The sequence below is a fragment of the Streptomyces sp. WZ.A104 genome, assembly GCF_002382885.1.
Taxonomy (GTDB): domain Bacteria; phylum Actinomycetota; class Actinomycetes; order Streptomycetales; family Streptomycetaceae; genus Streptomyces.
On sequence record NZ_NWVL01000032.1, the window covers coordinates 1 to 55,591 of the forward strand.

General features: G+C 72.6%; 53 protein-coding genes and 1 riboswitch. Of the genes, 21 read left to right on the forward strand and 32 right to left on the reverse strand.

From position 1 onward, the window contains the following. The 8 genes from CIB93_RS18495 to CIB93_RS18530 form a co-directional block, all read right to left on the reverse strand. The coding region (locus tag CIB93_RS18495) for a TerD family protein (RefSeq protein ID WP_143660064.1) at positions 1–587 on the reverse strand (587 nt) is incomplete at its 3' end. A 128-nt stretch (positions 588–715) separates the two neighbouring features. Next, a complete protein-coding gene (locus CIB93_RS18500) occupies positions 716–937 on the reverse strand; it encodes a hypothetical protein (protein WP_096628121.1) in 222 nt (73 codons plus the stop codon). Positions 938–1,530: 593 nt separating this feature from the next. Beyond that, a complete protein-coding gene (locus CIB93_RS18505) occupies positions 1,531–2,982 on the reverse strand; it encodes a penicillin-binding protein 2 (RefSeq protein ID WP_096628123.1) in 1,452 nt (483 codons plus the stop codon). Between the two features lie 89 nt (positions 2,983–3,071). Next, the gene (locus CIB93_RS18510) at positions 3,072–3,734 is read right to left on the reverse strand and encodes a response regulator transcription factor (protein ID WP_096628124.1); all 663 of its coding nucleotides are present in this window, start codon (positions 3,732–3,734) and stop codon (positions 3,072–3,074) included. Beyond that, positions 3,731–5,026 (reverse strand): sensor histidine kinase, encoded by a 1,296-nt coding sequence (locus CIB93_RS18515; RefSeq protein ID WP_096628126.1) that lies wholly within the window; start codon positions 5,024–5,026, stop codon positions 3,731–3,733. The genes CIB93_RS18510 and CIB93_RS18515 overlap by 4 nt, the downstream gene beginning before the upstream one ends. Beyond that, a complete protein-coding gene (locus tag CIB93_RS18520) occupies positions 5,023–6,138 on the reverse strand; it encodes a hypothetical protein (RefSeq protein ID WP_373558768.1) in 1,116 nt (371 codons plus the stop codon). Before CIB93_RS18520 ends, CIB93_RS18515 begins: the two co-directional genes overlap by 4 nt. A gap of 94 nt (positions 6,139–6,232) precedes the next feature. Then, the gene (locus CIB93_RS18525) at positions 6,233–6,712 is read right to left on the reverse strand and encodes a GNAT family N-acetyltransferase (RefSeq protein ID WP_096628127.1); all 480 of its coding nucleotides are present in this window, start codon (positions 6,710–6,712) and stop codon (positions 6,233–6,235) included. Then, complete coding sequence (locus CIB93_RS18530; RefSeq protein WP_096628129.1) at positions 6,712–7,482, reverse strand: IclR family transcriptional regulator; 771 nt, start codon at positions 7,480–7,482, stop codon at positions 6,712–6,714. The genes CIB93_RS18525 and CIB93_RS18530 overlap by 1 nt, the downstream gene beginning before the upstream one ends. 172 nt (positions 7,483–7,654) lie before the next feature. Here CIB93_RS18530 and CIB93_RS18535 point away from each other — a divergent pair, with 172 nt between their 5' ends. The 3 genes from CIB93_RS18535 to CIB93_RS18545 all read left to right on the forward strand — a co-directional run bounded on the left by CIB93_RS18535 (position 7,655) and on the right by CIB93_RS18545 (position 11,189). Beyond that, on the forward strand, positions 7,655–9,184 hold the full coding sequence (locus CIB93_RS18535) for an aldehyde dehydrogenase (NADP(+)) (RefSeq protein ID WP_096628130.1): 1,530 nt from the start codon (positions 7,655–7,657) through the stop codon (positions 9,182–9,184). A 124-nt stretch (positions 9,185–9,308) separates the two neighbouring features. Further along, entirely contained in the window at positions 9,309–10,025 is a 717-nt protein-coding gene (locus CIB93_RS18540; RefSeq protein ID WP_096628132.1) for a DsbA family oxidoreductase, read from the forward strand. A gap of 105 nt (positions 10,026–10,130) precedes the next feature. Continuing rightward, positions 10,131–11,189, forward strand: coding sequence for an aminotransferase class V-fold PLP-dependent enzyme (locus CIB93_RS18545; protein ID WP_096628133.1), 1,059 nt, complete (start codon positions 10,131–10,133; stop codon positions 11,187–11,189). A gap of 137 nt (positions 11,190–11,326) precedes the next feature. On the opposite strand, the gene CIB93_RS18550 is transcribed toward CIB93_RS18545, so the two are convergent. The 6 genes from CIB93_RS18550 to CIB93_RS18575 form a co-directional block, all read right to left on the reverse strand. Next, positions 11,327–12,364, reverse strand: a complete 1,038-nt coding sequence (locus CIB93_RS18550; protein ID WP_096628135.1) for a VOC family protein — start codon at positions 12,362–12,364, stop codon at positions 11,327–11,329. 102 nt (positions 12,365–12,466) lie between these two features. After that, positions 12,467–13,360: an ectoine hydroxylase gene (gene thpD, locus CIB93_RS18555; protein ID WP_096628136.1), complete on the reverse strand. Its 894-nt coding sequence runs from the start codon at positions 13,358–13,360 to the stop codon at positions 12,467–12,469. A gap of 3 nt (positions 13,361–13,363) precedes the next feature. After that, positions 13,364–13,762 carry an ectoine synthase gene (locus CIB93_RS18560; RefSeq protein WP_096628138.1) on the reverse strand — a complete coding sequence of 133 codons (399 nt, stop codon included), beginning with the start codon at positions 13,760–13,762 and terminating at the stop codon, positions 13,364–13,366. 84 nt (positions 13,763–13,846) lie between these two features. Further along, positions 13,847–15,109: a diaminobutyrate--2-oxoglutarate transaminase gene (gene ectB / locus CIB93_RS18565; RefSeq protein ID WP_096628139.1), complete on the reverse strand. Its 1,263-nt coding sequence runs from the start codon at positions 15,107–15,109 to the stop codon at positions 13,847–13,849. A 189-nt stretch (positions 15,110–15,298) separates the two neighbouring features. After that, positions 15,299–15,829, reverse strand: coding sequence for a diaminobutyrate acetyltransferase (ectA, locus tag CIB93_RS18570; protein ID WP_096628141.1), 531 nt, complete (start codon positions 15,827–15,829; stop codon positions 15,299–15,301). Between the two features lie 308 nt (positions 15,830–16,137). Beyond that, positions 16,138–17,244 (reverse strand): alanine--glyoxylate aminotransferase family protein, encoded by a 1,107-nt coding sequence (locus CIB93_RS18575; RefSeq protein WP_096628143.1) that lies wholly within the window; start codon positions 17,242–17,244, stop codon positions 16,138–16,140. Between the two features lie 112 nt (positions 17,245–17,356). Here CIB93_RS18575 and CIB93_RS18580 point away from each other — a divergent pair, with 112 nt between their 5' ends. Further along, complete coding sequence (locus tag CIB93_RS18580) at positions 17,357–18,457, forward strand: amidohydrolase family protein (protein ID WP_096628145.1); 1,101 nt, start codon at positions 17,357–17,359, stop codon at positions 18,455–18,457. 329 nt (positions 18,458–18,786) lie between these two features. Further along, positions 18,787–19,800, forward strand: a complete 1,014-nt coding sequence (locus CIB93_RS18585) for an SCO1860 family LAETG-anchored protein (protein WP_096628147.1) — start codon at positions 18,787–18,789, stop codon at positions 19,798–19,800. 151 nt (positions 19,801–19,951) lie between these two features. Here the strand turns inward: CIB93_RS18585 and cobC are convergent, their stop codons facing one another. Beyond that, positions 19,952–21,577 (reverse strand): Rv2231c family pyridoxal phosphate-dependent protein CobC, encoded by a 1,626-nt coding sequence (cobC, locus tag CIB93_RS18590; RefSeq protein WP_096628149.1) that lies wholly within the window; start codon positions 21,575–21,577, stop codon positions 19,952–19,954. Between the two features lie 176 nt (positions 21,578–21,753). On the opposite strand from cobC, the gene CIB93_RS18595 reads away from it, so the two are divergent. Then, positions 21,754–22,476 carry a ZIP family metal transporter gene (locus CIB93_RS18595; protein ID WP_096628150.1) on the forward strand — a complete coding sequence of 241 codons (723 nt, stop codon included), beginning with the start codon at positions 21,754–21,756 and terminating at the stop codon, positions 22,474–22,476. Between the two features lie 47 nt (positions 22,477–22,523). Here CIB93_RS18595 and CIB93_RS18600 read toward each other — a convergent pair whose 3' ends face one another. The 7 genes from CIB93_RS18600 to CIB93_RS18630 all read right to left on the reverse strand — a co-directional run bounded on the left by CIB93_RS18600 (position 22,524) and on the right by CIB93_RS18630 (position 31,120). Then, a complete protein-coding gene (locus CIB93_RS18600; RefSeq protein ID WP_096628152.1) occupies positions 22,524–23,882 on the reverse strand; it encodes a cobyrinate a,c-diamide synthase in 1,359 nt (452 codons plus the stop codon). Further along, the gene (gene cobO / locus CIB93_RS18605) at positions 23,876–24,475 is read right to left on the reverse strand and encodes a cob(I)yrinic acid a,c-diamide adenosyltransferase (protein WP_015607771.1); all 600 of its coding nucleotides are present in this window, start codon (positions 24,473–24,475) and stop codon (positions 23,876–23,878) included. Before cobO ends, CIB93_RS18600 begins: the two co-directional genes overlap by 7 nt. Next, positions 24,475–26,511, reverse strand: a complete 2,037-nt coding sequence (locus tag CIB93_RS18610; RefSeq protein ID WP_096628154.1) for a putative cobaltochelatase — start codon at positions 26,509–26,511, stop codon at positions 24,475–24,477. The genes cobO and CIB93_RS18610 overlap by 1 nt, the downstream gene beginning before the upstream one ends. Further along, positions 26,508–28,139 (reverse strand): cobyric acid synthase, encoded by a 1,632-nt coding sequence (locus tag CIB93_RS18615; RefSeq protein WP_096628156.1) that lies wholly within the window; start codon positions 28,137–28,139, stop codon positions 26,508–26,510. The genes CIB93_RS18610 and CIB93_RS18615 overlap by 4 nt, the downstream gene beginning before the upstream one ends. Before the next feature lie 40 nt (positions 28,140–28,179). Further along, positions 28,180–29,157, reverse strand: a complete 978-nt coding sequence (locus tag CIB93_RS18620; RefSeq protein ID WP_096628158.1) for a cobalamin biosynthesis protein — start codon at positions 29,155–29,157, stop codon at positions 28,180–28,182. 126 nt (positions 29,158–29,283) lie between these two features. Then, positions 29,284–29,441: riboswitch (cobalamin riboswitch) on the reverse strand. A gap of 152 nt (positions 29,442–29,593) precedes the next feature. Further along, on the reverse strand, positions 29,594–29,839 hold the full coding sequence (locus CIB93_RS18625; RefSeq protein ID WP_096628161.1) for a hypothetical protein: 246 nt from the start codon (positions 29,837–29,839) through the stop codon (positions 29,594–29,596). Positions 29,840–29,851: 12 nt separating this feature from the next. Next, positions 29,852–31,120: an inorganic phosphate transporter gene (locus CIB93_RS18630; RefSeq protein ID WP_096628163.1), complete on the reverse strand. Its 1,269-nt coding sequence runs from the start codon at positions 31,118–31,120 to the stop codon at positions 29,852–29,854. A gap of 277 nt (positions 31,121–31,397) precedes the next feature. Between CIB93_RS18630 and CIB93_RS18635 the strand changes: the two genes are divergently transcribed. The 3 genes from CIB93_RS18635 to CIB93_RS18645 all read left to right on the forward strand — a co-directional run bounded on the left by CIB93_RS18635 (position 31,398) and on the right by CIB93_RS18645 (position 34,803). Then, on the forward strand, positions 31,398–32,057 hold the full coding sequence (locus CIB93_RS18635) for a class II aldolase/adducin family protein (RefSeq protein WP_096628165.1): 660 nt from the start codon (positions 31,398–31,400) through the stop codon (positions 32,055–32,057). 89 nt (positions 32,058–32,146) lie between these two features. Next, entirely contained in the window at positions 32,147–33,274 is a 1,128-nt protein-coding gene (locus CIB93_RS18640; RefSeq protein WP_096628166.1) for an alpha/beta hydrolase, read from the forward strand. 185 nt (positions 33,275–33,459) lie between these two features. Then, positions 33,460–34,803: a hypothetical protein gene (locus CIB93_RS18645; protein ID WP_096628168.1), complete on the forward strand. Its 1,344-nt coding sequence runs from the start codon at positions 33,460–33,462 to the stop codon at positions 34,801–34,803. Positions 34,804–34,828: 25 nt separating this feature from the next. On the opposite strand, the gene CIB93_RS18650 is transcribed toward CIB93_RS18645, so the two are convergent. Then, positions 34,829–35,242, reverse strand: coding sequence for a VOC family protein (locus tag CIB93_RS18650; RefSeq protein WP_096628169.1), 414 nt, complete (start codon positions 35,240–35,242; stop codon positions 34,829–34,831). A gap of 117 nt (positions 35,243–35,359) precedes the next feature. After that, complete coding sequence (locus CIB93_RS18655) at positions 35,360–36,250, reverse strand: neutral zinc metallopeptidase (protein WP_096628171.1); 891 nt, start codon at positions 36,248–36,250, stop codon at positions 35,360–35,362. Between the two features lie 202 nt (positions 36,251–36,452). Here CIB93_RS18655 and CIB93_RS18660 point away from each other — a divergent pair, with 202 nt between their 5' ends. The 3 genes from CIB93_RS18660 to CIB93_RS18670 all read left to right on the forward strand — a co-directional run bounded on the left by CIB93_RS18660 (position 36,453) and on the right by CIB93_RS18670 (position 39,530). Further along, positions 36,453–38,051, forward strand: coding sequence for an ABC-F family ATP-binding cassette domain-containing protein (locus tag CIB93_RS18660; RefSeq protein ID WP_096628172.1), 1,599 nt, complete (start codon positions 36,453–36,455; stop codon positions 38,049–38,051). A 320-nt stretch (positions 38,052–38,371) separates the two neighbouring features. Then, entirely contained in the window at positions 38,372–38,593 is a 222-nt protein-coding gene (locus tag CIB93_RS18665) for a helix-turn-helix domain-containing protein (RefSeq protein WP_006123601.1), read from the forward strand. 145 nt (positions 38,594–38,738) lie between these two features. Continuing rightward, positions 38,739–39,530, forward strand: coding sequence for an enoyl-CoA hydratase/isomerase family protein (locus tag CIB93_RS18670; protein WP_096628174.1), 792 nt, complete (start codon positions 38,739–38,741; stop codon positions 39,528–39,530). 111 nt (positions 39,531–39,641) lie between these two features. Here the strand turns inward: CIB93_RS18670 and CIB93_RS18675 are convergent, their stop codons facing one another. Next, positions 39,642–40,346 carry a hypothetical protein gene (locus CIB93_RS18675; RefSeq protein ID WP_096628176.1) on the reverse strand — a complete coding sequence of 235 codons (705 nt, stop codon included), beginning with the start codon at positions 40,344–40,346 and terminating at the stop codon, positions 39,642–39,644. A 95-nt stretch (positions 40,347–40,441) separates the two neighbouring features. On the opposite strand from CIB93_RS18675, the gene CIB93_RS18680 reads away from it, so the two are divergent. Genes CIB93_RS18680 through amaP form a run of 5 tightly spaced genes read left to right on the forward strand, consistent with a single transcriptional unit; the run spans position 40,442 to position 42,765 of the window. Further along, the gene (locus CIB93_RS18680; RefSeq protein ID WP_096628178.1) at positions 40,442–40,903 is read left to right on the forward strand and encodes an Asp23/Gls24 family envelope stress response protein; all 462 of its coding nucleotides are present in this window, start codon (positions 40,442–40,444) and stop codon (positions 40,901–40,903) included. Between the two features lie 56 nt (positions 40,904–40,959). Further along, positions 40,960–41,151, forward strand: coding sequence for a hypothetical protein (locus CIB93_RS18685; protein ID WP_096628179.1), 192 nt, complete (start codon positions 40,960–40,962; stop codon positions 41,149–41,151). After that, complete coding sequence (locus CIB93_RS18690; RefSeq protein WP_096628181.1) at positions 41,148–41,495, forward strand: Asp23/Gls24 family envelope stress response protein; 348 nt, start codon at positions 41,148–41,150, stop codon at positions 41,493–41,495. Before CIB93_RS18685 ends, CIB93_RS18690 begins: the two co-directional genes overlap by 4 nt. Further along, positions 41,492–42,181: a DUF6286 domain-containing protein gene (locus CIB93_RS18695; RefSeq protein WP_096628182.1), complete on the forward strand. Its 690-nt coding sequence runs from the start codon at positions 41,492–41,494 to the stop codon at positions 42,179–42,181. Before CIB93_RS18690 ends, CIB93_RS18695 begins: the two co-directional genes overlap by 4 nt. A 5-nt stretch (positions 42,182–42,186) precedes the next feature. Beyond that, positions 42,187–42,765, forward strand: coding sequence for an alkaline shock response membrane anchor protein AmaP (gene amaP, locus CIB93_RS18700; protein WP_096628184.1), 579 nt, complete (start codon positions 42,187–42,189; stop codon positions 42,763–42,765). Between the two features lie 38 nt (positions 42,766–42,803). Here amaP and CIB93_RS18705 read toward each other — a convergent pair whose 3' ends face one another. The 5 genes from CIB93_RS18705 to CIB93_RS18725 all read right to left on the reverse strand — a co-directional run bounded on the left by CIB93_RS18705 (position 42,804) and on the right by CIB93_RS18725 (position 47,651). Beyond that, on the reverse strand, positions 42,804–43,559 hold the full coding sequence (locus CIB93_RS18705; protein ID WP_096628186.1) for an SDR family oxidoreductase: 756 nt from the start codon (positions 43,557–43,559) through the stop codon (positions 42,804–42,806). A gap of 4 nt (positions 43,560–43,563) precedes the next feature. Next, a complete protein-coding gene (locus tag CIB93_RS18710) occupies positions 43,564–45,357 on the reverse strand; it encodes a glycoside hydrolase family 15 protein (protein ID WP_096628187.1) in 1,794 nt (597 codons plus the stop codon). A gap of 80 nt (positions 45,358–45,437) precedes the next feature. Beyond that, complete coding sequence (locus CIB93_RS18715; protein ID WP_096628189.1) at positions 45,438–46,244, reverse strand: SURF1 family protein; 807 nt, start codon at positions 46,242–46,244, stop codon at positions 45,438–45,440. An 87-nt stretch (positions 46,245–46,331) separates the two neighbouring features. Next, positions 46,332–46,565 carry a hypothetical protein gene (locus CIB93_RS18720; protein WP_006123591.1) on the reverse strand — a complete coding sequence of 78 codons (234 nt, stop codon included), beginning with the start codon at positions 46,563–46,565 and terminating at the stop codon, positions 46,332–46,334. 63 nt (positions 46,566–46,628) lie between these two features. Next, positions 46,629–47,651: a DEDDh family exonuclease gene (locus CIB93_RS18725; RefSeq protein ID WP_096628190.1), complete on the reverse strand. Its 1,023-nt coding sequence runs from the start codon at positions 47,649–47,651 to the stop codon at positions 46,629–46,631. 589 nt (positions 47,652–48,240) lie between these two features. Here CIB93_RS18725 and CIB93_RS18730 point away from each other — a divergent pair. Both CIB93_RS18730 and CIB93_RS18735 read left to right on the forward strand, forming a co-directional pair. Continuing rightward, positions 48,241–49,173, forward strand: coding sequence for a sterol desaturase family protein (locus tag CIB93_RS18730; protein ID WP_096628192.1), 933 nt, complete (start codon positions 48,241–48,243; stop codon positions 49,171–49,173). After that, a complete protein-coding gene (locus tag CIB93_RS18735; protein ID WP_096628193.1) occupies positions 49,170–49,850 on the forward strand; it encodes a lysoplasmalogenase in 681 nt (226 codons plus the stop codon). The genes CIB93_RS18730 and CIB93_RS18735 overlap by 4 nt, the downstream gene beginning before the upstream one ends. On the opposite strand, the gene CIB93_RS18740 is transcribed toward CIB93_RS18735, so the two are convergent. Beyond that, a complete protein-coding gene (locus CIB93_RS18740) occupies positions 49,837–51,342 on the reverse strand; it encodes a CoA transferase (RefSeq protein WP_096628195.1) in 1,506 nt (501 codons plus the stop codon). The genes CIB93_RS18735 and CIB93_RS18740 overlap by 14 nt on opposite strands. Positions 51,343–51,473: 131 nt before the next feature. After that, positions 51,474–53,012, reverse strand: a complete 1,539-nt coding sequence (locus CIB93_RS18745) for a S8 family serine peptidase (protein ID WP_096628196.1) — start codon at positions 53,010–53,012, stop codon at positions 51,474–51,476. Positions 53,013–53,388: 376 nt separating this feature from the next. On the opposite strand from CIB93_RS18745, the gene CIB93_RS18755 reads away from it, so the two are divergent. Both CIB93_RS18755 and CIB93_RS18760 read left to right on the forward strand, forming a co-directional pair. Further along, complete coding sequence (locus CIB93_RS18755; protein WP_096628199.1) at positions 53,389–53,757, forward strand: DUF485 domain-containing protein; 369 nt, start codon at positions 53,389–53,391, stop codon at positions 53,755–53,757. Then, a complete protein-coding gene (locus CIB93_RS18760) occupies positions 53,754–55,397 on the forward strand; it encodes a cation acetate symporter (protein ID WP_096628201.1) in 1,644 nt (547 codons plus the stop codon). The genes CIB93_RS18755 and CIB93_RS18760 overlap by 4 nt, the downstream gene beginning before the upstream one ends. Positions 55,398–55,591 lie beyond the last annotated feature (194 nt).

The following is a 55,591-nucleotide window of genomic DNA, read 5'->3' on the forward strand; positions in this document are numbered from 1 at the left end:
GGCGCGATGCGCGGGTCGACGGGGGCGGCGACCGGCGCGGGCGGGGCGGCGGCCGCCGGGACCGGCGGGGCGGCGGGGGCTTCGGGCTCCTCGACCGAGACGCCGAAGTCCGTGGCGATCCCGGCCAGGCCGTTGGCGTAACCCTGGCCGACCGCGCGGGCCTTCCAGGCGCCGTTGCGGCGGTAGACCTCGATGACCACGAGCGCCGTCTCGGTGCTCAGCGGCGGCGGGGTGAAGGTGGCGAGCGCACTGCCGTCGTCCGCGTTGCGCACGGTGGCGGTGGGCTCGATGCCCTGGAAGGTCTGGCCCGCGGCGTCCGGGCTCGCGGTCACGACGATCTTCTCGATGCCGGGCGGGACGGCGGTGGTGTCCACCACGATCGCGTCGGGCGCGGAGCCCCCGCCTGCGCGGTAGGTCACACCCGGGCCCGAGGGCTGGTTGTAGAAGATGAAGTCGTCGTCGGAGCGCACCTTGCCGTCGGCGGTGAGCAGCAGGCCCGAAACGTCGAGCCGCACCGGAGCGGCGACGTCCACCGCCACGCGGGCGGCGGAGAGAGGGATGTTCGAGCCGGGGGTCATTGCGGTCATGCAGGGGGTAACGAACGACCCGGCTTTGCCGTTCCCTTACCTTTCTCCCTCACTCCCTGCGCACCCTTTCCCCCCTCACTCCCTGAGCGCCTCCCCACCTCCCCGCCCCTCGGTCTCCCCTTCACGTCTCAGCGGCGATTGCGCGGGTGGTTGCGGGCCATGCGTTCGTTGCCGTGCTTGTACGCGCCGGTCCAGCGCGCCATCACCAGCTGCGCGTCGCCGGACACCACCTCGGCCAGGAACTTCTCCGCGCGGCTGCCGCGCAGGGTTCCCGCCGGGCGGCCGTGGTGGGTGATGGTGACGGAGGAGTCGCCGTGCTGTTCGTACTGGAATCCGGAAGGTCTCGGCATGCCCGTATCGTGCCCGCCCGGACGTATCCGCGTCGCGCCGTTTTCCGTCGGTCGCCCTTTCGCGGGCCTCTCAGTGCGGCCGGATCGGCGGGTCGGTCACGAAGTGGCCGCCGACCCGGGAGTGGGCCGGTGTCGTTGAGGTCGGCGGTGATCGCGTCCGGCGCGCCGGGGACGGGGACCAGGTCGAACAGCCGCAGGCCGTATCCGTACGCGGGCTCCGCGCCCGCGCCGTGCGGCCCAGGCCGCGGGCCGTGTGCGGCTCATACTGCGGAGTAAGGCGGTCAGGTGGCATCGGGCGGATGCCCTAGGAACGGATGCTCCGGGAACGGATGCCCTGGGAGGCGCCAAAGGCACCGGGGGTCTCTGGAGCCGCTGCGCGGTGCGCCTCAGGGCGTGCCTCGAAGATCCGGTGCAGGTCCCGGGCCGCCCGGGGCACCGAGCCGAACGGCTGCCGTGGGGTTCCTCCGCGCTGTTCGCGCTCTGCTTCGCGACCGACCCGATCGTTCGAGCTGCTGCTCGGCGTGAAGCAGCGGTACGGGGACGGGTACGGGGGCCGGTGCGCCCCGGCCGCCGCCCCCCCGTACCCGTTGCCTTCACCGCTCCAGCGCCGCCTTCATCATCTTCTGCGCGATCGGTGCGGCCAGGCCGTTGCCGCTCACCTCGGAGCGCGCCGATCCGGAGTCCTCGACGATCACCGCGACCGCGACCTCCTTGCCGCTGCGGTCGTCCTTCGCGTACGAGGTGAACCAGGCGTACGGGGTGTTGCTGTTGTCCACGCCGTTCTGCGCGGTCCCCGTCTTCCCGCCGACCTCGGCTCCGGGAATCCGGGCGTTGGTGCCGGTGCCCTCCTCGACGACCGTCACCATCGCACTGCGCAGCTGCTCGGCGGTCGACTCCTTCACCACGCGCTTCGTGTCGCCGTCGCCGGTCTCCTCCAGTACGGTGCCGTCCCCGTCCGTCACCTGGGACACCATGTGCGGCGCGGCCAGCTCACCGCCGTTGGCCAGGGCCGAGGTGACCATCGCCATCTGGAGCGGGGTCGCGGTGACCTCGAACTGGCCGATGCCCGTCAGGGCTGTCTGGGCCCTGTCCATACCGGTCGGGTAGACGCTCTTCGCGGCCCGCACCGGGACGTCCAGCTTCTCGGTGTCGAACCCGAACGCGTCGGCCATCTCCTTCACCCTGTCCTGGCCGAGGTCGGCGGCCGCCTTCGCGAAGACGTTGTTGCAGGAGTAGCGGAGCGCGGTGCGCAGGGTCGCGTTCTCGCAGGGGGCGGAGGCGTTCTCGTTGCGGAGGACGGTGGTGGTGCCGGGAAGGGTGTACGGGTCGGGGCTCCTGGTCGCCTCGTCGACCGAGCCGTACAGCCCGTTTTCCAGCGCCGCCGCCGCGACCACCAGCTTGAACGTCGAGCCCGGCGCCAGCGGCTGCCGCAGCGCCCGGTTGACCAGCGGCTTGTCCGGGTCGTCCAGCAGCTTCTTCCAGGCGTCGCCGTCTCCCGTACCGCTGATCGTCGAGGGGTCGTACGAGGGTGTGGAGACCATGCCCAGGATGCGCCCGGTCTTCGGGTCGATGGCCACCGCCGCGCCCTTGTCGTCGCCGAGCGCCTCGTAGGCCGCCTTCTGGACGCCCGGGTCGATGGTGGTCAGGACGTTGCCCGGGGTGGCCTGCTCGCCGGTGAGCAGGTCCTTGGGGTTCTTCAGGCGGTCGTCCGTGCCGTCCAGGACGTCGCTGTAGATGCCTTCGAGCTGGGTCGCGCCGTACGCCTGCGAGCTGTAGCCCGTCACGGCCGCGTAGAGCTCGCCCTGCGGGTAGGTCCTCTTGTACCGGAGGTCGCCGCCACTGGTCCCCTTCGATCCGGTGACCGGCGAACCGGCCACGATGATGTCCCCGAGCGGCTGCGCGTACTGCGCGATGGTGTTCCGCCGGTTGTGCTCGTCGTCTGCGAGCGCCTTGGCCTGGTAGCCCTGCACCCATGTCGCCCGCACCAGCAGGGCGAGCACCATGAGCAGGCAGAAGGCCGAAGCGCGCCTGATTGTCTTGTTCATCCCGTTGGAGGGACGAGCGGGTCGGTTCCGGCCGTTCCCCCACGTGCCCCTTCTCACCGATTTCTCACGCGGTGCACGGGGGCCGCCGCTCAGCCCGGGGTGATGAAGCCGGACTCGTACGCCGCGATGACCGCCTGCGTACGGTCCCGGGCGCCCGTCTTCGCGAGGACCGACGCCACATGGGTCTTCGCCGTCGCCGGGCCCACCGCGAGCTGCTCCGCGATCTCCGCGTTGGTCAGCCCCGCCGCCATCAGCCGCAGTACGTCCGCCTCCCGCCCGGTCAGCCGAGCCACCCACGCCGGGGCCCCGGACGCCTGCCGCGCGGCGTGCTCGGCGGCCAGCGTGCGTACCGCCGCCGGGTAGAGGAGCGAGTCGCCGCACGCCACCAGGCGCACCGCCTGCACCAGCTCCTCGGCCGCGACCCGCTTCAGCAGGAACCCGGCCGCTCCGGCGTGCAGGGCCTCGTACACGTACGCGTCGTTCTCGAAGGTCGTCACGACGACGATCCTCGGCGGGTCCTCCAGCGTGGTGAGGATCTGCTGGGTGGCCCGGATGCCGTCGATCTCCGGCATCCGCACGTCCATCAGCACCACGTCGGGCCGCAGCTCCCGCACCACGGAGACGGCCTCCGCACCGGTGGTGGCCTCCCCGACGACCTCGATGCCCTCCTCGGCGTCCAGGATCGCGCGCAGCGCCGTACGCACCATCCGCTCGTCGTCCGCCAGCACCACCCGTACCGGAGCCCCGCTCATCGCTGTTCCTCCGCATGTCCGTCGGTCGTACGCCCGGCCGTCAGAGGCAGCCGGGCGGTCAGCCGCCAGCCGCCGTCGTACGGACCCGCTTCGGTTCGGCCCCCCAGCAGGACGGCCCGCTCCGCGATGCCGCGCAGCCCGCGGCCGCCTCCGGGCCGCACGACGGCGGGCCGCTCGCCCACCGGGTTCTCCACCACGATCTCCAGCTCCCTCTCCCGTACCGCGATCAGCAGCCGCACGGGGGACGGGCCGCCCCCGCCGTGCCGCAGGGCGTTGCTCAGCCCCTCCTGGACGATCCGGTACGCCTCCCGCGAGACCGCCGGGTCCACGTTGTCCGGGTCACCGGGGTCGCCCTCCCGCTCGTACGCCACCGGTACCCCGCAGTGCGCCAGCAGCCCGTCGAGCGCGTCCAGCCCCGGCCCGTAAGCCGCTTCCCCGCCCTCGTCCGGCTCTCCGTCCCGCCGCAGCAGCCCCAGTACCGAGTCCAGCTCGCCGACCGTCCGCCGTGTCGTCTCCTCGATGGCGGTCAGCGCCTCGCGGACGAACTCCGGATCGCGGTCCAGGACCCGGCGCGCCGCCCCCGCCTGAAGGGTCACGGCACTCAGCGCGTGGCCCACCGAGTCGTGGAGCTCCCGGGCGAGCCGGTTGCGCACCGCCAGGTCCGCGGCCCGGCGCTCGGCGGCGGCCAGCCGGTCCTCGGGGGTCGGCCCCAGCAGAGCCGGGGCCCGTCGGGCCAGCAGCTCCCCGGCCGCCGCCGCGACCAGCGCCATCGCCACCAGCATCGCGAGCCCGGCGAGCGGAGCGAAGGCCAGGGCCCACGGCTCCCGCAGCGCATCGTGCCCGCCGTACAGCCAGGTCTCGCGCAGCCCCGCGAAGAACGGCAGGGCGGCCACCGTCACCGCGAACGGCGGCAGTGCCAGCGTGATCCCGCTGACGATCCCGCCGAGCGCCAGATGCAGGGTGTACCAGCAGGCCGCACGCACCCGGGCCTGCCGGGTCCGGGCGGGCCCGTCGGCCAGCAGGGCGGGCGGGACCCCGCACAGGGCGCGGGCGGCGGCCACGGACAGCGGCCGGACCAGGGCGAAGAAGCCGGTGACCGCCGCCATCGGCAGGGCGAGGGCGAACGCGACGAGCTGGGCGGGCAGCGAGGAGAAGAGCTGTTCCCCACCGCTCGCCATGCCGACCAGGACCGTGCTGACCAGGAAGTACGGCGTCAGCAGCGCGCCGCCGATGATCAGATGCAGCCAGCGCAGCCGCGCCCGCCGGCCGAACAGCGGGGCGACCGCCCTCATGACACCCGGCTGTCGGACGACGGGGCAGGGGCATCGGTGGCCGCGGGCAGCGCGGAAGCCGCCGCGCGCTCCGCGAAGAAGTACGCGCCAAGTGTCACGACGAGCGCCCCGGCCAGCATCTGGACAGCGTAGACCGTCGTCGTCGCCGGCATCGGCCGGTCCGCCGCTTCGCCCGCGCCGATCAGCCCGGTGACGCTCAACCAGCCGCCCCAGCAGGCCGTGGCCGCCGAACCGGCCCAGGCCAGGACGAGCGGCAGCCGCAGGGAGAGGCGGCCGGTACGCCGGAAGGCGAGCAGGAGCACCCCGACGACGGTGGCCACCACGAAGAGCAGGCTGACGGCTTCCAGGACGTAGAAATCGCTGGTGCGGGCCGCGGCCCGGCCCGGGTTGAGCCCGGCGGTCGAACCGGAGAGCCACAACAGGTGCGTGACGCCGGGGAGAAGGGCCGCCCCAGCGACGGCGACGGCGGTCGCGCGCAGGGCGGGCGTGGTCGGGCTGTCCGGCAGATCCCGCAGCCTCCCCTGCCACAGGTGGCCCCAGCGCTCCCTGGCGTACAGCGCGAAGAGGCTGCCGAGGGCGAGGCCCTGGACGATGAAGCCGCCGTAGACGACACCGAAGACCCACGGGTCCAGGAACGCGTCGGAGTTCCCCTCGCCGACCGGCCGCCCGTCGCCACCGCCGAAGAGTCCAACGACCATCTGGATCGGGAAGCCCGTCATGATCGGCAGCAGCAGACCGCTCGCCACCCACATCGGCAGCACCAGCAGCCAGGCCGGCACCCGCTTGCCCCAGGGCCGGGTGAGCAGCAGAGCGAGGACGATGACGGCGCCGTCCATCAGCACGGTGGCCCCGTTGGCGACGCGCAGCGTGGTGCCGCCGTCGAGCAGCGCGCTGCCGTCCGGGATACCGAGCTGACTGCCCGCCATCCAGGCGACCTTGAGCCCGATGTAGGGCAGACAGGACACCATGGCGACCGTCCGGAGCACGACGCGCGCCCTGCTGATGCGGTACGGGGGCGTCTCGGGCGGTGTGGTGCCGTACGGGGGCGTCTTGCCCGTCCCGGCGCGGTGCTGGACGGGCGGGGACGCTGCGGAGGGCCGGTTCGCTGCCATGGCTCCACGCTCCCGCGCCGGCCGTGCCCCGTACGTCCTGCCCGGCGACGATCCGCCTCCGCCATCCGGGGGAGAGCGCCTCCCGCCCTGAGCCCTATCCCCGGAGCGTCACCAGCACCTCGTCGATCTCCTCGCCCCGGGCGCGGGCGAACCCGCGGTCCGTGCCGGTCACCACGAAGCCGCACTTCTCCAGCACCCGGCGCGAGCCGAGGTTGTCGGCCGCCGCCCGCGCGTGCAGCGGGCGCGTGGGCGTCTCGTCGAGGAACGCCCGCAGGGCGGCCGTCGCCAGTCCGCGGCCCCAGTGCGCACGGCCGATCCAGTACGTGACCTGCCGGTCGTCGTCGGTGCCGTACGCCCCGACATGGCCCCCCACCGCACCGTCGGCCACCACCGTGCGCATCACCACGCCGCCGGCCCCGGCGCGCAGCCGCGCCCAGTGGGCGTCGAAGGCGGCGCGGTCGGTGGGGTCCTCCGGGGTGAACGCGGCGACGCGGGTGGCCGCGGGGTCGCTCATCCAGGCGAAGAACAGCGGCAGGTCGCCGTCCTCCACCGCGCGCAGGGAGATCTCGGTCATCAGAGCCTCCGGGTGGCGAGCGCGAGCCGGTCCCGGGCGTCGAACAGGGCGTCCTTGACCGTCTGTTCGTGCCCGGGGGTGAGCCGGGCGACCGGCACCGAGCAGCTGACCGCGTCGCGCGCGGGCGTCCGGTAGGGGATCGCCACGCCGAAGCAGCGCAGGCCGACGGTGTTCTCCTCGCGGTCGACCGCGTAGCCCTGCTCGCGGACCAGGTGGAGCTCCTCGATCAGCTTCTCGCGGTCGGTGATGGTGTGTTCGGTCAGCGCGGGCAGCGTCTCGGGCAGCATCTTGCGGACCTGCTCGTCGCTGTGGGTGGCGAGAAGCGCCTTGCCGAGCGAGGTGGAGTGGGCGGGCAGCCTGCGGCCGACCCGGGTGAAGGGGCGCAGATAGTGCTGGGACTGGCGGGTGGCGAGGTAGACCACGTTCGTGCCGTCGAGGCGGGCCAGGTGGATGGTCTCCGTGGTGTCGTCGGAGAGCCGGTCCAAGGTGGGCCGGGCGGCGGCCACGACCTCGTCGCCGTCGATGTACGAGGTGCCCACCAGCAGGGCGCGCACCCCGATCCCGTACCGCGTGCCCGTCGCGTCCGTCTCCACCCAGCCCAGCTCGACCAGGGTGCGCAGCAGCATGTAGAGGCTGGACTTGGGATAGCCGACGGCCTCCTGCACGGCGGCGAGCGAGTGCATGCCGGGCCGCCCCGCGAAGTATTCGAGGAGCTCCACCGTCCGCACCGCGGATTTGACCTGCGCTCCACCGGACTCGGCGACCGACATCGCCCTCGCCCCCTTCGAAAAGCTTGTCACCACGGCTGCCGCCACGACGGGCGGCACGGACGATTGCCAACACGGAACGCCCGGAAATAGAGTCCCAGCACATTCACGACCAGGAACTCTGTTCAGAATACCGAACGTTCCTGGTGTGCGGCCCAGGACCGGGAGGAACACGGTGAGCACAGGGAGCGCAGCACCAGTCTGGAGCGTCGACCCCCGGACGGGGAACCCGCGCGAGCAGGTTGCCGTGGAGGCCACCGCCGAGGAGGTCGACCGCGCGGTCCGGGCGGCCCGTGCCACCGGCGACGCCCTTGCCGACCGGACGGCCCGCGCCGCGTTCCTGCGGGCGGCGGCGGAGCTGCTGGAGGGGTCCGGCGAGCACATCATCGAGGCCGCCGACGCGGAGACCGCCCTCGGCCCGGCCCGCCTCACCGGTGAACTGGCGCGCACCGCGGCCCAGTTGCGGGCCTTCGCGGAGGTCGTCGACGAAGGCGCCTACCTCGACGTCCACATCGACCACGAGGACCCCGCCCGCACCCCGCCCTGGCCCGACCTGCGCCGCTACAAGGTCCCGCTCGGGGTCGTCGCCGTCTACGCGGCCGGCAACTTCCCGCTCGCCTTCTCCGTCCCCGGCGGCGACACGGCCAGCGCGCTCGCGGCGGGCTGCCCGGTCGTCGTCAAGGCGCACCCAGGCCACCCGGCGACCTCCGAACTCTGCGCCTCGGTCCTCCGCCGCGCCGCCGCCCGCGCCGGGCTGCCCGAGGACGTGCTGACCCTGGTGCACGGCTTCGCCGCGGGCGTCGGGCTGATCCGTCACCCGCTTGTGAGCGCGGCGGGTTTCACCGGATCGGTGCGCGGCGGCCGGGCCCTGTTCGACGCGGCCGCCGCCCGCCCCGCCCCCATCCCCTTCCACGGCGAACTCGGCTCCCTCAATCCGGTCGTCGTCACCGGGGCGGCCGCCGCCGAGCGCGCCGAGCGGATCGGCACCGGGCTCGGCGGCTCGATGACCCTGGGCGTCGGCCAGTTCTGCACCAAGCCCGGCTTCGTCCTGGTCCCCGAGGGCGCGGCGGGCGACCGGCTGCTGAAGACCCTCACCGAGACGGTCAGCTCCACCGGCTCCGGGGTGATGCTCGACCACCGCATCCGGGACGCCTTCGTCACCGGCGTACGCGAACGGGCCGCGCTCCCGGACGTCGAGGCCCCCGTCACCCCCGGTGCGGGCGGGGAGCACACGGTCTCCGCCGGGTTCCTCACCGTTCCGGCCGCGCGGCTGACCGCGGAGGGCCCGCACGACGCGCTGCTGGAGGAGTGCTTCGGCCCGGTCACCGTGATCGCCCGGTACGCCTCCGGGGACGAGGCCGCCGCCGTCCTCGCCCGCCTCCCCGGGAACCTCACCGCCACCCTCCACACCGCGACCGAAGCCCCCGACCCCGACGCGGCCCGCCTCCTCGCCGCCCTCACCCCGCTCGCGGGCCGCATCCTGGTCAACGGCTGGCCGACCGGCGTGGCCGTCGCCCCCGCCCAGCACCACGGCGGCCCCTACCCGGCCACCACGTCCACCGCCACCTCGGTCGGCGCCACGGCGATCGAACGCTGGCTGCGCCCGGTGACGTACCAGTCCACCCCCGAAGCGCTCCTCCCGCCGGAACTGCGCGAGGCCAACCCCCTGGGGCTGCCCCGCAGGGTCGGCGGGGGCCGCGCCTGACGCCGGGGGCCGGGGAGGAGCGGGCGGTGCGGGAATCACCTGGTGCGGTTCGGTGTTCGCACCGGTGACCTGATCCGCGGAGGCCCCCTCCGCCCCCCCACGAGCCCTGGAGAGCAGAAGAGTCATGCGCGTCGAGATCTGGTCGGACATCGCCTGTCCCTGGTGCTACATCGGTAAGGCCCGCTTCGAGAAGGGCCTCGCCGAGTTCGCCCACCGGGACGAGGTCGAGATCGTGCACCGCTCCTTCGAGCTCGACCCCGGCAGGGCCAAGGGCGACACCGCGCCGGTGATCGACACGCTGGCAGAGAAGTACGGCCGCACCCGCGAGGAAGCCGCCGCGATGGAGGCGAACGTCGCGGCCAGCGCGCGGTCCGAGGGGCTCGGCTACCGCACCGAGGGCCGTGACCACGGCAGCACCTTCGACATCCACCGGCTGCTGCACCTGGCCAAGGCCCGGGGCCGTCAGGACGAGCTGCTGACCCTCGCCTACCGGGCGAACTTCGCCGAGGAGCGTTCCGTCTTCGACGACGAGGTGCTGCTCGCCCTCGCGGTGGAGGCCGGACTCGACGCCGGCGAGGCACGCGCGGTGCTCGCCGACCCCGGGGCGTACGCCGACGAGGTCCGCACCGACGAGCGCGAGGCGGCCGAACTGGGCGCCAACGCCGTGCCGTTCTTCGTGCTGGACCGGCGCTACGGGATCTCCGGCGGCCAGCCGTCCGAGGTCTTCGTCCAGGCGCTGGAGCAGGCCTGGAAGGACCGCCCGGACACCGGGCCGACCGCTGTCGGCGGGGACGCGGCGGCCTGTGACGCGGACGGCGTCTGTGAGGTTCGGGGGAGCTGAGCCCTCCTGGCCGTCCACACGGAGCCCCACCCATAAGTATGGCTTGGGTGCACCCCTTGACTTTTGTCAATTGACTTTGGGTTGAGGGGGCTCCAGGCTGGGCGCATGACGATCTCTTCGCTCAGCCGAGTGGCCGCCGCCGAGTTCGCCCCCGAGGTCACCTACCTCAATACCTCCAGTTGGGGTCTGCTGCCCCGGCGGACGATCGCCGCGGTCAAGGCCCTTGCCGACGAGAACGCCGCCGGGCGGCGGGTGGGGGCGGGCAGCTTCGAGGCGGTGGAAGCCGCACGGGTGGGCTTCGCCCGGCTCGCCGGGGTTCGGCCGGACCGGGTCGCCACCGGCAGTTCGGTCACCGTCCATGTCGGGCTGATCGCCGCCTCGTTGCCGCCCGGGGCCGAAGTCCTCTGCCCCGAGGGCGAGTTCGCCTCTGTGGTCAGCCCCTTCGCGCTCCGCGGTGATCTGCGCATGCGGTACGCCCCGCTCGCGGACCTCGCTGCGGCCGTCCGCCCCTCCACCGCGCTCGTCGCCTTCTCCGCGGTGCAGTCGGCCGACGGCCGGGTGGCCGACCTCGCCGCCGTCCGCGCGGCCGCCGCGGCGCACGGCGCCCGGACCCTGCTGGACGCCACCCAGGCGGCGGGCTGGTTCCCGTTGGACGCCGGGGCGTACGACTACACCGTCACCGGCGGCTTCAAGTTCCTGCTCTGCCCCCGGGGTACGTCGTTCCTGACCGTCACCGAGGAGGCGCAGGACACGCTGCCGCCGCTCTTCGCGGGCTGGGTGTCCGCCGGTGCGCCCTGGGCGAGCAACTACGGCCCGCTGGAACGCCTGGCTCCCACCGCCCGCGGCTTCGACGAGCCGCCCGCCTTCCTCTCGTACCACGGGGCCGAGCACTCCCTGGACCTGCTCGCGGAGGTCGGCACCGACGTGCTCCACGCGCACGCCACCGGGCTCGCGGCCCGGCTGCGTACCGGGCTGGCGAAGCTCGGGCACCAGGCCGTCCCGGGGGAGTCGGCTATCGTCGCGGTGCCGGGCCTCGACGGCCGTCAGGGCGAGCTCGTGGCCGCCGGGATCGCGGTCTCGGCCCCGGCCGGGAATCTGCGGATCTCCTGCCACCTCTACAACACCGAGGCAGACGTGGACCGGGTGCTGGAGGTCCTGGCCTGACGCCCTCCGCGTACGCCTGAACCAGCCCCGGCACCCGACCAGCGTCCCCCCGGGCCCGCCCGCCCGGCTCAAGGCCTGGGGCCCCTTCACCCCCGACCCGTCGGCCTCCTTCGGCGGGACCCCGAGGGCCACACCGACTACCCGGCGCTGGACGCGGTCCGACGCTCCGCCGGAGGCCGCCCGTCCCACCGCCACGAGGTGCGGCGCGGGTGGTCCGGCAGCTCCGCGCGACCGGTGGCCCACAGCAGTACGGTCCACCGGTCGCCGCCCGCCGGGGCGTCGGGGAAGAGCCGGGCCAGCACCCGGTCGCAGAGCGCGCCGGGCGGCGCCCACCCGAGCCCCAGGCCCTCGGCCAGGTCATGCGTGTGCACCAGGGTCTCCACCACGCCCATCGCGGCGAACCCCTCCGGATCGGAGATCCCGTATCCGTGGTACGAGCGCACCTCGGGGGGCGTCGTCCGCACCATCGAGGCCAGCAGCGCCCCGCTCGCCTCCAGCGTGGCCAGCAGCCCGGCGGGCCCGGCCGCACGGTCGGCGAAGACCGAGTTGGCCGGTCCGCCCGTCCGGTCGGCGGCCCACCGGTAGGGCACTTCACCGTCCAGCGGAGGCGTACGCGGACCCAACTGCACGGCGTACGCGAAGAGATCGTCGCTCAGGTGCTCCACCGTCTCCCAGCACGTCCACACCAGCGTTCCGGCGGGCGTGTCCCAGCGGTCCCCCGGGGCCCCGGCCAGCGCGTCCACCGCGAGCCGCACCGCCGAGGTCACGTCCTCGGCGGTCACCGGCAGCCGGGTCCCGCTCAGTGCCGCCCGCTCGGCCGCACTGCATTCCACACAGAACTCGTTGCCCTCCGGATCGGCGAGCGTGGCCCACCCCCGCCCGTTCGGTCTGCGGTGGTCGCCCACGAGCGTGGCCCCGAGCGCCAGCAGCCGTTCGACCTCCTCGTCCCGGGAGCGGTCCTGCGGCTGGATGTCCAGATGGACCCGGTTCTTGGACTGTTTCTTCTCGGCCACCTGGACGAAGAGGATCGCCGCGCCGGGCGTTTCGACCAGCGCCTCCGGATCGCCGGGGAAGTCGTCGTCGGAGAGAGGCGCCCCGAGCACCTGGGCCCAGAAGCCGCCGAGCGCGTAGGCGTCGGCGCAGTCGATCGTGATGTGGCGTATGCGGGAAGTCATGGCCGCCACCCTCTCCGCTTGCCCGGCTCCGGTCCAGCGAGTTACGCGGCAGGGGCCCGGGACGGCGTACCGTCCCGGGCCCCGTGGTGCCTGCGCGTACCGCTACTTCACCGGGGTGAAGTCCCGCGCCCCGATGAACTCGGGGCGGCGGATCGGCGCCGCGAACGGCTCCTGCGCCGCGTTCTCCACGCTGTTGAACACGATGAAGACGTTGCTGCGCGGGTACGGGGTGATGTTGTCGCCCGAGCCGTGCATGGCGTTGCAGTCGAACCAGGTCGCCGAACCGGCCTTGCCGGTGAAGAGCCTGATGCCGTGGCGGTCGGCCATCTTCGTCAGCGCCTCGTCGGACGGGGTGCCCGCGTCCTGCATCTGGAGCGACTTCTTGTAGTTGTCCTTCGGCGTCTCGCCCGCACAGCCGAGGAACGACTTGTGCGAACCGGGCATGATCATCAGCCCGCCGTTGGTGTCGTAGTTCTCGGTCAGCGCGATCGACACGGACACGGTCCGCATGTTCGGCAGACCGTCCTCGGCGTGCCAGGTCTCGAAGTCCGAGTGCCAGTAGAAGCCCGAGGCCCCGAAGCCCGGCTTCACATTGATCCGGGACTGGTGGACGTACACGTCCGAGCCGAGGATCTGGCGGGCCCGGCCCACCACGCGCTCGTCGCGGACCAGGGCGGCGAAGACCTCGCTGATCCGGTGGACCTCGAAGACGGACCGCACGCTCTGCGACTTCGGCTCGATGATCGAGCGCTCGTCGGCGCGGACCGCCGGGTCGCTGACCAGCCGGTTCAGTTCCGCCTCGTAGACGGTGACCTCGTCCGGGGTGATGAGCTGGTCGACGGTGAGGAATCCGTCCTGCTCATAGCCCTGGAGGTCCTTGGCGGCGATCGGACCCGGTGCGCCCGGCGCGGACCAGATGACCGGGTCCTGGCGGGGAGTGGTCATCTCGGCGGCGCCGCGCGAGGGGTACAGATCGGTGCGTGCTTCGGTGGTCATGGTTCAGCCCTCCTCGGTCAGCAGTGGGTAGACACCGTTCTCGTCATGGTCCTCCCGTCCGGTGACGGGCGGGTTGAAGACGCACACGCAGCGGAAGTCGGTCTTGGGCCGCATGGTGTGCCGCTCATGCCCGTCCAGCAGGTACATCGTGCCGGGGGTGATCCAGTGCTTCTCGCCGGTCTCGTCGTTGGTGAGCTCGGCCTCGCCCTCGGTGCACAGCACTGCCTCGATGTGGTTCGCGTACCACATCGAGGTCTCCGTACCCGCGTACAGGACGGTCTCGTGGAGCGAGAAGCCGACCTTCTCCTTGGCGAGCACGATGCGCTTGCTCTCCCAGGTGCCGGAAGCGGCCTTGACGTGCCGGTCGGTGTTCTCGATGTCCTTGAACGATCGGACGATCACGGTGAGCGGTTGCCTTTCTCTCTTCAGCGCCCCGGGCCTCGCGGCCCGGGGCCTCTCTTTTCCCGCCTGCCCGGGGGTGCCGGGTCAGGCCGTTTCGCGGACGCAGCGGGCCAGCGTGCGCAGGCCCTCGTCCAGCTCTTCGGAGGTCACGGTCAGCGGCGGCAGCAGCTTGACCACCTCGCTCTGCGGGCCCGAGGTCTCCAGCAGGAGCCCCAGCTCGAAGGCGCGGGTGCAGACCGCCGAGGCACGCGCCGGTTCCTCGAACTCCAGGCCCCACACCAGGCCCCGGCCGCGGAAGTGCGCGGCCGGCTCCTCGGCGCAGATGGCCAGCAGCGCCTGCTCGACCTGCTCACCGCGGGCCAGGGTCTGCTTCTCCATCTGGCCGTCCGCCCAGTAGGCGTCCAGCGCGGCGGCGGCCGTGACGAAGGCGGGGTTGTTGCCGCGGAAGGTGCCGTTGTGCTCGCCCGGCTCCCAGATGTCCAGCTCGGGCTTGAACAGGCAGAGCGACATCGGCAGGCCGTAGCCGCTGATGGACTTCGACAGGGTGACGATGTCCGGGACGATCCCGGCCTCCTCGAAGGAGAAGAAGCCGCCGGTACGGCCGCAGCCCATCTGGATGTCGTCGACGATCAGCAGCATGTCCTGGCGGTGGCACAGGTCCTGGAGGGCGCGCAGCCACTCGGCGCGGGCGACGTTGATGCCGCCCTCGCCCTGGACCGTCTCCACGATCACGGCTGCGGGCTTGTTCAGACCGGAGCCCTGGTCCTCCAGCAGCCGTTCGAACCACAGGAAGTCGGGGACCGTACCGTCGAAGTAGTTGTCGAACGGCATCGGGGTGCCGTGCACCAGCGGGATACCGGCGCCCGCCCGCTTGAAGGCGTTGCCGGTGACGGCCAGCGAGCCCAGCGACATGCCGTGGAAGGCGTTGGTGAACGAGACGACGGACTCGCGGCCCTTGACCTTACGGGCCAGCTTCAGCGCCGACTCCACGGCGTTGGTGCCCGTCGGGCCGGGGAACATCACCTTGTACGGCAGGTCCCGCGGGCGCAGGATGACGTTCTGGAACGTCTCCAGGAAGGCGCGCTTGGCGGTGGTCGCCATGTCCAGGCCGTGGGTGACGCCGTCGTGCTCGATGTAGTCGATCAGCGCGCGTTTCAGCACCGGGTTGTTGTGGCCGTAGTTCAGCGAACCGGCCCCGGCGAAGAAGTCGAGGTAGGAGTGGCCGTCCTCGTCGGTCATCCGGGCGCCCTGCGCGCGGTCGAACACGGCGGGCCAGCCGCGGCAGTAGCTCCGTACCTCGGACTCCAGGGTCTCGAAGACGCTCAGTGCGGGCGGGGTGATGGTCACAGCGGATCTCCTGCGTGAGGGGGTGTGACGGGCGATGGTCGGTGCTCCCGGCCGCACGGAGGCGGCCGGGGCCGCGCCGGACGGTCGGCCGGCGCGATAAGTCGTGGGGACCGGGCGTACGGGACGCGTCGGGTCGGGTGGGGGATACCGGGCCGGGAGCGGCCGGGGCGGCCGTCGTGGCCGGGTGGCTCAGGGGGTGAACGGGCCGATCCGGTAGAGGACCTCCGGCAGGTGGGTCCCCTCGGGGAACAGCCCGCCGTCGAAGAGGACCTCCTGCTCCAGGGCGACGTCGTGCCGCTGGGCGTAGGACGTGAACAGCCGGTCGGAGGCGGTGTTGTCCGGGGTGATCGTCGTCTCGACGGACGACAGGCCCTGGCCGGCGGCGACCCGGGCGGTCAGCGCGTCCAGCAGGGAGGCGGCAAGCCCCTTGCCGCGGTGCTCCCGGTCGACGGCCACCTGCCAGACGACGAGGGTCTGGGGGCGGTCGGGCCGGATGTAGCCCGTCACGAAGGCGATCGGCTCGCCATCCTCACCCCGGGCGACGGCGGATGTGGCGGCGAAGTCACGGCACCACAGCAGGTAGCTGTACGAGGAGTTGAGGTCCAGGACCTCGGAGTCGCGGGCGATGCGCCAGATCGCGGCTCCGTCCTCCACTCGTGGGGTGTCGATACTGAGAAATTCGCTTCGGGCACGGGCAAAATCTGCTGGTGCGGCGGTCATGTGAATTCAATTTACCCAGCAAAAATCGAAATTGCATCGACGTGGAGGGTTGGGTGACGGGCTCGTATGTGATATCAGGCGGGCGCGTACTCTCGCGCGAACCGGCTACGCTTTCTCACCTTTTGCCCGGAATTTATCGGGCAAAACGCCTCCGGTGTGGATTCGGTCACAGGGTTGTAACTCTCGCGAGACGCGTCCGAATCACGGAGTTCTGGCGGCGCGAAAACTTCTGCGTTTAGGAGTGGATTCAGCGGGAACAAGAATGCGGGGAGCTGCTTTCGGTAAAGCAGCTCCCCGCATTATGGATATCAGGCGCCAGGCCAGGTTTCCGATACCGCACGGCGGGCAGTTTCGAAGTCGACCCGCCGGCCCGCATCGGCCAGCGCCGCCCCCAGAGCCGCGAGCGAGGACAGCACCGCGCCCCGCGTCGCATCCGCCCCGTAATGGTTGACCCGGATCATCTCCTTGGACAGTGCCCCGCCGCCCGCGACGAGCGGCAGCGCGGGATCCGCCGCCAGCGCCTGCGCGACCAGCACGGCCGCGTCGGTGCCCGCCGGGGCGCGCAGGGTCGTGGCCACCGGGGCCGCGTCCCGTACGTCGTGCACGTAGGGCTCAAGCCCGCCGCCCAGCGCCACCGCCCCGGCCCGGGTCGCGGCGGCGGCCGAGGCGTGCCGGGCCATCACGGTCTGGGGGCCCTCGGCCTCGATCCGCTCCACGCAGGCCTCCAGCCCCAGCATCTCCAGCTGCGCCGGGGCGTGCGGCAGGGCCTTGCGGCCGCCGTCGATCCAGCGCTCCTTCCAGTCCAGCAGGGAGAGGTAGGAGCGGCGCGGGGCGGCCGGGTTGGCGGCGATCCGCTCCCAGGCCCGCTCGCTCACCGACACCGCCGACACCCCGGCCGGACCGCCCATCGCCTTCTGCGCGCCGATCACGCACAGGTCCACGCCCCAGACGTCCGGAAGGAGCGGCTCGGCGCCCACCGAGGCGACCGCGTCCAGCATGAACAGCGCCCCGTGCGCCCGGACCACCTCGCCGATCTCCGCGACCGGGTTGGTGTTGCCGGTCGCCGCCTCCGCGTGCACCAGCGACACGAAGTCGATCTCCGGGTGCTCGGCCAGCGCCTTGGCGACCTGATCGGCGGTCACCGCCGTGTGGAAGGGCACCGCGAGGTCGACGACCTCGGCGCCGCAGTCTCGCAGCCAGTTGCCGAAGGTCTGCCCGTAGGGGCCCGTGACCACGTTCAGCGCGGTCGAGCCGGGCCGCGCGCCGCTGCGGATGCATCCCTCCAGCGGCAGCAGCGCCTCGCCCTGGGCGATGACGACGTCCTGCTCGGTGGCGAGGAGCGCGGCCACCCGCCGCTCGATGGCCGCGAAGTGCTCGGCGGTCAGCGGCGGGAGGTCGAGGAAGGGGTGCGTCACGGTGGTGCTCTCTTCGGGTTCGGTCGGCGGTCGGTCATGTTGCGGGTGGCCGGGCGGCGGGTCCCTCCGGGCACCTCCGGCAGCCTACCGATGGCCTCGTACAGTGCCGCGTATGAGTGATCAGGAGCGGCAGCGGGTGCTGCGGGTGAAGGGGCGGGTCCTCGTCGGCCCGGACGAGGTGCGGGACGAACTGTGGGCCGTCGACGGGCGGATCACCTACGAGCGGCCGCCGGGCGCGGACGGTGCGCCGACCGTCGCGGGCTGGGCGCTGCCCGGTCTGGTCGACGCGCACTGCCATGTGGGCCTGGACCGGCACGGTCCGGTCGACGCGGCGAGGGCCGAGAAACAGGCGCTCACCGACCGGGAGGCCGGAACCCTGCTCATCCGGGACGCGGGATCGCCCTCCGACACCCGGTGGATCGACGACCGCGAGGACCTGCCGAAGATCATCAGGGCCGGTCGCCACATCGCCAGGACCCGCCGCTACATCCGCAACTACGCCCATGAGATCGAGCCCGGCGACCTCGTCGCCTACGTCGCCCAGGAGGCCAGGCGCGGGGACGGCTGGGTCAAGCTGGTGGGGGACTGGATCGACCGCGACGCCGGAGACCTGACCGCCTGCTGGCCGCGCGGCGAGGTCGAGGCGGCCATCGCCGAGGCGCACCGGCTGGGCGCCCGGGTCACCGCACACTGCTTCGCCGAGGAGTCGCTCACCGACCTGGTGGAGGCGGGCATCGACTGCATCGAGCACGCCACCGGCCTCACCGAGGACACCATCCCGCTGTTCGCCGAACGCGGGGTGGCGATCGTCCCGACCCTGGTCAACATCGCCACCTTCCCCGACCTCGCGGCGGGCGGCGAGGCCAAGTTCCCCCGCTGGTCGGCCCATATGAGGCAGTTGTACGAGCGCCGCTACGACACCGTGCGCTCCGCGTACGACGCGGGCATCCCCGTCTACGTCGGCACCGACGCGGGCGGCTCGCTGGCCCACGGCCTGGTGGCGGGCGAGGTCGCCGAGTTGGTGAAGGCGGGCATCCCGCCCCTGGAGGCGCTCTCCGCCACCGCGTGGGGAGCGCGGCGCTGGCTGGGGCGGCCGGGGCTTGAGGAGGGCGCTCCGGCGGACCTGGTCGTGTACGACCAGGACCCGCGCGCCGACGTCCGGGTGCTGGCGGCCCCGCGCCACATCGTGCTGAACGGACGCGTGGTCGGCTGAGGTGCGCAGGGCGGTGCGCGGGGTTGACCGGCGGTGACGGATGCGGGCTCCGGCTCGTTGAAGCACTTCTGCGGATGATCCGGCGCTCCCGCCCGCCGTACGGCTCGCGCTCGGTGAAACGGGTGACGCGGGCGGGGCGCGGAGGAACGCACGTTCCGAAAGATTCGAATATGCGCGCGGAAACCACCCTTTGGGGTGAACTCACGCCAGGTATCCGCCAGTTCACCCACAGTGCGTAAAGATTCACGGAGTCGAGGCCGCCGGCGCGGGCGATGTCCCCCATTGGACCGTGCTGGTGGCTCCATGTCTCTTGTGGGGGTTCCACCACCTTGAACAGCAACACCTTCCGTCTCGCCGCACTGGCGGTCGCCGCCGCCCCCGTCGCTCTGCTCGCCGCTGTCCCCGCGCACGCAGCCCCGGCGACACCCACCACCGGCGGCGAGGGCAGGGCGAGCGCGGTCGTGCTCCGTACCGGGCTCGACATCTCGCTCCTCAACAAGTCCGTCCAGGTGCCCCTCAAGGCCACGCTCAACGAGGTGCAGGCCCCGGCCAGTGCCGAGGAGACCGCGCTGACCGTGGACCTGGACGGGGTGGAGGGCCGCCCGGTCAGCGTCCTGCGCGCCGATGTGGCCACCGCCGCCGCCACCGTCGACGAGCACAAGGCCGAGGGGTACACCAACCTGGCGAAGGCCCGGATCCATGTGCCCGGACTCCCGGGGCTCTCGCTCATCGAGGTCGAGAAGGTGACCTCCAAGGCACACTGCGAGGTCGGCAAGCAGCCCGTCGCCGAGTCGAACGTGCTCGGTCATGTCTCGGTGCTCGGCAAGAAGGTCACGCTCAGCGCGGGCGGCCCGACCCGGGTGTCGGTGCCGGGCGTGGGCGAGGTGGCCCTCGATCTCTCCAAGACGGTCACCACCGAGCGCACGGCCGCCGCCACGGCCCTCCGGCTCAAGGTCTCGGTGAACCCCCTGAATCTCAATGTGGCCGAGGTGGAGGGAGAGGTCACCCTCGCCGAGGCGACCTGCGAGACGCCGAAGAAGCCCACGACGCCCGAGGAGCCGGGCGGCACGGACGGCGGCGCCACGGGCGGTGACACCGGCGGTGACAAGGGCGACGGGGGCGCCACCGGAGACAAGGGGGATGACGGCAAGAGCGGCGGCGGCAACAGCGGCGACGGCCCGAAGACGCAGACCGGCTCCGACACCGCACCCACCGAGGCCAACCTCGCGGAGACCGGAGGCAGCGCCACCACCCCGTACATCGCGGGCGGAGCGGCCCTGCTGCTGGCCGTCGGCGCGGGCGCGACGGTGATGGCCCGCAGGCGCGGCAGCAGCCAGAGCTGACCGCCCCGGCCTGCTGACCGCCCCGGCCTGAGGGGGGGGCAAGCCCGAGGGGGCTGAGGGGGGCAAGCCCGAGGGGGCAAGTCCGAGGGGGCAAGTCCGAGGAGGGGGGGGCGGTGTTCGTGCGACGGATGCCGCCCCCCCTGCGGGTTCCTCAGCGCCCGGATCTCGCGGGCAGCGCCTGCACCGCCTGGTCCAGGGCCTGGAGGAAACGGTTGGTCGTGGCCCGGTCGCGGACCGCGAGCCGCAGCCACTGCGGCCCCAGCCCCGGGAACGTGTCCCCGCGCCGGGCCGCGAAGCCCAGCAGCCGCAGCCGCTCCCGGACCTCCGCCGCCCGCTCCAGACGCACCAGCACGAACGGCCCCCGGGCCGCCTCCACCGCCTCCACCTCGCTGAACTCCGCCAGCCCGGCCAGCAGATGGGCCCGGTCCACCGTGATCCGGTCCGCCGCCTCGGCCGCCTCCACCAGCGCCCTCGGCTCCATGCACGCCTCCGCCGCCGCCAGTGCCGGGGACGACACCGGCCACAGCGGCTGCGCCTCGGCGAGCAGGGCCACGGTCTCCGGGGCGGCCAGGACGTAACCGACCCGCAGCCCGGCAAGCCCCCACGTCTTGGTCAGGCTCCGCACCACCACGAGCCCCGGGATGTCCGTCCGCCCGCACAGCGCCTCACGTTCGCCCGGCACGACGTCCATGAACGCCTCGTCGACCACCAGCGTCCGCCCCGGTCTGGCCAGCCGCTCCAGCAGCGCCGCCGGGTGCAGCACGGACGTGGGGTTCGTCGGATTGCCGATCACCACGAGGTCCGCCTCATCGGGCACCGCCGCCGGATCGAGCCGGAAGCCGTTCTCGGCGCGCAGCAGCACCCGGCCCACCCCGTGCCCGGCCGCCCGGAGCGCCGCCTCCGGCTCGGTGAACTGCGGATGGACGACCACCGGATACCGGGCCGGAAGCGCACGGGCGATCAGGACGAACGCCTCGGCGGCGCCCGCCGTCAGCAGCACCCGTTCCACCGGCAGCCCGTGCCGCTCGGCGACGGCGGCGCGGGCGGAGGACCCGTCCGGATAGGCCGCCAGCGAGGCGATCGACGCGGCTATGCGCGTGCGCAGCCACTCCGGCGGGGTGTGGGTGCGGACGTTCACGGCGAGATCGGTCAGATTCTCGCCGCGCACCTCCGCGTCGCCGTGGTGCCGCAGGTCGGGCCCGGCGCTCTCGATGTTCTGTGTGGGGGGAGTCATGGCAGCCATGGTGAACGGACAGGGGCCTCCCGTCACCGGTGAGGTGGAAGTTTTCCCGGCGGAAACATCGGAAGGCCCCGCCGCGGCGGAAAACCGGCGGGCCACCGCGCAGGTCGCCGCCCCCTTCGCCCCCGTACTCCGGCCCGCGTCCTTCCCTGTACTTCCGCCCGCTGCGCGGGTCTTCGGCACCACGAGCTCGTCCGCGTCGATCAGCGCCGCCGCCTCGGCCACCGACGGCGTGCCCACCGCGGCGGCCACCGCGCCCGAGGGGTGCGGGACGCGCACGGCCGCCAGGGCCGCCGCCGGATGGGGCCGCACAGGCACCCCGAGCCGGGCCGCCGCCGCCACGATCCCCGGCTCGCCCGCCCTCGCGTCGACGGTCGCCACCTCCACGACGTCCGCCGTGCTCAGCCCGGCCCCGCTCAGCACCGCCTCGATCAGGGCGAACACCTCGTCGCCGGGGACACCGCGGCGCGCGCCGACCCCCACGACCAGACTGCGGGCGCCGGGCTCCGGTCCGGGGCCGACGGTTGCTCCGGTCATGGGCGGAGTCCTGCCTTTCAGGTCAGACGGTTCAGTGCGTACAGGGGAGGGGCGGGGCCGGTCCGTATACGGTCACGGGCCCGGCGGCACGGTCCGGCGGGGAGAGGGGCCGCGGACACCGCGGGTAAGGACACCCTGAGATGCGGGCGAAGGGGTCGATCGGCTAGCAAGACCCCATGGCGGTGTTCGTCGCGCTCGGCGCGTTCCTGATGACTCTGGCCGGCGGCTGGGTCGCGCAACGCGTCACCGACCGCCGCCATCTGGTGCTCGGCTTCGCGGGCGGCCTGATGCTCGGCGTGGTCGGCCTCGACCTCCTGCCGGAGGCGATCGAGGCCGCGGGGACCCCGGTCTTCGGGGTGCCCGCCGCTCTGCTGCTGTTCGTCGGCGGCTTCCTGGCGGCCCATCTGGTCGAGCGGCTGCTGGCCGCACGCCAGGTGGCCCATGGGGCGAGCGGCGAACGCGTACCGCAGGTGGGGCTGACGGCGGCGGCCGCGATGGTCGGCCACAGCCTGATGGACGGCGTCGCGCTCGGCGCCGCGTTCCAGATCAGCGGCTCCATGGGCGTGGCCGTCGCGCTGGCGGTGATCAGTCATGACTTCGCCGACGGATTCAACACGTACACCCTCACCAGTCTTTACGGGAACGCCCGCCGCAAGGCGCTCCTGATGCTGTTCGCGGCTGCCGTGGCCCCGGTCGTGGGCGCCGCGACGACGCTGCTGTTCACCCTTCCGGAGGAACTGCTCGGCGGCTATCTCGGCTTCTTCGGCGGGGCGCTGCTCTACCTGGCCGCCGCGGAGATCCTTCCCGAGGCGCACCACACCCATCCCGGCCGCTCCACCCTTCTCTGCACCATCGGGGGCGTGGGCTTCATCTGGCTGGTCGTCGGCATCGCGGAGTGAGCCGCGCGCACGCCCCGCAAGCCCCGGCGCGCCGGTCGCGCCGCCGCTCACCGCGCCCGGCAGTGTTCGACGAACCGCCGCGCCACGCCGGGCGTTGCCGCCCAGTGGGTGTGCAGATAGCTGGCGTGCACGCCCCGCTGGACGTAGCCCTCCACCCGCCGCTCCGGCTGGTGCATGCCCCAGGCGGGCGTGGCCCCCGCCCCCGGCTCCAGGACCGTCCGGTGGAACTCGTGACCGCGCATCCGGGTCCCGGCGACCGCCAGCGCACTGTCCGACACCGCCACCGCCTCCCGGTACCCGAGCGTGAGGCGCTCCGACATCCGGGCCTCGGCGTCCAGCACCCCGCACATCGGCTTCCCGTCCAGCTCCCGTGCCAGATACAGCAGCCCCGCGCACTCGGCGGCCACCGGGGCGCCGCCCAGGGCGAGTTCGGTCACCGCCCGCCGCAGCGGCTCGTTCGCCGACAGCTCGGGGGCGTACATCTCCGGGAACCCGCCACCGATCACGAGCCCCGCCGTACCGGCCGGAAGCTTCTCGTCGCGCAGCGGGTCGAAGACCACGACCTCCGCACCGGCCGCCGTCAGCAGTTCGGCATGCTCCGCGTACGCGAAGGTGAACGCCGCCCCGCCGGCCACGGCGACGACGGGGCGGGGCCCCCGCACGGAGGCGCCGAGGGCGTACGCCGGCTCCCACGCCTCGTCCGGCAGCGCGGGCGCGGTCCGGGCCAGCGCCATCAGCGCGTCCAGATCGCACCCGGCACGCACCCGCTCACCCATGGCCCGTACGGCATCCACCGCATCGCCCTGCCGCTCGGCAACCGGGACGAGACCCAGGTGACGTGAGGGCGTGGCGACCTGCGGGGCGCGCCGCAGCACACCGAGCACCGGCAGCCCCGACTCGTCCAGCGCATCGCGCAGCAGCGCCTCGTGCCGGTCGGAGGCCACCTTGTTCAGGATCACCCCGCCGATCCGCACCCGCGGGTCCCAGGAGGCGAACCCGTGTACCAGGGCCGCCACCGACCGGGACTGCGAGGAGGCGTCGACCACCAGCACCACGGGAGCCCTGAGCAACTTCGCCACCTGCGCGGTCGACGCCAGCTCCCCCTGACCCGAGGCGCCGTCGTACAGCCCCATCACGCCCTCGACCACGGCGAGGTCGCACCCCGCCGACCCGTGCGCGAAGAGCGGGGCGATCAGATCCGTCCCGCACATGTACGCGTCGAGATTGCGGCCGGGGCGACCCGTCGCCAGCGAGTGGTAGCCCGGATCGATGTAGTCCGGGCCCACCTTGTGCGGCGAGACGGCCAGCCCGCGCGCGGCGAAGGCGGCCATCAGGCCGGTGGCGACGGTGGTCTTGCCGCTGCCCGAGGCCGGAGCGGCGATGACCAGGCGGGGGACGTTCACCACTCGATGCCCCTCTGGCCCTTCTGCCCCGCGTCCATCGGGTGCTTGACCTTCGACATGTCGGTCACCAGATCGGCGGCCTCGATGAGCTTGTCGGGCGCGTTGCGGCCGGTGATCACCACGTGCTGGGTGCCGGGACGGTTCCGCATCACCTCGACGACCTCGTCGGTGTCGATCCAGCCCCAGTGCATCGGGTAGGCGAACTCGTCGAGCACATACAGCTTGTACGTCTCGGCCGCCAGGTCGCGCTTGACCTGCTCCCAGCCCTCGCGTGCCTTCTCCTCGTTGTCGAGCTGACCGTCGCGCTGGACCCAGGACCAGCCCTCGCCCATCTTGTGCCAGTCGACGGTGCCGCCCTCGCCGCTCGCGCCCAGCACCTTCAGCGCGTTCTCCTCGCCGACCTTCCACTTCGCCGACTTCACGAACTGGAACACCCCGATCGGCCAGCCCTGGTTCCAGGCCCGCAGCGCGAGCCCGAAGGCGGCCGTCGACTTGCCCTTCCCGATGCCCGTGTGGACGAACAGGAGTGGGCGGTTGCGCCGCTGACGGGTGGTGAGCCCGTCGTCCGGCACCGATGTCGGCTGTCCCTGCGGCATTAAGCGGCCCTCCCGGCTGCGGTGACGTCCTTGACGAGCCCGGCGATCGAGTCGGCCCGCAGCTCGTCGAGCGTGACGGCGGTGCCTCCCAGTTCCCGGGCGAGTTCCCCGGCGAGACCGAGGCGTACGTACCCCGACTCGCAGTCCACGACGACCGAGGCCGTCCCCTCGGAGCGGTGCAGCCGCCCGGCCCGCCCCGCGAGCGCCACGGGCTCGGGCCCGCCGGTCGCCCGGCCGTCCGTGACGACGACGAGCAGCGGCCGCCGCGCCGGATCGCGCAGCCGCTCCACCCGCAGCACGTCGTGGGCCTTGAGCAGCCCGGCGGCGAGCGGAGTGCGGCCCCCGGTCGGCAGCGACTCCAGGCGCGAGGCGGCCGCGTCCACGGACGAGGTCGGCGGCAGCGCCACTTCGGCGTCCTTGCCCCGGAAGGTGACCAGACCGACCTTGTCCCGCCGCTGGTAGGCGTCCAGCAGCAGCGACAGCACGGCCCCCTTGACCGCGCTCATCCGCTGCCGGGCCGCCATCGACCCGGAGGCGTCAACGACGAACAGCACGAGGTTGCCCTCACGCCCCTCCCGGGTGGCCTGCCGCAGATCGTCCCGGCGCACCACGAGCCCGCGCCCGGAGCGCCCGCGCGAGCGCTGGTGCGGGGCGGCGGCCTGCACGGTCGCGGCCAGGTGCAACTTGGTCAGCGATCCCTGCGGGCGGCGCGCGCCGGTGGTACGGCCGTGCTCGGTACGGGCCCGGGAGCGCCGCCCGGCAGCCCCCTCACCGAGCCCCGGCACGCTGAGCATCTTCGTACGGAACGGCTCGGCGGCGGCCACCGGCTGCTGCTCGGCCCCGGCGGACCGGCCGGGCGCGTCGGGAGCGCTTTCGGGGGCCTGCGACGGCGTGTCGCCGCCTTCGCCGGCCGGAGGAGGAGTGCGGTCGCCATCGGCCTGGGGCGGCACGCCACCGCCACCGCCACCATCGTCGTTGCCGCCGCCATCGGGATCGTCGTCGGGGTCTCCCGGGTCGCTGTCCTGCTCACCGGCCTCGTCGAGGGTCTGGTCGAGCTTGTCCTCGTCCAGCCCCGGCGCGTCGAACGGGTTGCGGCGACGCCGGTGGGGGAGCGCCAGCAGGGCGGCCTGCCGTACGTCGTCGGCGGTGACCTCCTCGCGTCCGGCCCAGGCGGCGAGCGCGGTCGCGGTACGGGCCATCACGATGTCGGCCCGCATCCCGTCGACCTCGAACGCGGCGCAGGTGGCGGCGATCTGCCGCAACACGCCGTCACCGAGCACGACGCGGGGCAGCAGGGCGCGCGCGGCGGCGATGCGCTCCCGCAGGGCGCTTTCCTCCGCGGCCCAGCGCGCGGCGAAGCCCTCGGGGTCGTCGTCGTACGCGAGCCGGCGCCGCACGACCTCCACCCGCTCGTCGGTGTCCCGGGACGCTGCCACCTCCACGGTGAGCCCGAACCGGTCCAGCAACTGGGGCCGCAGCTCGCCCTCTTCCGGGTTCATCGTCCCGACCAGCAGGAACCGTGCCGCATGCCGTACGGAGACGCCTTCGCGCTCGACGTACGAGGCACCCATGGCGGCCGCGTCCAGGAGCAGGTCCACCAGGTGGTCGTGGAGCAGGTTGACCTCGTCGACGTACAGAATCCCGCGATGCGCGTCGGCCAGCAGCCCCGGCTCGAACGCCTTCACGCCCTCCGAGAGCGCCCGCTCGATGTCCAGCGCCCCCACGAGCCGGTCCTCGGACGCCCCGACGGGCAGCTCGACGGTCCGTGCCGGGCGCGACACGCCGGGGGCGTCCGCGTGCGGCCCATCGGGGCACGCAGGATCGGGGGCCACCGGATCACAGGAGAACCGGCATCCCGGTACGACGGAGACCTCGGGCATGAGGGCGGCCAGCGCCCGGACGGCGGTGGACTTGGCGGTCCCCTTCTCGCCCCGCACGAGCACCCCGCCGACGGCCGGACTGACGGCGTTGAGCAACAGCCCGAGCCGCAGGTCGTCCTGCCCGACGATCGCGGTGAAGGGATACGGCGTACTCACTTGGCCTCCTCGTTGACATGCTCTTCAGCTTTGACGTGACCGGTCACTACAAGCCCCTCCGGCGATCGGGGAGCGGGGTCCGCAGCAGCGCCCCGGCTCTCCGACGACGCACCCGCCCCCGACGGCGGCGCCCCCGGCGGCACGAACGGCAACCCGGCCGGCGCCCCGCCCTCGATGAGCCGCCACAGCGCATCCGTATCCGCATGCTCCTCCACCAGATCCCCCAGCCGGTCCAACTGCTCCTCCCGCAACACCCCGAAACTCGTGTCCGGCGCAGGGACGAACCGTCGCCCGGCGGCCCGGGCCACCTCCGCCAGGAACCGCCGCCGGAACGCGTCGCTCTCCAGCGACCCGTGCCAGTGCGTCCCCCACACCGCACCCACCCGGCACCCGTCCAGGAACGGCTCCCCGCCCCGCACATCGGCCACCCCGTGGTGGATCTCGTACCCCTCCACCACCTCACCCAGCGCCGAACCCACCGGCCGCGCCAGCGTCTTGGCCCGGTCGAAGCGGACGGTCACCGGCAGCAGCCCCAGCCCGTCCACAACCCCTGCCCGCGACTCCACCTCGTCCTCGATCCGCTCACCGAGCACCTGGAACCCGCCGCAGATCCCCAGCACCGGCCGGCCCTCCGCCGCCCGCCGCACCAGCGCGTCCGCGAGACCCCGCTCGCGCAGCCAGGCCAGCGCCTTCACCGTGCCCCGCGTCCCGGGCACGACCACCAGGTCCGCGTCGGCCAGCTCCTCGGCCCGGTCCACGAACCGCACCACGACGCCCGGTTCGGCGGCCAGCGCGTCCACGTCCGTGAAGTTCGACATCAACGGCACCGCGCACACCGCGACCCGCAACACGTCCTCACCGTGCGGGGGAGCCACGACCGACTCCCGTACCGCACCCCGCAGGGACACCCGCAGGCCGTCCTCCTCGTCGATGCCGAGTCCGTGGGCGTACGGCAGAACTCCGTACGTCCGTCGCCCGGTCAGCCCGTACAGCATGTCCAGCCCCGGTTCCAGCAGCGAGACATCGCCCCGGAACTTGTTCACCAGGTAGCCCGCGACCAGCGACTGGTCCTCGGCGCCGAGCAGCGCCGTCGTCCCGAAGAACGAGGCGAAGACCCCGCCCCGGTCGATGTCCCCGACCACCAGCACGGGGAAGCGGGCCGCCCGCGCGATGCCCATGTTCACGATGTCGGTCCGGCGGAGGTTGATCTCGGCCGGCGAACCGGCCCCTTCGCAGATCACCGCGTCATAGGCCGACCGCAGCTGCTCCAGGCAGTCCGTGACCGTCCCGAGCAGCGCCTCCTGGCGCCCCCCGTGGTAGCCCCGGGCGCTCATCTCACCGACCGGCCTGCCCATCAGGACCACCTGGCTGGACCGGTCGCCGCCCGGCTTCAGCAGCACAGGGTTCATCAGGGCGGTCGGCTCCACCCGGGCCGCCTGCGCCTGCATCGCCTGGGCGCGCCCGATCTCCGCGCCCTCGCGGGTCACGAAGGAGTTGAGGGACATGTTCTGCGCCTTGAACGGCGCGACCTTCACGCCCCGGCGCACCAGCCAGCGGCAGATGCCCGCCGTGACGACGCTCTTGCCCGCGTCCGATGTGGTCCCCGCGACCAGCAGCCCACCACTCATGCCCGCTCCCGTTCCCGTATCGCGTTCCGTGCCGGACCGTTCATGACCGCCCCCGCTTTCGTCCCGCAGCCGACCGCCCGGTGGCCCGCCCCGCGACCATCCGCGCCGCCACGCACACACCCAGGGCCAGCGCACTCACCCGGCGCGACAGCCGCACCGCGCGTTCGATGTCGTCGCCGCGCACGTCCCGGCCGGACTCCCCGTTCAGTACGGGCCGGTGCTCCACGCGCCCCGCGTACGCCAGCGTTCCCCCCAGGCGTACGCCGAGCGCCCCCGCGAACGCGGCCTCCACCGGTCCCGCGTTCGGGCTCGGGTGGCGCCCCGCGTCCGCCTTCCAGGCGCGTACGGCCTCGGACGGCCGCCCGCCCGCCACCACGGCCAGCGCGGCCGTCAGCCGGGCGCCGGGCCACCCAGCGAGGTCGTCCAGGCGAGCCGAGGCCCAGCCGTAACGGCGGTGGCGGGGCGACTTGTGGCCGACCATCGCGTCGAGCGTGTTCACGGCCCGGAAGCCGACGAGTCCGGGCACCCCGCCGATGGCGCCCCACACGAGCGCGCCGACGACGGCGTCCGAGGTGTTCTCGGCCACCGATTCCACGACGGCACGGGCGATCCCAGGCCCGTCCAGGGAGTGCGGGTCGCGTCCGCACAGGTGCGGCAGCCGTTCCCGGGCCACCTCAAGGTCCCCGGCGGCCAGCGCGCCCCCGATGGCGCGGGCCTCCCGGCCCAGGGACGTACCGCCGACGACCGACCAGGTGGCGGCGGCGGTCAGCGCGACGGCGAGCGCGGGGCGCTCCCGTACCGCACGGGCGGCCAGCGCGGCGGCCCCCACGGCGCCTCCGGCGCACATGAGGGTGTGCAGCGCGCCCCGGCCCCGGTCGTCACGCCACAGCAGGGACTCCACCCGCGCGGCGGCCCGGCCGAAGCCGGCGACGGGGTGGCCCCGCCGGGGGTCGCCGAAGAGCGCGTCGGCGACCATTCCGGCCGTGGCGCCGTACGCGAAGAGGCGATCGGCACGCACGGCTCAGCCCGTCGTGGGTCGGGGCGTTCCGGAGTGAGGGGGCACTGGATGCGGCGCACGGCGGCCGGACATGGCATAGGTCCTTAACTCAGGGTCCGCGCCCTGGTTCGACGAGAGCGGCGACGAGAGTCTCCTGGCTCCCGGATCCGCAGCTCCCCCGGCCTTCCAGCCCGTGCGCGACGGGCCGTGACATCCGGTGTCCCGACAGGTCGTGACGTCCGGTGTGGGGGAGTGCTCCCCGGTGACAGTGGCGGGACCGCGCCGGATTCGCACCGGCTTCCTCTGCTGTCGCCGTGAATGGCTCCGGCAGTCCACCACGCTGCGAGAACAGCCGTCAACTTGCTGTTGACCTGCGGAGGCCCGGTGTGCGCAGACGCACATCGGGCCGGACACACACGAGGTGTGTCCGGCCCGATGAGGGGTGCCGTGGGACGCGTCAGGCGACGATCAGATAGATCCCGTACGAGACCGCCGCCGCGCACGCCGCGAAGCAGGCGTACGCGCTGGTGCGCGCCAGCGCGGCGGTACCGCCGGAGGCGCCGCTCCCGGAGCCGCTGCCGCCGGTCGGGGCCGACAGCTTGGAGAGGGCGACGATGCCCAGGGTGAAGACGCCGACCAGCGCGACGGTGATCACGAGACTGACACCGAAGACGGAGGCGAGAGCTGCCCAGTCGATTTTCATACGGATCTGTCCTTACACCGTGGCCGCGGGGCGGGGCGTGTCGTCGGGTGCCGCGGCCGGGGCCGGGATGGTGGTCGAGAGGTCGGAGACCGGTGCGCCCGCGGGGGGCGGGGAGACCGCGGCGATGGCGGTGGTGACGACGCCCTGCGGCTCGTTCGCCGTCGCTTCCTCGGTGTCGTTGACGTTGGTGTGGTCGACCGGCTGGCGGCGCGAGGCCAGCCAGATGGCGAAGGAGCCGCCGACCAGGATGGCCGCGGTGACGGCGACACCCCAGGGGCCCTGCTTGGTGAGGAACTCGGCACCCGCTCCGACCAGACCCGCGGCCGGGAGCGTGAGGCCCCAGGCGACGAACATCCGGGTGGCGGTGGACCAGCGGACCACGCCGCCCTTGCGGCCGAGGCCCGCGCCCATCACGGCACCCGAGCAGGACTGGGTGGTGGAGAGCGAGAAGCCGAGGTGCGAGGAGGCCAGGATGACGGTCGCCGCGCTGGTCTGGGCGGCGAAGCCCTGCGGCGGCTGGAGGTCGGTCAGGCCCTTGCCCATGGTGCGGATGATGCGCCAGCCGCCGAGGTAGGTGCCGAGCGCGATGGCGACACCGGCGGAGACGATGACCCACATCGGCGGGTTGGAGCCGGGGGCGAGGACGCCGCCGGTCACCAGGGCCAGGGTGATGATGCCCATCGTCTTCTGGGCGTCGTTGGTGCCGTGGGCGAGCGAGACGAGACCGGCCGAGGCGATCTGTCCGGCCCGGTAGCCCTTGGCCGTCGACTTGAGCTGGTTCGGGTCGGTGACGTTCCGGTTGATCCGGTACGTCAGCCGCGTGGCCAGCATCGCCGCGAGACCGGCGACCAGCGGAGCGGCGATCGCGGGCAGCAGCACCTTGGTGACGACGGTGCCGCCGTTGATCGAGGACCAGCCGGCCGACATGACCGCGGCGCCGATCAGACCGCCGAACAGGGCGTGGGAGGAGCTGGAGGGCAGGCCGACCAGCCAGGTCAGGAGATTCCACAGGATGGCGCCGACGAGCGCCGCGAAGATGACCTCGGTTCTGATGCCGTCTTCGTTGACGATCCCGCCGGAGATCGTCTTGGCGACCTCCACCGACAGGAAGGCGCCGATCAGGTTGAGAACGGCGGACATCGCCACCGCTGTCTTGGGCTTCATCGCGCCGGTCGAGATGGTGGTCGCCATCGCGTTGGCGGTGTCGTGGAAACCGTTCGTGAAATCGAACACGAGAGCTGTTACGACCACAATCGCAAGCAGCAGCGTGATGTGTTCCATTTACCCAGGCAATCGTTCGGCGTCAGTGGCTCGTGGACCGTAGGCAACCTGGGTGAACGGAAGATGAACTGAGCAGGGCGCTGTGGTGACCCCAACCAGAGGCGACTGATTCCGCTTGTGTGCGGGAGGGGCGGTGGGAGTCCCCTGGGGCGCCGTCTGGTCTGCCCTTTACCGCTCGTTGGTGAAGTTTTTGGCGGGCGTTTCCGGCCCCGGAAGAGATCCCGGTCACGTGGGGCACGACGTTCCGGTTTCCGTCTCCCGCCCCTACGCTCGCCCCATGAGCGAGCAGCAGCCGGAATCCGTCGCCCGGGTCTGGGAGGAGGTGGTCGCGACCGCCCGCCGCAGCGCCGCGGACGGCCTCGTCGTCGGCACCTCGGGCAATGTGTCCGCCCGTGCCGGAGACCTGGTCCTGGTGACGCCCAGCGGGGTGCCCTACGACCGGCTCGGCCCCCGTGACACGGTCGGCGTCGACCTCGACGGCCGCCAGGTCATCGGGGACCTCCGGCCGACCAGCGAACTCCCCCTCCACCTCGCGGTCTACCGCGAGACCGGCGCCGCCGCCGTGGTCCACACCCACGCGGTGCACGCCACCGCCGTCTCCACGCTGCTGCCCGAGGTGCCGCTCGTGCACTACGCGGCCGCCATCCTCGGCGGTCCCGTCCGCACCGCCGCCTACGCCCGCTACGGCACCCCGGAGCTGGCCGACGCCATGCTCGCCGCCCTGCGCGACCGCACCGGCTGCCTCCTGGCCAACCACGGCACCGTCACCTACGGCGACACCCTCGACCAGGCCTACGAGCGCACCGCCCAGCTGGAGTGGCTGTGCCGGCTCTGGCTCACGGCCGACTCCGTACCGGGCCGCACCCCGGCACTGCTCAGCGAGGCCCAGCTCGCCGAGGTGACCGAGGCGCTCAGGACCTACGGCCAGCCGGGCTGATCCGGAGCGCCCGGGCGCGGGAAGGGGCGCGGGCCCCGCACGGCCCCCGCCCGCTGGCACCCCGCCGTTCGCCCCCCGACACTGGAGCCGTGCGCCCGGCAACTGCGACGGCAACGGCCGTCACCACGATCCTCGGCGCCGGTGCGGCAGCGGTCGCGGCCGGCCGGTACGCCAGCGACGCCGCCCTCAAGGCGGCCCCCGGGCGGTCCCTGCCCGCCGACCGCAGACTCACCGTGCACGCCACCGCGGCCGGACAGGTCACCCTCACCCGCTCCTTCTCCGCGCTCCGGCCCGGTACGTACGGGCTGGCAGGCCCCGATGTCCACGCGGTGGTCGGGCCCGTCGTCGAAGGGGTCTCCTCCGCCGCCGACACCGTCGTGCGCAGGCTGGAGCGGGTCATCCACGGCCTCCTCGAACCGGGCGCGAAGGTCCGGCTCACGACCGAGCTGTACGACGGGGACCCGGGCAGCGACCTCGGCCTCGACCACCGGGAGGTGGAGATCCCCGGCGAGCTCGGAACGCTGCCTGCCTGGTACGTGCCCGGCGCACGCCGCACCTGGGTCATCACCGTGCACGGCCTCGGCACCACCCGGGCCCACCCCATGAACCTGATGGGCTTCCTCCACCGGCACCGCTTCCCCGTGCTCGACCTCGGCTACCGGGGAGACCCCGGAGCCCCCCGCTCCGCCGACGGCCTCAGCCACTTCGGCGCCTCCGAGTGGCGCGACGTCGACGCGGCCCTGCGCCACGCGTTGCGCTACGGGGCCGCGAACGTGATCCTGCACGGCTGGTCCACCGGCGCGACGATGGCCCTGCTCGCCGCGGTCGAATCCCCGCTCCGCGACCGGATCAGCGGCCTCGTCCTCGACTCCCCGGTGCTCGACTGGCCGGTCACCCTGCGCGCCCTGGCCGCGGCCCGCGGCGTCCCGGCCGCTCTGCTGCCGCTGGCGGTCCACGCCGCCCAGGGCCGGACCGGGATGAGCGGCGCCCCGCTGCTGGACACCTCGGTGCCCGACGCGCTGCGCACCCCGACCCTGATCCTGCACGGGCCCGACGACTCGATCGCCCCCTGGGGGCCCTCCCGTGAACTCGCCGCCCGCCGTCCGGACCTGGTCAGCCTCCACGCCGTGGCGCGGGCTCCGCACGCGGCGATGTGGAACGCGGACCCGGCCCGCTACGAGGAGACCCTGCGCCGCTTCCTCACGCCCCTGATGTGAGCCGATGCGGTGATCGGCCCCCCTGCCGGCGGTACCGGCGAGGCCTTGCGTCTGCCGGTGAAACGCCTTCCGTTTGGGCTTTCGGGCCGTCAGGGGCAAGACTGCTCCCCGTGACGTCCCGTACCCCGCGCGACTCCAGGCTGCGACTTGTCCGCCCGCGACCCCTTGCCACCGCCCGCAAGGCCGTGACCACCCGGCGCACCAGGCCGGCCCCGCGGCCGCCCGAGGGCACCCCGCCGCGCACGGAACTGGCCCACCAGGCCAGGGCGGTGCTCGCCGACGCCGTACGCATCGCCCACTGGGCCGCCGGTTCCCCGGGCCCCGGAACCGCCGCCCCGCTCGCCGCCCTCGCCCCCGAACGGGCGGCCGCCGCCCTGGACCTCTCCCCGGCGCAGGTACGAGCGGGCTGGGACCGGGCCCGGCTGGCCGGGCTGATCGAGCTGCACGGCGACACCGCCCGCCCCGGCTGGCGGCTGCGGGCCTGGGACCGGGACGACTCCGCCGTGCTCCGCGGCTGGGTGGCGCTCTTCGACGCCTGGTCGCTCGTCCACCCCGCTCCCGAGGGCATCGAGGCCGGTGCGGTCGCCGAAGCCGTCGAGGCCGTGCCCCAGGTGCTCTCCCTCCTCCAGCTCTCCGCCGGCCCCGTCGCCGTCCCCGCCCTCCTGGACCTCCTCGGCCAGCGCGTCGCCGAACTCCAGGAGGAGCGCTGCGAAGTGCCCCTCGGCCCCGGCAGAACGGCCACACTCGCCGCCCCGGGCGTCCAGGCCCCCGCCGATACCGCCACCGGCCCCGCCCGCGGCGCCGGGGAACTCAACGCCCTGCTGCTCGACTGGGCCCTGGAAGGCCTCGCCGCCGTCGGCGCGCTGACCCTCGGCAACGGGCACGCCACCCTCACCCCGCTCGGCAACTGGGCGGTCTGGGTCAAGCTGGAGCAGATCTGCGTGGCCGCCCAGAGCCCCGCCGGGAACATCGAGCAGGCCGCCGCCGACATGCTCCTCGGCTGCGCCCGGCTCACCCCCGGACCGGCCCGCGACGAATACCGCGCCTGGCTCGCCGCCCGTACGGTCGGCACCGCCGTCGCCGAACTGCTGGCCGTCGCCCGGGGCGAGGACGCGCTGCTGCGCGGACTGGCCTTCGAGGCACTGCGGGTCGTCGGCGCCCCCGCCGAACCCGAGGTCCGGGCCGTGCTCGCCGAAGCCTCGCTGCGCCCCTACGCGCTGCTCTGGCTCGCCGAGTACGAGGGCAACGACCCCGACGACGCCCAGGACGTCCTCAGCCGGGAGGAGGCCACCTGGCTCTGGGTCGACACCGCAGCCGCCGTCGCCGACCACGGCGAGACCGGGCTCCTGGTGCGCCACCTCGACTCCGCCGTCCAGGGCACCATCCCGGCGCTGCTCGACGAGGTCAGGGCCGTCGGCCACCCGCGCACCGTGCAGGTCCTGGTCGCGCTGGCCGCCGCACACCCGGACCCGGCCCTGGCCAAGGCGGTCCGCCGGGCCGCCTTCCAGGTCCACACCGGCGGCGCCTGATCCCCGCGCCGCCGGGGCCCGCCGCTCAGCCGGCGGACCCCGGGGCGTACGTCCCGAAGCTCCACACATTGCCCTCCGCGTCCCGGGCCATGTAGTCCCGGGAACCGTAGTCCTGGTCGGTCGGCTCCATCAGGATCTCGACGCCGAAATCCTTGGCCCGGGCGTAGTGCTCGTCCACCTCGTCGACCACCACGTAGACCCCCGCCGGGCCCGCGCCCGCCATCGCCCGCGCGAACGCGCCGTCACCCCCCTTGGAGCCGAGCATCACCCTGCCGTTGCCGCAGGACAGCTCGGCGTGCAGCACACTGCCGTTCTCGCCCTCGTAGACCGCTTCCTCGGTGAAACCGAGGCCCTGCGTCAGCGTCCTGATCGCCGCCTTCGCGTCGTCGTACAGAATCGTCGGGTAGATCGTCGGAACCCCGCTCGCCGCGCCTGCCATGGCACTCACCTCTTCTGACATCCGTTTGCCGCACCGCGTGCTGTGATCTGCGTCTCAGTCTTCCACCGGGCACTGACAATGCCCTCCTGAGGCAGGTCCGAAGAAGATCTGCGCAGGTCAGGTGAAGGTGTCGCACTGTGCCATGTCCCCGGTCCTGAGCCCCGTGGAGAACCACTGCTGCCGCTGCGCGGCCGAGCCGTGCGTCCAGGACTCCGGCGTGACCCGCCCCTGGTACCGCTCCTGGATCCGGTCGTCCCCGACCGCCGCCGCCGCGTCCAGGCCGTCCCGGATGTCCGCCCGGGTCAGCTCGGTGACCAGCGGCCGCCCGGTCGACTCGTCCGGCGTCGTCGTCGCGTGGTGCGCCCAGACCCCGGCGTAGCAGTCGGCCTGGAGCTCCACCCTCACCGCGTTGCTGTCCGCGCCCTGCCGCCCGTCCTGAGACCGGCTCAGCGTGCCCGTCTGGTTCTGCACATGGTGGCCGTACTCGTGCGCCACCACATACGCCTGGGCGAACGGCCCGCCGCTGGAGCCGAACTTCGTCCGCAGGTCGTCGAAGAAGCCCAGGTCCAGATAGACCCTGCGGTCACCCGGGCAGTAGAACGGCCCCACCGCCGAGGTCGCCGCCCCGCACGCGGTGCCCACCCGCTCGCTGAACAGGACCGTCCGCGCGTCCCCGTACGTACCGCCGCGCCGCTGGAACTCCTGGCGCCAGAAGTCCTGCACGCTGTTGACCACCGCCACCGTCCGGCAGTCGTCCCGCCTGTTCGCGTCCTGGCCCTTCAGGCAGCTCTGCCGCACCTGGGCGGCGGACGACGAGCTCGTCGTGGGGTCGGAGCCGTCCGAGGTGAGCCCGAGCTGATCCGGCCCGACACCGAAGAGCAGCCCCAGGATCAGGGCGATCACCCCGGCGATGCCCCCGCCCACGGTGGCCCTCCCGCCCGGGATCCGGCTGCCGCGCACGTCCTGGACCTCGGACGTGTCCAGATCGGCGTCGTCGTCGAACCGCACGCTCGCACCACCCTCGCCTGGGGCGGGCGACGTGGTGCCGCCCTGCGCCGAGTATCGGACGGTTCATCCCGGCGGGCACGCGGAAAAGCAGTTGCACACCGCCAGTAGAATGGGGCTCATGGCCATTCTCCTTGTGCATTAGCGGCGTCGAGAGACCTCCGCCCTCGTCCCTCCGCCGTCCATACTGCCCTGGAGTTTTTCCGTGATCACCGCCACCGGCATCGAGCTGCGCGCCGGCGCCCGCATCCTCATCGAGTCCGCCTCCTTCCGCATCGCCAAGGGCGACCGCATCGGCCTGGTCGGCCGCAACGGCGCGGGCAAGACCACCCTCACCAAGTGCCTCGCGGGCGAGGGCGCCCCCGCGGGCGGCACCATCACCAAGTCCGGCGAGGTGGGCTACCTCCCGCAGGACCCGCGCACCGGCGACCTCGACGTCCTCGCCCGGGACCGCATCCTCTCCGCCCGCGGTCTCGACGAGATCCTGCGCAAGATGCACGAGAACGAGGACCGGATGGCGAACGGCAAGGGCGCCACCCGCGAGAAGGCGATGAAGAAGTACGAGCGCCTGGAGACGGAGTTCCTCACCAAGGGCGGGTACGCCGCCGAGGCCGAGGCCGCCACCATCGCCGCCGCGCTCAACCTCCCCGACCGGGTCCTCGGCCAGCCCCTGCACACCCTGTCCGGCGGCCAGCGCCGCCGTGTCGAGCTGGCCCGGATCCTCTTCTCGGACGCCGACACCCTGCTCCTGGACGAGCCGACCAACCACCTCGACGCCGACTCGATCGTCTGGCTGCGCGACTACCTCAAGTCCTACCGCGGCGGCTTCATCGTGATCTCCCACGATGTCGAGCTGGTCGAGACGGTCGTCAACAAGGTGTTCTACCTCGACGCCAACCGCTCGCAGATCGACGTCTACAACATGGGCTGGAAGCTCTACCAGCAGCAGCGTGAGGCCGACGAGAAGCGCCGCAAGCGCGAGCGCCAGAACGCCGAGAAGAAGGCCGCCGCCCTCAACTCGCAGGCCGACAAGATGCGCGCGAAGGCCACCAAGACCGTCGCCGCCCAGAACATGGCCAAGCGCGCCGACCGGCTGCTGGCCGGTCTGGAGGCCGTCCGGGTCTCCGACAAGGTCGCCAAGCTGCGCTTCCCCGAGCCCTCGCCCTGCGGCAAGACCCCGCTGATGGCCGAGGGCCTGTCCAAGTCGTACGGCTCGCTGGAGATCTTCACCGACGTCGACCTCGCCATCGACAAGGGCTCCCGTGTCGTCATCCTCGGCCTCAACGGCGCGGGCAAGACGACGCTGCTGCGCCTGCTCGGCGGCGCCGAGAAGCCCGACACCGGCCAGATCATCCAGGGCCACGGGCTCAAGCTCGGGTACTACGCCCAGGAGCACGAGACCCTCGACCCCGAGCGCACCGTCCTGGAGAACATGCGCTCCGCCGCCCCCGACCTCGACCTGGTGGAGGTCCGCAAGACGCTGGGGTCCTTCCTCTTCTCCGGTGACGACGTCGACAAGCCCGCGGGTGTGCTCTCCGGCGGTGAGAAGACCCGGCTCGCGCTCGCGACCCTGGTCGTCTCCTCCGCCAACGTGCTGCTGCTCGACGAGCCGACGAACAACCTCGACCCCGCCAGCCGCGAGGAGATCCTCGGCGCGCTGCGCACCTACAAGGGCGCGGTCGTCCTCGTCACCCACGACGAGGGCGCGGTCGAGGCCCTCCAGCCGGAGCGCATCATCCTGCTCCCGGACGGCGTCGAGGACCTCTGGGGTGCCGACTACCGGGACCTCGTCGCCCTCGCCTGATCCACCGGGGATAGATCATTCGGCCTACGCGTGATCCATCATCTGCGTGAGGGCGTCTCGTACTCCGGTGGTGCGCCGGGCGCTCACTCGCTGTGCGCCCCCTTTTCGGCCGCTGTTCCCCGTACGGCCCTGACCTGGAAGTTCTTCCTCCGGTCGGGGCCGTACGCCCTCGTGCACCCCTCGGAATAAGGGATTCCGTTCGTGTCGGCGTGCTCTTTGCCCGGAAATCCGGTCGCATCGACCTTGCCGAATGGGTGGCCAGGAAGCGCGAGAGGGGTGATCATGAGAGTCCAGAGCGCACTTCCCATGAGGAGGCACGGGTGGCCGAGACTCTGAAGAAGGGCAGCCGGGTGACCGGCGCCGCGCGTGACAAGCTCGCGGCAGACCTGAAGAAGAAGTACGACTCCGGTGCGAGCATCCGGGCGCTGGCCGAGGAAACGGGCCGCTCCTACGGGTTCGTCCACCGGATGCTCAGTGAGTCCGGAGTGACGCTGCGAGGACGCGGCGGCGCGACACGGGGCAAGAAGGCCGCTTCGGCCTGAGGGCCGCAGGCGTCCTGAGGTCCGAAGTCTCCGGGGCTCAACGGAATTCGAGGTGGCCACCCGGCTGACCGCGAGGTCGTCCGGGTGGTTACTGTTCAGTCACTTAGTTCTGAGTGCTGACTGCACCCCGATCCGGAGGCGCCCCATGACCTCGCTCGACACGGTGTTCGACAAGGACGGTGTACGGCTCACTGTCGATGACGCCATCGCCACGGTGACGCTCACCAACCCGGCCAAGCGCAACGCTCAGTCTCCCGCTCTGTGGCGGGCGTTGACCGAGGCCGGACGGGTGCTGCCCGGCACGGTGCGGGTCGTGGTGCTCCGCGGCGAGGGCAAGTCCTTCTCCGCGGGCCTCGACCGGCAGGCGTTCACGCCCGAGGGCTTCGACGGCGAGCCGTCGTTCCTCGACATGGCGCGCGGCCCCGAGGCCGAGCTCGACGCGACCATCGCCGAGTACCAGGAAGCGTTCACCTGGTGGCGTCGCAACGACATCGTGTCGATCGCGACGGTCCAGGGACACGCCATCGGGGCCGGCTTCCAGCTCGCCCTCGCCTGCGACCTGCGGATCGTTGCCGAGGACGTGCAGTTCGCCATGCGCGAGACCAGTCTCGGTCTCGTTCCCGACCTCACGGGTACCCACCCCCTGGTGCACCTCGTGGGGTATGCCCGCGCGCTCGAAATCTGTGCCACCGGCCGCTTCGTGCACGCCGAGGAGGCCGAGCGCACCGGTCTCGCCAATCTCGTGGTCCCCGCCGACCAGCTCGATGCCGCCGCACGTGATCTGGCCGCCGCCCTGGTGGCTGCCCCCCGCGACGCCGTCGTCGAGACCAAGGCGCTCCTCGGCGGTGCGCTCTCGCGTGACTACGAGGAGCAGCGCGTCGCCGAGCGCGCCGCCCAGGGCCGCAGGCTCCGCGATCTGGCGGGCATCACCGACTGACGCGCCCACCGGCGCACCGGCCGACACACCCACCCACCGGCGCACCGACCGACGCACCCACCGGCTGTCGGCGCCCTGTCGGCGCGCCGACAGCCGGGCCGGGCCACGGGTTCAGCTTCCGGGGCCCGGCTCCACCACGTCCGTGACCACCACGGTCACGAGCTGCCGGTCCTCCAGGGCCGCCGCCACCGCCGTACGCACCGACCGGGCCACATCCAGCGCCCGGCGGTCCGCGGCCGTCGCCACCTCGATCCGTACGTGGTCCCGGGCGGTGTGCACCGCCCGGCCCAGGGCCCTGGTCAGCGAGACGACGCCCGGAGCCCGGGCGGCCGCGGCGGCCACCGGCCCGTCCGCCTCCGTGAGGGGGGCCGCAGGCGCGGCCGCCGTCACCTGATCGGGCGCATCCTCGTCGAACAATGCCGTCACTCTCAGATCCACCTCGGCGATCTCCAGCCCCAGCCGGGCGGCCGCCGCCGTGATCAGCACCTCGCGCAGCGCCGCCGCGGCATCGGGCAGCGGCCGGTCCACGACGGCCGAGAACTCCGCCTCGATCCGCAGGCGCCGGGACGGCAGCGCGTTCGCCGGAGCCGGAGGTGCTCCTTCCCCCTCCCGTTCCTCCGCCGAGCCGATCCGTAGCTTCCCCAGCACGGTCCCGGGCACGGCCGCCGCCCCGCGCAGCACCGAGGCCGCCGCCGTCTCCACGATCCACGCGCCGTCCGCCGGGCCGCCCAGTGGCAGCAGTCTGCCCAGACCCAGCCTTTGCCGTACCGCAGCGGTCCGTCCGTCGGCCCTCTGCGGGCTCCGCGCCGTAGTCATCACCCCAGCCTGCCGCATCCATGGCGCGGAATGGGGAAAGCGCACTTAACGTGGGCAAGGAAGTCCAACCCTGCCCCCCGAAGGGAAGAGCGGCGATGACTGACACCTCTCAGCGCACCAACCCCGACAGCGACAAGGCCCTCGGCAAGCGCGGCGGCGGCGCCCCCGGCACCCGGGGCCGCACGACCATAGCCGACGGCGTCGTCGAGAAGGTCGCCGGAATGGCGGCCCGCGATGTGGTCGGAGTCCACGCGATGGGCAGCGGCCTGTCGCGCACGTTCGGCGCGGTCCGGGACCGGGTACCCGGCGGCGGCAAGTCCGTCACCCGTGGAGTGAAGGCCGAGGTCGGCGAGTCCCAGGCGGCCCTGGACCTGGAGATCGTCGTCGACTACGGCGTCGCGATCCTGGACGTGGCCCGCGACGTACGGGAGAACGTCGTCGCCGCGGTGGAGCGGATGACCGGCCTCGAAGTCGTCGAAGTGAACATCGCGGTCAGCGACGTCAAGCTGCCCGACGAGGAGGACGACGAGGACGAGTCAACGCAGCGCGTCCAGTAGCTCTCCCGCGTTCTCCGCCGAGAGACACCCCGCGACAAGGCAGTTGAGGAGTCACGATGAGCATGGCTGTGGTCGGTCTGCTGGCCGGCATGGCGCTCGGTTTCGCCGGGTACTTCGGCGGATTCGGAGCCTTCGTACTGGTGGCCGCACTGGGCGCGATCGGCTTCATCGCCGGTCGGTTCATGGACGGCGACCTGGAACCCGGCGACTTCTTCCGGAGTCGCGAGCGCGGCGACCGACGGCGGTGACGGCGGTGACCGGGCGGGTCGCCGCCGCCGAACGGGGCGAGACCCGGATCGCTGACCGGGTCGTCGCCAAGATCGCCGCCCAGGCGGCGAAGGAGGCCGTCGGCGATCCGCCCCAGGACGGGGAGTCCCCCCGCGCCACGGTCACCGTGCACCGCGACGCCGCCCGGGTCCGGGTCAGCCTGGAGCTCGGCTACCCCTGCGACATCGGCCGCCAGTGCGGCGCGGTGCGCCGCCGGGTCGCCCAGCGGGTCAAGGCGCTGGCCGGCATGGAGGTGCCCGAGGTGGCCGTGCAGGTCGAGCGGTTGCACCCGGTGGCGAGCGGAGCACAGGGGAGAATCCGATGACCGAACCCGGCGAACCGACCCGCCCCACCCGGCGGATGCCGACGGTGGACCAGGACAGCGGCGGCGACGCGTACCCGCCCGCGCCGGGCACGGACCTCGCTGCCCACGAACCGGTCCCCACCCTGGAGCAGGGCGACGGCGGACCGGCGGGCCGCTTCTGGTCCGCGCGCCGGATCCCGGCCGCCGTGCTGGCCCTCGTCCTTCTGGGCGCGGCCGGGCTGTTGCTCTATGACATCGCCGCCGTACGGGCCGACCATCCGGCCATGCAATGGCGGCGCTCCCTCGCCGACGACCTGGCCGAACGGCCCCTGAACGACGTCCTCGTGCTCGTCGGCGCCGCGGTGGCCGCGGCGGTCGGCCTCTGGCTGATCCTCCTGGCCCTCACCCCCGGACTGCGCGATCTGCTTCCGATGCGCCGCGAGCGCGCCGGGGTACGGGCCGGGCTCGACCGGGCCGCCGCCGCGATGGTGCTGCGGGACCGGGCCGTGGAGGTCCCCGGTGTGCAGTCCGTACGGGTCAGCATGGGACGCCGCAAGGCGAAGGTGCGGGCACTCTCGCACTTCAGGGAACTCGACGACGTACGCACCGACCTGGATTCCGCGCTGGAGAGGGCCGTCCAGGAGCTGGGCCTGGCGAAGCCGCCGGGCCTCTCCGTCCAGGTGCACCGTCCGGCGAAGAAGGGATGAGCCGTATGCGCTCCACCGTCAACCGGGTCCTGCTGGCCCTGGCCGGGCTGCTGCTGGTGGTCCTCGGCGGAGCCGTGCTGGCTGCCGGACTCGGCGCATCCGTGCCGTCCTGGTGGCCCTGGGACGGCAAGGACGATGTTCTCCTCAGCGATGCCGACCGGGGCCGCTGGCGCGAGGAGGGCTGGTGGTGGCCGACCGTGATCGCGGTCCTCGCCGTCCTGGTCGTCCTGGCCCTGTGGTGGTTCCTCGCCCAGCTGCGCCGCGGCCGCCTCGCCGAGGTGCTGGTGGACAGCGGTGACGGCGAAGGGGCGCAGCTGCGCGGCTGGGCCCTGGAGGGCGTGCTCGCCGGGGAGGCGGGTGAGCTGGACGGGGTGTCCCGTGCGCATGCGGCCCTGACCGGCCGCAGGGCCGCGCCCCAAGTCCGTATGCGGCTGCTGCTGGAGCCGCACGCCGCACCCCTGGGGACCCTGAACGCGGTGGCCGACGGGGCGCTGACGCATGCCCGCCGGTCGGCCGGTCTGGACGAGCTCCCCGCAGAGGTCCGCCTCAAGGCCGTCAAGCACCGCGCGGAACGGGTGTCCTGACGGCCCATGGGCGTACGCGGGCCTCAAGGGCCGTCCGGTCAGAACCCGTGCCGCGAACCCCCGTCGACCGGCACCATGATCCCCGTCAGATACGAGGCGGCGGGGGAGAGCAGGAAGGCCGCGGTCTTCCCGAACTCCTCCGGCGTCCCGTAGCGCCGCAGCGGGATGCGCGCCTCGTGGGCGGTGCGGGCGGCCTCGGCATCGCCCGACAGGGCGTCCAGCTCGCGGACCCGGTCGGTGTCGATCCGGGCGGGCAGCACGCCCACGACCCGGATGCCGCGCGGGCCCAGCTCGTCGGCGAGCGACTTGGCGAAGCCGGCGAGACCGGGGCGCAGCCCGTTGGAGATGGTCAGCCCGGCGATCGGCTCGTGCACCGATCCGGAGAGCACGAAGCCGATGACCCCGCCCTCCCCGAGCGCCGCGGCCGCCGTCCGGGCGAGCCGTACCGCTCCCAGGAACACCGTCTCGAACGCCGTCTGCCACTGGTCGTCCGTGTTGTCCGCGAGGAAGCCGGGGGCCGGTCCGCCGACGCTGATGAGGATGCCGTCGAGCCGTCCGAACCGTTCCCGTGCCGTGTCCACGAGGCGCTGGGCCGCGCTCGGGTCGGCGTTGTCGGCGGCGAGCCCGACGACGTCCGGCCCCAGCGCGTCGGCGGCCTCCGTGGCGCTCTTCTCGTCCCGGCCGGTGATGATCACCTTGGCGCCGTCGGCGGCCAGGGCATGTGCCGTGGCGTTGCCGAGGCCCCGCGTCGCGCCGGTGACGATGTACACGCGGTCTTCAAGTCCAAGATCCATGGCCCTATCCTGCCGGGTCGTCCCCGGTGAGGTCGACAGCGGAGTTCACCAGTCCGATATGGCTGAACGCCTGGGGGAAGTTGCCCAGCTGCCGCCCGGCCGTGACGTCGTACTCCTCGGCCAGCAGCCCCACGTCGTTGCGGAGTTCCAGCAGCCGTTCGAACAGCTCCCGTGCCTCCCTGGGCCTGCCGATCCGCTGCAACGCGTCCACCAGCCAGAACGAGCAGGCGAGGAACGCCCCCTCCTCGCCGGGCAGCCCGTCGACGGAGACGCCCTCGGTGCTGTAGCGGCGGACCAGCCCGTCGCTGCCCAGCTCGGCGCGGACCGCGTCGACCGTGCCGATCACCCGGGGGTCGTCGGGCGGCAGGAATCCGGTCCGCACGATGAGCAGCGTCGCGGCGTCCAGCTCCCGCGACCCGTAGGACTGGGTGAAGGTGTTCCGCTCGGGGTCGTACCCCTTGTCGCACACCTCGGCGTGCACCGCGTCCCGCATCGCCCGCCAGCGGTCGGCGTCACCGGGCAGCTCGGGGTTCTCCTCCAACGAGCGCACCGCCCGGTCGGCGGCGACCCAGGCCATCACCTTGGAGTGCACGAAGTGCCGCCGTGCGCCGCGGATCTCCCACAGCCCCTCGTCCGGCTCGCGCCAGCTCGACTCCAGGAAGCCGAGCAGGCTGAGCTGGAGGTTCCAGGCGTGCGGCTTGCTGTCCAGACCGGCGTCGCGGGCCAGCCGCAGCGCGTCGATGACCTCGCCGTAGACGTCCAGCTGGCGCTGGTGGACGGCCGCGTTGCCGGTGCGCACCGGCCGGGAGTTCTCGTAGCCGGTGAGCCAGGTCAGCTCCACCTCGGGCAGCCGCCGCTCGCCCGCGAGCCCGTACATGATCTGGAGGTCCGCCGGGTCCCCGGCGACGGCCCGCAGCAGCCAGTCCCGCCAGGCAGCCGCCTCGTCCAGATAGCCCGCCGCGACCATCGCCCCGAGAGTGAGCGTCGCGTCCCGCAGCCAGCAGAAGCGGTAGTCCCAGTTCCGTACGCCGCCGATCTCCTCCGGCAGGGAGGTGGTGGGGGCTGCCACGATGCCGCCGGTCGGGGCGTACGTCAGGGCCTTCAGCGTGATCAGCGAGCGCAGAACGGCCTCGCGGTACGGCCCCTCGTACGTACACTTCTCGGTCCACTTCGCCCAGTCGTGCAGGGCGTGCTTCAGCGCCTTGCGGGGGTCGATCAGCTTCGGGCGCGGTGCGTGTGAGGGGTGCCAGGTCAGGACAAAGGCCACGCTCTCGCCCTCGGTGACCGTGAACGAGGAGCAGGTGCTGAACTGCTGGCCCCACGTCTTGACCGGTGGTTCGCTGCGCAGCCAGACGGAGTCGGGCCCCGCGACCGCCACCCGGTGGCCGTGCGACCGGCGTACCCAGGGCACCACGGACCCGAAGTCGAAGCGCAGCCGCAGCACGGAGCTCATGTCGACGCTGCCGCTGACGCCCTCGATGATCCGCATCAGATCCGGCGCCGTGTCGCGCTGCGGCATGAAGTCGATGACCTTGACGGTGCCGGTGCGCGTCTCCCAGTACGTCTCCAGCACCAGGGAATCACCCGCGTAGCCCCGCCGTGTGCAGGTGTCCGAGGGGCCCGCGCCCTGCGGGGCGATGCGCCAGTGGCCGTTCTCCTCGGTGCCGAGCAGCGCGGCGAAGCAGGCTCCGGAATCGAAGCGGGGCAGGCAGAGCCAGTCGACGGAACCGTTCCTGCCGACGAGGGCGGCGGTCTGGAGATCGCCGATCAGGGCGTAGTCCTCGATGCGTGGGGTCACGCTCTGGCGTGTTCCCGAACCGGGCCCCGGTTAAGCAGACCGACGGTGTGCCGCCGTCGGGCGCGGCTCCGGGCCCGGCCTCAGGCGCTCGCGGGTTCCGGCTGTTCGGGGGCGTCGGCCGTCGTCGCGTCCTTGGCCGCCGCCTCCGCCCGGTCGCGCAACTCCCGCCGTACGAGGATCAGCCAGCCGACCGGAACGGCGGCGACGAACAGCCACCACTGGACCGCGTACGCCATGTGCGCACCGATCGAGCTGTCGTCGGGGGACGCGATCTGCTCGGGCCGGTTCCCCGAGGGCTGCGGGGCGGTCTGCTCGATGTACCCGCCGAGGACCTGCCGGGACAGCAGCTGCGACTGCTGCTCGCTGTTGATCAGCATGACCTGCCGGTCCGGCAGCCCCGCCAGGTCCTTGATGCCGCTGCTGCCGGTCGTCTCGTCCGCCTTGAGCCGCCCGGTGACGGTCACTTCGCCCCGGGGTGCGGGCGGCACGTCCGGGTAGGCCGTCTGGTTCGGTGCGGCGGGGACCCAGCCCCGGTTGACCAGGACGGTGCCGCCGTCCCTCAGGTCGAGCGGGGTCAGGACATGGACGCCGATCTGGTCGTCCGTCGAGGTCCGCCGACGGACGACGACCTCGTGCTCGGTGTCGAACGTGCCCGTCGCGGTAACCGTCCGCCAGAAGTCGGCGCGCGGGACGGTGTGCCCGGGGGAGGTGAGATCGGTGACCGGGACCGGCGGCGCTTCGAGGTTCCGGGAGATCAGCTCGTTCTGCGCGACCCGGTGCTGGTGCCGGTGGAACTGCCAGAAACCCAGCTCGACCATCGTCGGCATCAGTACGAGCCCGAGAAGGGTGAGGATCACCCACTGCCGGGTCAACAGGAAGCGGTACACCCCATGACCGTACAACCGGGGTCATGGGGTGCAGCACTCAGGGGTACGGCTGGCCCTGCCCGGCGATGAGTGATTTCGTCATACCTTTCACACTTTGTCCACGATGCCCGCCTTCCCCTCGGCGCGGGCGCAGTGGGCCCCGCAGTACCAGTGCCCGTCGGCCTCGACACCCTGCCCGATCACCTGGACCCGGCAGTGCTCGCAGATCGGCGCCATGCGGTGGATGGCGCAGGAGAAGCAGTCGAAGACGTGCACCGCGCCCTGCGCGTGCACCTCGAAGGACATGCCGTAGTCGTTTCCGCAAACCTCGCAACGTGCCATGCGCCACAGGGTGGGACGCCCGGAGGCGACGGGCGAGCGGGCGCGTGGCGAGTCGTGCCCGGTTCACTCCGATGACGGTGCGGGCGCCTGTGGCGGCACCGAGCCGGGTGCGCCCGGGTCGGCGGGCGCCACATCGCGCAGCAGATGCGTGAAGGCGCTCTCCTCCAGGATCGGCGTGCCGAACGCCTTCGCCTTCTGCGTCTTGGACGTGGCCGCGTCCGGGTCGTTGGTCACCAGCAGGCTCGTCAGCCGGGACACGCTGGTCGCCACATGCAGACCGGCCTCCACCGCCCGGTCCTCCAGGAGCTCCCGGTCGATCGAGGTGTCCCCGGAGAACGCCACCCGCATCCCCTGCTTCAGCGGCATCTCCTTCTCATACCGCCCCGGATTGGGATACGGGCAGGCGGGACGCTTGCGCGAGGGCCGCCAGCTGTTCGGCTGCCGGGAGGGCCGGTACCCGGCGCGCGGGGCGACGGGGGAGTCGGACCACTCGGTCAGCGGCCGGCACTCCAGCAACGGCAGCCGCACCCCGCCCCGGGCCGCCGCGTGCAGACTCGGCCGGAACGCCTCGGCCAGCACCCGGGCGTCGTCCAGTGCGTGGTGGGCCTGCTGCTGTACGACGCCGAAGTGCGCGGCGAGCGAGGCGAGCTTGTGGTTGGGCAGCGGCAGCCGCAGCTCCTTGGCGAGCGCGATCGTGCACAGCCGCTGCTCGACCGGGGCGACCACCGAGGCCCGGGCGTACTCCCGGGCGATCATCGACCAGTCGAACGCCGCGTTGTGCGCGACGAGCACCCGGTCCGCGAGCCGCGCGGACAGCTCGGCGGCGACCTCCGGGAAGAGCGGCGCCCCTGCGAGCACGTCGCTGGTCAGCCCGTGGATCCAGACGGGCCCGGGGTCGCGTTCCGGATTCACCAGCGTGTACCAGTGGTCCTCGACATCGCCCAGGGCGTCCAGCCGGTAGACGGCTGCGGACACTATCCGGTCGTCGCGGGCGAGTCCGGTGGTCTCCACGTCGACGACCGCGTACCCCTGGGGGTAGGCGGTCGGCCACGGTGCGGCTGTCTGGCGGTCGTCGAGCATGGTCACAGAGAATACGGGCCGCGACTGACAGTCCCCTATTCGGTGGTCCCCGGGGTGGGTCAGGGGAGGTGAATGAGGCGTTCCGGAGAGGAGTCGGCGGACGCAGGTCGGGCGTGTCCGGCCGGACCGGTCGCAGATGGGCCGGCCCGTTCGGTGACAGCTCGTCGCCGAGCTGCCGGAGGTGGGTGTTGGTGTGCAGCGTCAGCCGTTCGAGACTCGGCCGACGGCTGAGGCCGCCGAGGCGCAGGTACCGGGTCTGGCAGGAGTGTGAGGGCTGAATCCCGCTCACAGGCACCAGCTCCCGCGCCCGCCCCGCCGCACGGACCCGCTCCACCGCCGCCCGCGCCGCGAACGACGGGTGTGCCGGTCAGCTGCTCCACCAGATGCGCGCGGCAGCGGCCGAGGAGGTCCTCGTACAGGCCGAATCAACTTCCGTACCGGACACGAGCGTTCCTCCCCCTCGATGACACGCGCTCCGCAAATCCTACGGCCCGGACCATTGGCAGAAGGTGCCAAAGGCTGCTGACACCAGGTCTCGCATACTTGTGGGTAACAACGTCTAGCCCTCACCGACCGGCGGCCCTACGGTGCTCGCATGGAGCCGAACCTGCCCGATGTCGTGCTGTGGTCAATACCGGCCTTCGTGCTGCTCACCGTGATCGAGATGGTCAGCTACCGTCTCCATCCGGACGAGGAGGCCGCCGGGTACGAGGCCAAGGACGCCGCCACCAGCGTCACCATGGGGCTCGGCAGCCTGGGCTTCGACCTTCTGTGGAAGATCCCCATCCTGGCGATCTACATGGCGGTCTACGAGCTGACGCCGATGCGAGTGCCCGTGCTGTGGTGGACCGTCCTGCTGATGCTCCTCGCCCAGGACTTCTTCTACTACTGGTCCCACCGCGGCCACCACGTCATCCGCATCCTGTGGGCCTGCCATGTGGTCCACCACTCCAGCCGCAAGTTCAACCTCACCACCGCGCTGCGCCAGCCCTGGACCTCCGCGACCGTCTGGCCCTTCTATCTGCCGCTGATCGCCTGCGGGGTGCACCCGGCGGCGCTCGCGTTCTGCCAGTCGGCCAACCTCGTCTACCAGTTCTGGGTCCACACCGAGCGGGTCGGGAAGCTCCCCCGCCCCTTCGAGTACGTCCTCAACACGCCCTCCCACCACCGCGTCCACCACGCCTCGCAGGGCAGCTACCTGGACCGCAACTACGGCGGCATCCTGATCGTCTGGGACCGGATGTTCGGGTCCTTCGCGGCCGAGACCGAGCGGCCCGTCTACGGGCTCACCAAGAACATCTCCACCCACAACCCGCTGCGCGTCGCGACCCATGAGTACGCCGCCATCGTCCGGGACGTGCGGGCCGCCGACACCTGGAGCGAGCGGGCCGGGCGGATCTTCGGGGGGCCGGGCTGGCAGCCTGCGACGAAGACGGGAGCCGAGACCATCGCGGCCGGGGCGGCGGCGCCCGTCTCCGTACCCGTGCAGGCCGACCCCGCCCCCTACGCCCCGGAGCGCACCCTGTGAGCGCCACGGCCCACCGGCCCGCCCGCTCCCGCGCGGCCGAGCGTTTCGCCCGTCCCGTACTCCTCGCCTTCCTCCTCGTGGCCGCCGCCGACCTGGCCGGGCTCCTCACCGGGGCCGAGACGGCCCACCTGGTCGCCAAACCGCTGCTGATGCCGCTGCTCGCCGGGTACGCGGCCCTGCGCGGCGCGCCCCGGCTGCTGGTCGCGGCCCTGCTGTTCGGGTGGGGCGGGGACGTCTTCCTGCTCGCCGACAACGAGCTGGCGTTCCTGTGCGGCATGGGTTCCTTCGCCGTCGGCCACGTCTGCTACCTGCGGCTGTTCGGCCGCGACCGGGCCCGCGCGCCGCTGGCCACCGCGATCGGATATCTCCTCGTCCTGGCCGTCTTCCTTGTCCTGATCTGGCCGGACATCCCCGCGGACCTGCGGATTCCGTTGACCGGCTACAGCCTGCTGCTCACCGCCATGGCCTGGCGGGCCGGGGTGTTCGGGCCGTACGCGGCGGCGGGCGGGGCGCTCTTCCTGATCTCCGACGCCCTCATCGCCACCGGTATCGCCGAGTGGCCCCAGCTGCCCGCCCCCGACTTCTGGGTGATGCTCACCTACATCGCCGCGCAGTCCCTGCTCACCCTCGGGGTGCTCACGAAGGGGGCTGCGGGGCGCGGGATCAGTTCGCCGTAGGGCCCGTACGCGTACGCCACTCGGGTGCGTCCGCACCGAGGCGTCCCGGCGGGCGTGACCAGTTCGCAGGGCCGCCGTCGCCGCCCGGGAGCGCCACCGGCGACAGGGCGTGCAGGATCTCGCCCAGCGGACCGGCCGCGGTGGTGGTGAGGTAGGCGGAGGGGTTGTAGGACGTGCCTACGGAGCCCGCCCGGTCTTCCGCATGGACGTACGACGCGTCCACGGCACGGGCCTCGTCCTGCGCCCCGCCCCCGCCCCCGCGCCCACCGCTCAGCAGCCATTGCGCGGTCCCCGCCAGGGACGCCCGCAGCAACCGCGTACCGCCCTCCCGGCCCTGTTCCGTCACCGACCGCAGCACCCCCGCCGCCAGCAGATAGCCGGTGCCGTGGTCGAGGGCCTGGGCGGGCAGCGCGCCCGGCTCCTGCGGGGTGCCCTCCACCGCCGCGATGCCCGTGGCGACCTGGACGAGGCTGTCGAAGCCGCGCCGCCCGTGCCACGGCCCCGTCGTGCCCCAGGCCGACAACTGGGCGAGCACCAGGCCCGGGTGGCGCTCGGCCAGTACGTCGGGGGCCAGTCCGTACGCGTCCAGGGCCCCCGGCCGGTATCCGGTGACGAGGACGTCGGCCGAGGCGAGCAGCTCCTCGAAGACGGCCCGGTCGGAGCGCGTTCCCAGGTCCAGCCGGGTGGACCGCTTGCCGAACCCCGTGTCGCTGTGCGCGTCCTGACTCTCCGGCAACTGCGGCGCGTCCACCCGCAGCACGTCAGCGCCCAGCAGGGCGAGCGTGCGGGTGGCGACCGGGCCCGCGATGACCCGGGTGAGATCGAGGACCCGCAGACCGGCGGCGGGGGAGCCGAGGGAGGCGCTCGGGGACGTGAGCGGGCGCGGCGCCGTCGGGGCGCCCAGCCGGTCCAGGGTCGCCAGGGGGCGGGAGGCGACGGCCGCGCCCTGCGGATGGGCCGTCCACTCCTCCGGTGACCTGAGCGCGACGGCCAGGCCGCCCGCCGCGTACACCGTCTCCTCGATCTCCACAGCCTGCCGCTCCGCGAACACCCCGGCCACGGTCTCGGGCGTCGCGTCCTCGGGCAGCCCCAGGGCGCTCAGCAACCGCGCCCGGTGGTGCGGGTAGTTGGCGTGGGTGCGCACCCAGCCTTCCGCCGTGCGCCAGAACCGGGAGAGCGGGGCGAAGGAGACCGGCGCCCGTCCGTCGATCCGCAGATGCCGTTCGCTGATGAAGGCCGTCGCCACCGCACCGTCGTCCACTCGCACCCGGGGGACCGGTACGCCGCTCCGGTGCGCGGCCAGCTCGGCGGCCGCCAGTGCGCAGACCGCGACGGTCGAACGGGCCAGCTCCATGACGGGCAGCCGCGCGCCCAGCAGCCCGGCGGGACCGCCCGTGTCCACCCGGTCCAACAGGGCGGGGTCCCCGCCGAGTGCCGCCCAGGGGGTTGCCGCGTCCGGTGCTGATGCGCCCGGTGCCGATGTGTGCGTCATGCACGAACTATGGCACCGGCCGGTCGAGGGGAGGAGAGGCGAGGGGCAAGAGGGGGAGAGGAGCGGGGGTGTGTCCCCCGGGGAGTTCATCCCCGGGGGACACACCCCCGCTGACGTGCTGTCGCCCGCTGCTACCAGCGCACCGCGTCCAGCGCGTCCACCACTCCGGCCCCGTAGAAGCCGTTGTAGTGCTTGCCGCCCTCGCAGACCGCGTCGATGACCCCGTCACCGTTGATGTCGTACGGCTCACCGCACGCCTTGGCGTCCGCCTGGAGCGTCAGCAGCATCTTCACCGCGGCGGGAGAGGCGTAGGGGTGCTTGGACTTGATCAGGGCCACGACGCCCGCGACGTGCGGGGAGGCCATCGACGTACCGGCCTTGTAGCCGAACTTGCCGTCCGGCAGCGTGGACAGGATCAGCCCGTTGACGGCCGGGGGCTCGGGGGTCTGGTAGACCGTCGAGTCACCGCCCGGGGCCGCCACGTCGATGATGCCCTTGCCGTAGTTCGAGTACGAGGACTTGAGGCCCTTCGCGCCCGTGGCGGAGACGGTCACGACGCCCGGCAGCATGGTCGGGATGTCCGGGCAGGCGCTCGGGTCGATCGTCCGGGTGACCGGCTCGGTGTCGTTCGGGCTGGTCTTGTCCTCGATCGCGTCGACCGCCAGATCGTGGCGGGAGTTGCCCGCGGCGGCGACGTTGACCGTGCCCTTGCGCTCCGCGTACCTCACAGCGCGGGTGAGGGCGTCGACCAGGGCGCCCTGGTCCGGGTCGTTCTTGCAGTTGAACAGCCACGGGTCGGTGTAGTAGCTGTTGTTGGTCACCTCGACGCCGCGTTCTGCGGCCCAGAGGAACCCGCAGACGACGGCCTCGGTGTAGAAGAACCCGTCCGGGTTCGACACCTTGATGCCCGAGACCTTGACGCCCGGCGCGACACCGGTCACGCCGAAGCCGTTCTTCGCGGCGGCGATGGTGCCCGCCACATGCGTGCCGTGGTCGCTCTCGCCCGCCGCCGGACGCCAGGAGCCGGCGGTGGTGTCCGGTGCGCCCGTGACGCAGTTGGCCGACGCGCGGCGGTCGAAGTTCGGGGCCAGGTCCGGGTGGGTGTCGTCCACGCCCGTGTCGATGACGGCGACCGTCACCCGCTTCGAGCCCAGCGACTTCTCGTGCGCCTTGTCCGCCTTGATCGCGGGCAGCGACCACTGGAGGGGCTCCAGCGGGTCCTCGTCGGCCCGCGCTTCCGCTGCGGCGGCCGCCGCCTGCTCGGCGGTGAGCGGCTGCGCTATGGCGCCGACGTCCTTGGTGGCCTGCGGCACGATCGGGTTCGTGCGGGTGGCTCCGGCCGACTTCACACCGCGTGCCTTGCGGATCGTGTCGCCGAAGGCCGGGTTCTGCGAGTGGACGACGATGACGCCGATCTGCTCATAGGCGACGACGACCGTGCCACCTGCCTTGGCGATCGCCTTCTTGACGTGCTTGACGGTGCCGTGGCCGCCCCGCGTGTTGACCACGTAGGACAGCTTCGGCCCGTCGGTCCGCACGGTCGCGGCGGTCTGCTCGCCGACGGGCGCCGCCGTGGCCGACGCCGCCGGCAGGAAGCCGAGCGAGGCGGTCAGCGCGAGTCCGAGGGGTACCGCGAGTGCGCGGGTCCGCCTCGATGCCAGATGAGCCATGGGTTCTCCACATCATCCGTGCCGGTCGACCGGACACCTGGCGTGTTCGGTCGCGTACATGACGAGTGAAGCTATCGCTGATCTTCACGAGACATCAACGTTTGCGGGCAAGTTAGTTCGAAGAGTGACCGATGCGGCCGAATGCGAACGGGTGACTTTCGGGCAACCCGACCCGCCGGGACACGCCCGAGAGGACGAACAGGACACCTCCGGGAAGACGAACGCACGCAGCCGAGAAGGCGAAAGACGCGGTGAACCGCTTCGTCGCGCCCTCCGTGCCGTTGTCCAGGAGGCACATCACCGTCCCCCGGCAGCGAGGCCTCCCATGACACCCAACGTCCCCCAGATCACCGCACCCGCGTCGCGAGGAGATTCCGTGGCTACCGATGCACCGCCGCCGCCCGAGGGCAGTACGTACACCGGCCCTGTCCAGCCCACGGCGGAGGCGTACCTGGCGGCCCAGGCGAGCGAGGAATTCGCCGACCTGCGCCGCTCGTACCGCTCCTTCGCCTTCCCGCTCACCGTCGCCTTCGTGACCTGGTATCTGCTGTACGTCCTGCTCTGCAACTACGCGGGCGGATTCATGGCCACCAAGGTCCTCGGCAACATCAACGTGGCGCTCGTCCTCGGACTCGCCCAGTTCGCCACCACCTTCCTCATCGCCTGGCTCTACTCCCGGCACGCCGCCGCCAAGCTCGACCCGAAGGCCGAAGCGATCAAGTTCCGTATGGAGGCCGACGCATGAGCGCCGCCCACGCCGCCGCGTACCCCGCCGTCCAGCTCGCCGCCGACGGGGCGGGCGAGCACCGGCCGATGATCATCACACTGTTCGCCGCATTCGTCGTGGCGACCCTCTTCATCACCGTGTGGGCGGGCCGCCAGACCAAGAGCGCCGCCGACTTCTACGCGGGCGGCCGCCAGTTCACCGGATTCCAGAACGGTCTCGCGGTCTCCGGCGACTACATGTCCGCCGCGTCCTTCCTCGGCATCGCCGGAGCCATCGCCCTCTTCGGCTACGACGGCTTCCTCTACTCCATCGGCTTCCTCGTCGCCTGGCTCGTCGCCCTGCTCCTGGTCGCCGAACCGCTGCGGAACTCGGGCCGCTACACCATGGGCGACGTCCTCGCCTACCGGATGCGCCAGCGCCCCGTCCGTACCGCCGCGGGCACCTCCACCATCGTCGTCTCGATCTTCTACCTGCTGGCCCAGATGGCCGGTGCCGGTGTCCTCGTCTCGCTGCTGCTGGGCATCACCAGCGACTTCGGGAAGATCGTCATCGTCGCCCTGGTCGGCGTGCTCATGATCCTCTACGTCACCATCGGCGGCATGAAGGGCACCACCTGGGTGCAGATGGTCAAGGCCGTCCTGCTCATCGCGGGCACCCTGCTCATCACCTTCCTGATCCTGCTGAAGTTCAACTTCAACATCTCCGACCTGCTCGGCACCGCCGCCAGCAACAGCGGCAAGGGCGCCGCCTTCCTGGAGCCCGGCCTGAAGTACGGCGTCGACGGCGTCTCGAAGCTGGACTTCATCTCGCTCGGCATCGCCCTGGTCCTCGGCACCGCGGGCCTGCCGCACATCCTGATCCGCTTCTACACCGTGCCCACCGCCAAGGCCGCCCGTAAGTCCGTGAACTGGGCGATCGGCATCATCGGCGCCTTCTACCTGATGACGATCGTGCTCGGATTCGGCGCCGCCGCGATCCTCAAGCCCGGCGACATCATCGCCTCCAACAAGGCGGGCAACACCGCCGCGCCACTCGCCGCCCTGGAGATCGGCGGCGGCTCCGGGTCCACCGGCGGCGCCATCCTCCTCGCGGTGATCTCCGCCGTCGCCTTCGCGACCATCCTCGCCGTCGTCGCCGGACTCACCCTCGCCTCCTCCTCGTCCTTCGCGCACGACATCTACGCCAACGTGATCCGCAAGGGGAAGGCCACCGAGAAGGAGGAGGTCCGCGCCGCCCGCTGGGCCACCGTCGCCATCGGCATCGTCTCCATCGCGCTCGGCGCGCTCGCCCGCGACCTGAACGTGGCCGGTCTGGTCGCCCTGGCCTTCGCGGTCGCCGCCTCCGCCAACCTGCCCACGATCCTCTACAGCCTCTTCTGGAAGCGCTTCACCACGCAGGGCGCCCTCTGGTCCATCTACGGCGGTCTCGCCTCCTCCGTCCTCCTGGTGCTGTTCTCGCCGGTCGTCTCCTCCAAGCCGAGCTCGATGTTCCCGAGCGTCGACTTCGCCTGGTTCCCGCTGGAGAACCCTGGGCTGATCTCGATCCCGCTCGGCTTCCTGCTCGGCTGGATCGGCTCGCTGATCTCCAAGGAGAAGGCCGACACCGACAAGTACGCCGAACTGGAGGTCAAGTCCCTCACCGGCATCGGAGCCCACTGAGACACCCCCCCCGGGACGCGCCCTGCGGCCGTCCCCGGGCGAGGCCGTTCGGCGCTTCACCCACCACAGCGGCCGGGCCGCGTCGTAGAGTCCTACGACGCGGCCCGGCCGCACCTCGTGGCAAACGGGCCACCTCGATGTCACCGGTCTCACGTAGTCTCGGAAGAGACGGCGGAAGACGCCGGCCGGAATGA

What these genes read in the sequence shown, in the direction of transcription:
- CIB93_RS18740 (WP_096628195.1), bottom strand. Translation starts at nt 51,342, where the DNA reads ATGACGCACACATCGGCACCGGGCGCATCAGCACCGGACGCGGCAACC.
- CIB93_RS18545 (WP_096628133.1), top strand. Translation starts at nt 10,131, where the DNA reads ATGACGATCTCTTCGCTCAGCCGAGTGGCCGCCGCCGAGTTCGCCCCC.
- CIB93_RS18730 (WP_096628192.1), top strand. Translation starts at nt 48,241, where the DNA reads ATGGAGCCGAACCTGCCCGATGTCGTGCTGTGGTCAATACCGGCCTTC.
- ectA (WP_096628141.1), bottom strand. Translation starts at nt 15,829, where the DNA reads ATGACCGCCGCACCAGCAGATTTTGCCCGTGCCCGAAGCGAATTTCTC.
- cobO (WP_015607771.1), bottom strand. Translation starts at nt 24,475, where the DNA reads ATGCCGCAGGGACAGCCGACATCGGTGCCGGACGACGGGCTCACCACC.
- CIB93_RS18630 (WP_096628163.1), bottom strand. Translation starts at nt 31,120, where the DNA reads ATGGAACACATCACGCTGCTGCTTGCGATTGTGGTCGTAACAGCTCTC.
- CIB93_RS18525 (WP_096628127.1), bottom strand. Translation starts at nt 6,712, where the DNA reads ATGACCGAGATCTCCCTGCGCGCGGTGGAGGACGGCGACCTGCCGCTG.
- CIB93_RS18695 (WP_096628182.1), top strand. Translation starts at nt 41,492, where the DNA reads ATGACCGAACCCGGCGAACCGACCCGCCCCACCCGGCGGATGCCGACG.
- CIB93_RS18650 (WP_096628169.1), bottom strand. Translation starts at nt 35,242, where the DNA reads ATGGCAGGCGCGGCGAGCGGGGTTCCGACGATCTACCCGACGATTCTG.
- cobC (WP_096628149.1), bottom strand. Translation starts at nt 21,577, where the DNA reads ATGACCGGAGCAACCGTCGGCCCCGGACCGGAGCCCGGCGCCCGCAGT.
- CIB93_RS18680 (WP_096628178.1), top strand. Translation starts at nt 40,442, where the DNA reads ATGACTGACACCTCTCAGCGCACCAACCCCGACAGCGACAAGGCCCTC.
- CIB93_RS18540 (WP_096628132.1), top strand. Translation starts at nt 9,309, where the DNA reads ATGCGCGTCGAGATCTGGTCGGACATCGCCTGTCCCTGGTGCTACATC.
- CIB93_RS18720 (WP_006123591.1), bottom strand. Translation starts at nt 46,565, where the DNA reads ATGGCACGTTGCGAGGTTTGCGGAAACGACTACGGCATGTCCTTCGAG.
- CIB93_RS18510 (WP_096628124.1), bottom strand. Translation starts at nt 3,734, where the DNA reads ATGAGCGGGGCTCCGGTACGGGTGGTGCTGGCGGACGACGAGCGGATG.
- CIB93_RS18685 (WP_096628179.1), top strand. Translation starts at nt 40,960, where the DNA reads ATGAGCATGGCTGTGGTCGGTCTGCTGGCCGGCATGGCGCTCGGTTTC.
- CIB93_RS18515 (WP_096628126.1), bottom strand. Translation starts at nt 5,026, where the DNA reads ATGAGGGCGGTCGCCCCGCTGTTCGGCCGGCGGGCGCGGCTGCGCTGG.
- CIB93_RS18745 (WP_096628196.1), bottom strand. Translation starts at nt 53,012, where the DNA reads ATGGCTCATCTGGCATCGAGGCGGACCCGCGCACTCGCGGTACCCCTC.
- CIB93_RS18505 (WP_096628123.1), bottom strand. Translation starts at nt 2,982, where the DNA reads ATGAACAAGACAATCAGGCGCGCTTCGGCCTTCTGCCTGCTCATGGTG.
- thpD (WP_096628136.1), bottom strand. Translation starts at nt 13,360, where the DNA reads ATGACCACCGAAGCACGCACCGATCTGTACCCCTCGCGCGGCGCCGCC.
- CIB93_RS18500 (WP_096628121.1), bottom strand. Translation starts at nt 937, where the DNA reads ATGCCGAGACCTTCCGGATTCCAGTACGAACAGCACGGCGACTCCTCC.
- CIB93_RS18530 (WP_096628129.1), bottom strand. Translation starts at nt 7,482, where the DNA reads ATGTCGGTCGCCGAGTCCGGTGGAGCGCAGGTCAAATCCGCGGTGCGG.
- CIB93_RS18760 (WP_096628201.1), top strand. Translation starts at nt 53,754, where the DNA reads ATGAGCGCCGCCCACGCCGCCGCGTACCCCGCCGTCCAGCTCGCCGCC.
- amaP (WP_096628184.1), top strand. Translation starts at nt 42,187, where the DNA reads ATGCGCTCCACCGTCAACCGGGTCCTGCTGGCCCTGGCCGGGCTGCTG.
- CIB93_RS18580 (WP_096628145.1), top strand. Translation starts at nt 17,357, where the DNA reads ATGAGTGATCAGGAGCGGCAGCGGGTGCTGCGGGTGAAGGGGCGGGTC.
- CIB93_RS18615 (WP_096628156.1), bottom strand. Translation starts at nt 28,139, where the DNA reads ATGAGTGGTGGGCTGCTGGTCGCGGGGACCACATCGGACGCGGGCAAG.
- CIB93_RS18670 (WP_096628174.1), top strand. Translation starts at nt 38,739, where the DNA reads ATGACCTCGCTCGACACGGTGTTCGACAAGGACGGTGTACGGCTCACT.
- CIB93_RS18675 (WP_096628176.1), bottom strand. Translation starts at nt 40,346, where the DNA reads ATGACTACGGCGCGGAGCCCGCAGAGGGCCGACGGACGGACCGCTGCG.
- CIB93_RS18635 (WP_096628165.1), top strand. Translation starts at nt 31,398, where the DNA reads ATGAGCGAGCAGCAGCCGGAATCCGTCGCCCGGGTCTGGGAGGAGGTG.
- CIB93_RS18595 (WP_096628150.1), top strand. Translation starts at nt 21,754, where the DNA reads ATGGCGGTGTTCGTCGCGCTCGGCGCGTTCCTGATGACTCTGGCCGGC.
- CIB93_RS18550 (WP_096628135.1), bottom strand. Translation starts at nt 12,364, where the DNA reads ATGACTTCCCGCATACGCCACATCACGATCGACTGCGCCGACGCCTAC.
- CIB93_RS18520 (WP_373558768.1), bottom strand. Translation starts at nt 6,138, where the DNA reads ATGGCAGCGAACCGGCCCTCCGCAGCGTCCCCGCCCGTCCAGCACCGC.
- CIB93_RS18705 (WP_096628186.1), bottom strand. Translation starts at nt 43,559, where the DNA reads ATGGATCTTGGACTTGAAGACCGCGTGTACATCGTCACCGGCGCGACG.
- CIB93_RS18625 (WP_096628161.1), bottom strand. Translation starts at nt 29,839, where the DNA reads ATGAAAATCGACTGGGCAGCTCTCGCCTCCGTCTTCGGTGTCAGTCTC.